Here is a 57,671-nt window from a genome sequence, read left to right on the forward strand (position 1 = left end):
AATGAAGTGATTACTTACCAAACGGTAAGGAGTAACTACTAATGGCGCGATACTCACAAGCAAAAACAGCTGGATTTACCTTAATTGAAATGGTGACTGTGATTTTGATTTTGGGCATTGTGATTGTTGGCATCAGTAGTTTTGTGATTTTTGGTACCCGTATTTTTGTTGAATCCAGTGCGGTCGATCAGGTGTTGAGTCAGAGCCGCTTTGGAATAGAGCGCATGACCAGAGACATTCGTCGTGCGGTGCCTAACAGTATCCGAGTGCTTAATGCCACAGATGGCAGTTATCAATGCATTGAATTACTGCCCATTTCAGCCAGTACCTCATACCTTGACGCGCCGTTTGTACCTGAGACTGCGCGAAATAGCCTTACCGCGATCAAAAGTATTAGGCCGATTAGTGCAGGGCAATCTACGCTGATTTATCCGTTAACCAATGCTGAGGTATATAACTCTCAAGGAACAACGGCAAAACGATTTACAGTGCAAAGTGTGGCTGAAGCGAGCGACTTATTAACCATCACCTTGACCCAATCGGTGCGATTTACTGAGGCTTCACCATTAATGCGTTTATATGTTGCCGATAGCCCGTTAAGCTATTGCTTTGTTACCTCTGCGAGTTCGGTTGAATTGCGGCTTTATCAAAACTATGGTTATCAGGCCACTCAACCCACGCCAACAACAATGGGTTCAGGGGTGTTAATGGCCCAAAATGTAGCGAATAACTTAAGTACCAATCCTGCAATTATTTTAACACCGGCAACCTTAGTGACTAACGCCATTGTGCATTTACAGCCACTGTTTGCGGTTAATGGTGAGACGTTTCAATATCAACATCAAGTGCAGGTGATGAATGTTCCCTAAGTATCAGTTCGCTCAACATTCTCAACGCGGCAGCGCATTAATCATCGGTATTTTTGTGATTACGGTGATGTTTGTTATTGCAGCCAGTTTAATCCGCATCGTTGGCGATGCTGATGAGTCGGTGAATATGGAAGTATGGGGTACTCGAGCATTGTTTAGTGCTAACAGTGGCGCTGATGCCGCTTTAGCACAGCTATTTCCGCTCGATGGCAGTGCTGCAACGTGTAGCGATGTGGCTTCAACTTGGACGCCACCGAGTAACGCGGTTGGATTTCATAGTTGTAGCGTGAGCATTAGCTGTAATACTGCCAGTGTCAGTGGCGTGACTCAATATAGAATTAATAGTTTAGCGGTATGCGAAACGGGTGATTGTGCCGGAGACTCGAGCAGTTCAACGTGTTTGCGAGTGAGTCGCCAAGTGGAGGTAGAAGCGCGTGGGAATTAAACGACTACAAAAAGCTTGGGTTGCATTGAGTGTATTGTTTTGTGCAAGCAACACTTTTGCTTTTGGTGTTATCGATGAGTCAGCCACTTGGGCTAATGTTGCACAAGGCCATCACCAATATGGCAGTCCAGATCCCTTAGCTTGTGCTGGCATTACAGATCCACAACTAACGCTTTATAACAGTGCCAAAATTAATGGTGTCGTCGGTGGTGTTTTATCCTTTTGCTCCCTTAATAGCTCTAGTATCCCAAGTGACAGCTGTAATGATTCATTAGGGGTGAATGGTACCTGTACAGTAACGGGTATTGATTTAATTGGACTCGATTTAACCGGAGACAACGCATTTAAGACAAGCTCTGGTGTTGGTGGAAGCATTGGCTACTGTAATACAAATGATAGTTTCACTTTAGGGGAAGATGGAAATAGCCAATTTAATAGTGTGAGTTTATATTCAGCTTGCACTTTAACTATGTCGACAAGCCTTTCTGAATATCGCTTTACATCGATAGCGATAGGTAGTGGTGCCACATTAGTGCTCAGTGAAGGGGATTACTTTATTGAATCCTTAACCCTTAATAGTAATTCTAATGTTGTATTAAATGGTGATGTAAGAATTTTCGTTAAGAATGATATTAATTTGAATAGCACGACCGTTAATGCAGCTGCTTTGTTCGATCTAAAAATAATTGGTTACAACAATATAAACTTGACTGGCACATCTGATGTTACTGCAAATATTTACAGTAATGAAAGGTTAAAATTAAACGGTAGCTCTGCTATTAAGGGACGAGTATCGTCACGTTACCTTGAGATGAATACGACATCCTCAGTCACTGACACCACACCAACAGAGACAGAGTTCCATATTCAATATGGTAAAGCGACGGCCACTAGCATTACGTTTGACAGTGCTTTCCCTGATGATGTCACCCCGTTAATTTTCTTAATGCCGACCATCGAAGACGATAACAGTGATGGCCCTGCATCAGTATTCCTTACGAGTGTATCGGCACAAGGTTTCACTTGGTCACAAAACGAGCCTACATCCACTAATAATCGTTATGTTGCGTCCGAGAATATGCCAGAGGTACACTGGATAGCGGTGACTGCGGGTACATATGATCTAACCGATGACATCACATTAATTGCTGGTTCGGTTGATTATGATCAAGCCATCTTTGGTAATAGTGATCCTTACACACCAGTGACTTTGCCTTCGACTCAAAATGTGGTGCTAAACCAAATACAAACTCAAAATAATGATTGTTGGTTTACCAGTACATCAGAGACTACGAGTACCGGGATTCAACTCGGGTTAGATACGTCTGAAGTTTACAATCGAAGTAATAATCAATGTCTGCCAGGAGATTTAAACAATAATCAAATTGTAAATGAAACCATTGGTTATTTATCGTTAACCGCGGCTAGCGGCACCATGATATTGAATGGTGTTGATACAAATTATCATTTTGGCCAAGCGCAAACGTTTACTGCTAGTGGCACCAAAGATATTGAATATCAATGTGGAATCACCACAACGTTAGAAGGCTTTACTGACACTCCTACATTGGTCGCAGGTAAGAATAGTCGCTTAGGGGGCGATGGTGGCTGGCTCCGCCGTTGTAAGCTAACTAACGACACGGTAAGTATGGTCGTTGATGAAGATACTTATAAAGATAATGACCGTAATCATCGTTGGGAGAATTACAGTTTCGTTGCTTTTGAAAGCATTGAGTCTCCTGTATTCCAATGTTTTACGGATAATTTTGACCGCACAGATCTTGGGGATGATTGGATTGTTTCGAATAGTCGAGGTGGTTTTACTCCATCTATTGTGAGTAATCGTTTACAAGTGACTCAAGCGGCGACAAGTCAAGCTACTTCATCAACTTACCAACGATTATTCCCTGCAGCAGACAATTTCGTCACCATCGAATTCGATCATTATGCTTATGGGGGAAGTGGAGCAGATGGTATTGCTTTTGTGTTATCAGATAGCACTATTACACCTCAAGCGGGGGCTTATGGCGGGCCATTAGGATATGGTGCTCGCTCAAATCAAGATGGTTTTGCTGGTGGCTGGTTAGGTTTTGGTATAGACGAATTCGGTAACTTTTCTAGAGAAGGTGGCTCTGGTGGCCCTGGGCGTCGTCAACAGTCAGTTGCTATTCGGGGGTCTGGTTCTGGTACAACAGGATATCCTTATTTACATGGTTCGTGTAATGACGGTACAACCAATACTGGTAGTTGCTTATCGCCAACCGTTGATGACAATAATACCTCACCTGCCCACCGTTATCGTATTACTGTTGACTCACAAGTTGCCAGTCAATCGTTAGTGAAAGTTGAGCGTGATACTGGTGATGGCTTTGTGGAAATTATTTCTGAATTTGACGCCGCTTCTTTCGATAGTCAAGCCGCTTTACCTGAGAATTTTTTATTGTCATTAACAGGTTCTACTGGTGGCTCAACGAATATTCATGAAATTGATAATGTTGAAATATGTGCATTAAATTCAAGTCCCATCGGTGTGCAAATTGATCATTTTGAGTATTCGTATTCAGGTGGCGGATTGACATGTACCCCCAAAACACTATCCATTAAAGCTTGTGCTAATGCAGAGTGTACTGAGACGGTTGATGACTATGTTACCGCAACGCTAACACCTGCAAGCGTGACTAATGGTGGATGGGTTGGTGGTAATGTGGTGAAATTCTCTGGTGGGGAAAAAGCAGATTTACAATTAAGACATAACACCGTTGGCACGGTTACTTTGGGGGTTTCTGGTTCAACGCCGAGTACTAAAGCGTTTAGTGAGACGCTTTGCCGAATTAATGGTAGCTCTGCAACGGCTGCAAACTGTGATTTAGCCTTTGCCGACAGTGGTTTTATTTTTGATGTGCCAGACAAGCTAGCAAACAAAACCACGGGCAATATTTCAATCAGTGCCGTTAAAACCTCAGATGAAACCTTACAATGCGTGCCTACATTTGCTGACACGAGCAAAGATGTCAGTTTTTGGAGTACTTATCTGGAGCCTACAACGCCAATCAATGGCCAATCCGTTACCGTGAATGACACGACTGTGGGCAAACAAAGCTCAACTGGCACCACCATAGCGTTAGATTTTGACTCAACAGGTACGGCGAATATTGATGTTAACTATCCTGATGCAGGCAATATGCAACTCGATGTTCAATACACAGGTACTGACGATGAAGCCGGATTGGTGATGTTAGGTTCTGACTCATTTGTGAGCTTTCCCGTGGGGTTATGCATCACACCTAAAGACAGCGTCGCTGAGTGCTCTGCGGGTAACAGCGATTGTGATGTATACAAAAAAGCGGGCGAGACGTTTGATTTAATCATTCAAGGTAAAGCCTGGCAGTCTGACGCGGATACTGACTATTGCGATAACATCAATACCCCCAATTATGCCCATGATGACATTGTTTTAGGGCATCAATTGGTTGCGCCATCGGGCGGTGTGTTAGGTGAGGTTGGCAATACTGAATATGACCATGTTGCACAAACCACTAACAGTAATACGGTGACTCAATCGGTAACCGAGGTCGGCGTATTTAAGTTTACGGCTAACCCAGTAAGCACGTATTTGGGTTCGAGCTTTTACGATATTCCGCTTGCTGAATCAGTCAATATCGGCCGCTTTGTACCTGACAGCTTTGCCGTTACCAGTTCCAGCGTGTTGCCAAGTTGTGGTACTTTTACCTATATGGATCAACCTTTTGATTTAATATTAACCTTAACGGCTTACAATATTGCGGCAAATATTACCCAAAACTATCAGGGCGCTTTTGCTAAAGCCACAGCCAGTTTAGTGGGAGAGAATCTTAATGATGGCGTTGATTTAAGCAGCCGCTTAAGCACTTTACCTATTGATGCGAGTTCATGGAGTTTAGGTGAGGCGAGTGTGGGTCTCACGTATCAAGCGAATCTGAGCCGCACCCTTGCACCAGGTGTTGATGGGCCTTTTGGTCAATTAGATATTGGTGTGCAGGTTGCTGATAACGACACAGACATTTCATTTGTTAACGCGCCGGATATGCGTGCAGATAGCAGTGCTATTTGTGCCGACAACGGTACTTGCAATGCAAAACAGATATCGACACAAGATTTTCGTCACGGCCGAATCGTTATGGACAATACCTTTGGCCCAGAAACTGAAATATTACGCATGCCAACCTATGCCCAATATTGGAATGGTACAGGCTGGATAATCAATACCAGCGACAGTTGTAGCCAAGTCATCGATCCTCTTGATGGCACAGAAGTTTACGATCCAGTATTGGCGTCAAATCAAACGGTCATACGCAGTGATGGCGGCAGTACGGTGAGTGCTGGTCAACTCACTTTATTATGGCAAAACACAGGCTCTGATGCATATCGTGGTCAAGTGACAGCGCCATTACAAGTTGATGATTGGCTCAAGTGGTATTGGAATTGGGACGACACAAGCCCAAGCGTATTATATGACCCAAGAGCGAGTGCTTTTTTTGGGCGCTATCGAGGCCATGATCGGATCATTTATTGGCGTGAGGTCGGGCAATAAACCGCATAATAAAGCGTCAGTTTTGCGCTTTTTAGGATTAAATTTGCTCGTTTAGCGTTTTTTTACAGGCTTTTATAAAAAAAAACGCCAGATTAGCAATTGTTAACCTGTTCGGTCTTGTAGAATAGGGGTGTCATTGATAAAGTTAGCTGATTTTTCTTTCTTCTGACTCCACAGAATACAGGCCTGATACATGTTCAAAAAGCTGCGCGGCATTTTTTCTAACGACCTATCGATCGATTTAGGTACGGCAAACACACTTATTTATGTTCGCGATGAAGGCATCGTGTTGAACGAACCCTCAGTGGTTGCCATTCGCGGCGAACGCAATAGCAATGGGCCAAAGTCAGTTGCTGCAGTCGGTACAGATGCAAAACAAATGCTGGGCCGAACGCCTGGTAATATTCAAGCTATTCGTCCAATGAAAGACGGTGTTATCGCCGATTTTTATGTGACAGAAAAAATGCTTCAGCACTTCATTAAACAGGTGCACAACAACAGTTTTTTCCGCCCAAGTCCTCGTGTGCTTGTGTGTGTGCCAGTGGGTGCAACACAAGTTGAACGTCGTGCTATTCGCGAATCAGCCATGGGTGCTGGTGCGCGTGAAGTTTACCTTATTGAAGAGCCAATGGCGGCGGCAATTGGTGCGGGTTTGCCAGTGTCAGAAGCGACAGGTTCTATGGTTGTTGATATTGGTGGTGGTACTACCGAAGTGGCAATCATTTCATTAAATGGCGTCGTTTACTCATCTTCAGTGCGTATTGGTGGCGACAAGTTTGACGATGCCATTATCAACTATGTTCGTCGTAATTACGGCAGCTTAATTGGTGAAGCAACAGCAGAGCGCATTAAACACACTATCGGTACCGCTTATCCAGGTGAAGAAGTACTCGAAATTGAAGTCCGTGGTCGTAACCTTGCAGAAGGTGTACCAAGAAGCTTCACGCTAAACAGCAACGAAATTTTAGAAGCACTGCAAGAGCCTTTATCAGGTATTGTTAGCGCTGTGATGGTGGCATTAGAGCAATCTCCACCAGAATTAGCATCAGATATTTCTGAGCGTGGCATGGTATTAACGGGCGGTGGTGCATTATTGCGCGACTTAGACCGTTTACTAATGCAAGAAACTGGCATTCCGGTAATGGTTGCAGACGACCCGCTAACTTGTGTGGCGCGTGGTGGTGGCAAGGCGCTTGAAATGATTGACATGCACGGTGGTGATTTGTTCTCTGAAGAGAATTAATGATTAACTGCAATGCGGCTTTATTACCCAGCCAATGCGCCAATAAAGCCGCGCACAATTTATGAAACCAATTTTCGTTCGTGGCGTTTCTAATCAATTTAGACTAACACTGGCAATTTTATTGTCGGTGGCTTTGCTTGTCGCCAACGATCGGCTTGAGCCTATTCGCCAATCACTCTCTTCAGTATTAAGTCCGCTACAATATTTAGCCAATGTCCCCGGTGTGATATTAGACTGGTCAGCCGAAGCTTTTGCCACACGCAATATGCTTGAAGTGCAAAACAAAGAGCTATTACGCCAACAATTGGTAATGTCAGAACGTTTACAGCGCTTTGAACATGTCCGCCAAGAAAATGAACGCCTGCGCGCCTTACTCGGCTCCCCTGTGCATATGGACTCACGTAAAGTGGTGGCAGAAGTCATGGAAGTTGCTAGCGATCCATTTCGTCAATTTGTGGTGTTAAACCATGGCTCGCAAACCGGTGTTTATGTTGGTCAACCGGTGGTTGATGCTCAAGGCGTTGTCGGCCAGGTGATTGAGGTGAGCGAGTTTACCAGCCGTGTGTTGATGGTGTCAGACAGTACCCATGGTATTCCGGTGCGTGTGACCCGTAACGATGTTCGAGCCATTGCTAATGGCACGGGTGATATTGATCAAATAGAACTTCGCCACGTGGCAAAAAGTACAGATATTATTGCCGGCGATTTATTAGTGACCTCAGGCCTGGGGAATCGCTTTCCTGAAGGCTACCCAGTGGCCCGTGTAATAAGCGTATCTCGCGACGACGGTCAAAGCTATGCGGTGATTAACGCTCAGCCATTAGCCGCGTTGGATCGTATTCGTTATGTGTTATTGATTTGGCCTGATGAAACCAAACCCTTCACGTTACCTGCAGATTTAATCGGTGTGTCGGCCGAGGCTTCTGTTAATGGTGTGCCACAAGCTCAAGCGGAGCAGTCGCAAGCGACACAAGGTAATAACGCTCCAGCGACTCAGTCAAATAGCAATGAGGTGAACCGATGAGTGCCCACATCGCCAATGGCCGCTTAGTGGTATGGCTGACGCTTTTTATCGGAATGATGTTTCAAATCATGCCATTACCGACTATGGTCGAGGCATGGCGCCCTGATTGGTTATTAATGGTTTTGGTGTATTGGGCTATGGCATTACCCCATCGATACAGCATTTTAACTGCGTGGATATTGGGTGTACTGCTTGACGTGTTACTGGGTGCGACCCTCGGTATTCGCTCATTGGCATTGTCGCTGGTGATTTATATTGTCGTATTATTATGTCAACGCTTACGCAACTATCCGCGCTGGCAACAGTCATTAGTTATAGCGGGATTAATTTGTATCTACCATGCATTGATATTTTGGGTTCAATTTGTGGTGGTTGGGGCAACCCCGTTTGATTTCTCCATGTTTTTACCTGCTATTTCGAGCTTATTTATTTGGTGGTGGGTATTTTGGATCTTACGTAATATGCGTCGTCGATATAAAGTACGTTAAGTAGAATGACCTTAAATTAGAGTGAATAAAAATGACTTGGGTACTGGCTTCAACCTCACCAAGAAGAAAAGAATTACTGGCGCAAGCTGGCTTTAGTTACACAGGGTTTAACTTTGAACTTGTCGCACCTGACATCGATGAAACCCCACAACCAGGCGAGCAAGCAGCAGATTATGTGCGTCGTTTGGCCGCCGAAAAAGCCCAAGCGGGTTTACTGTTAAGTCAACATTTTAGCCAAGCTAAAGTGCTAGGTTCAGATACCATAGTTGTGCTCAATGGGGTGATATTGGGAAAACCCGTTGATAGCGAGGATGCCAAACGCATGTTGTCATTATTATCTGGGCAAACCCATGAAGTGATGACCGCTGTTGCGCTCACAGATGGTCAGCAAACATTGACCCGTCTTTGCAGTACGCAAGTCAGTTTTTGTGCGTTATCTGCCGCCGACATTGATGCTTATATAGCTTCAGGTGAACCCATGGACAAAGCTGGTGCTTATGGTATTCAAGCATTGGGCGGCTGTTTTGTTAAGTCGATTAGCGGCAGTTATTCTGCCGTAGTGGGCTTACCGTTAGTTGAAACACGAGAATTATTAGCCTGCATGATGCAGCAAAATTAACCTTTTGCTTTAATCGGTTTTCATACGGTGGCACAAGTGCTGTCAACATTACGATTGGAGCATGACCTGAATACAGGCGGCCTAGAACGGTATGAATATAAAAGCACAGCGTAAAAAAGGCACCGAGCTGCTTATTAATGTCACGCCAACCGAAGCGCGAGTCGCATTGGTTGAGCATGGTGTATTGCAAGAAGTTCACATTGAACGCCGCATGAAGCGTGGTTTAGTGGGTAATATTTATAAAGGTAAAATTAGCCGCGTACTGCCTGGTATGCAAGCCGCCTTTGTGGATATTGGTTTAGACAAAGCCGCATTTTTACATGCCTCCGATATTGTTCCCCATACCGAGTGTGTTGCCGATGTCGAAAAGGGCAATTTCGTGGTGCGCGATATTGCTGAATTGGTGCGCCAAGGGCAGGATATTATGGTGCAAGTGGTAAAAGACCCACTCGGTACCAAGGGGGCGCGTCTTACCACCGACATTACCTTACCATCACGTTATTTAGTGTTTATGCCTGGTTCGAGCCATGTGGGTGTGTCGCAGCGTATTGAGCTTGAAGAAGAGCGCCAACGCCTTAAAAACATCACTTTGCCGTATGTCGATGATGACGGTGGCTTTATTATCCGTACCGCCGCAGAAAATATTGGTGAAGACGAACTGGCACAAGATGCAGCATTTTTACGCCGAGTGTGGGCCAAAGTCAGCGAGCGTCGTAAACGTAAAGGTGCCACGTTACTGTATCAAGACCTTGCCTTACCAGTGCGGATTATTCGTGACTTTGTGGGTACTGAACTTGACCATATTCAAGTGGATTCTCGTCGCACTTATGCTGAGTTACAACAGTTTGCTCAAGAGTTTATGCCTGAAATCGCAGATAAAATTGAGCATTATGCAGGCCCTTCGCCCATTTTTGAGTTGTACGATGTCGAAAACGAAGTGCAGCGCGCGCTAGGGCGTAAAGTAGAGCTTAAATCGGGTGGTTATTTAATCATTGATCAAACTGAAGCAATGACTACCGTTGATATCAATACGGGGGCATTTGTCGGTCATCGCAATTTAGAAGAAACCATTTTTAATACCAACCTCGAAGCAACCCAAGCCATTGCCCGACAGCTGCGTTTACGTAACCTCGGCGGCATTATCATTATCGACTTTATCGATATGACTAACAATGAACATAAAACCCGGGTGCTTGAAAGCCTCAATGCTGCGCTGGCACTTGATCGAGTAAAAACTAGCGTGAGTGGTTTTTCGGGTTTAGGCTTAGTTGAGATGACCCGCAAACGCACTCGCGAAAGTCTTGAACACGTAGTGTGTGGCGAGTGTCCATCATGCCAAGGCACTGGCACTATGAAAACCATAGAAACCGTGTCTTATGAAATCTTCCGCGAGCTTATTCGCTTAAACCGAGCCTATAAAGCTGATGAGTTTTTACTGTATTGCTCGCCAGCGGTATACATGAGTTTAAGCGGTGAAGAGTCGCATTTATTGGCCGAGCTCGAAGTGTACATCGGTAAGCGTATCCGCTTGCAGAATGAACCCTTATACATTCAAAGTAAATATGATGTGGTGATGATGTAGTGTCAACAACCAAGGCAACAACTATCAACAGGATCTGTTGGCAAATATTGGCGATTACGCTGGTGCTTTTTGCACTAGTTGTAAGCCTTATTCGCGGGTTATTGCCTCATGTGCCTGAAGTGCGTACCGAGCTGGTTAATTACCTTTATAGTGAGTACCAACTGCAAGTCTCAGTTGAAGCTTTAAGTGCTGAATGGCAGGCTTTTGGTCCTGCCTTGAGCATTAAAAATTTAACTTTGCCACCACAAGATGCATTACCCATAACGGTTATCAGCAAAAATGTTCACGTCAAGCTCGACTTTTGGCAATCGCTATTTACCCTCAGTCCACAAGTGGAAACAGTGGCATTTGACGGGCTCAGAGTTGCATTAAATCTCGACCAAGTTGCCGACAATAACAACAGTGACAATAGCCAAGCTAAAACCAATTTAGACTGGCTTTATGGCTTATTACTAGAGCAATTAGAACACTTCTCGATTACTGACGCTTCACTGCAACTTATTAGTCGCCAACATGACTATCGGCCTATTTTTGTTGATACGCTTGAGTGGCAAAATACCCAAAACCGTCACCAAGCACAAGGCATGATCCACGTTGATCAACTTGAGTCCCAAAATGAGCAGTTAACATTACAGATTGATCTCAGTGGTGATGGATATCGCCCCGACACTGTTACCGGGCAACTGTATGTGTCGGCTGAATCATTAGATCTCGGTGAATGGGCGTCGCGGCAACATATTACCCCAGAAAACACCAACAATATTGAGCTACAAGGCGTGATAAATCTTGATGCTTGGATGACCTTTGCCAACCGTAAAATACAAGACGGCTTATTAGTATTTAAACCGAGTTGGTTAGAGTGGCGCGATACGGTCAATCAGCAAAAAATAGCGATTGATTCAGGGGTGTTGCAATGGACGCCTGAACAAGGTGGCTGGAAAATAGAGAGCCATGATTTAAACATATCAACAAACCAACAAGCCTGGCCGAAATTAAAGCTGGCCTTTGGTGCTCGTCATGGTGATTTGTTTGGATATATCAATCAAATCACTCCGGCATTATTAAAACCATTGTTACCGCTTGTTCCTGATTTGGGTGTGGCGCAAGTCGACACTTGGCAACAACTTAATCCTCAAGGCACTATAGGCCCTGTTAGGTTATACAAACAAGCGCAGCAACCGTTAATTGCCACCGCTGATATTCAGCAGCTGCAATGGCAACCCTATGCGGCCATTCCAGGGTTAAACCCCATTGATTTGCAATTAACTTGGGCCAATAATCAACTTGATTTTAGCTTGCCACAACAAGCTTATCAGTTTGATTTTAGCGATAGTGCCAATCAGCCGTTAGCTTTACAAGGCGAAGCTATTCAAGGGCGTTTAGATGTTGAACACAAGCGACTCACCATTGCTAATATCAATCTAACTAATGCTGATATTGCGATACAGGCTGGGGTAAACCTAGACTTTAGTTCTTCAAAACACCTTGCGTTAGCGGCAGATGTGAGCGTGCATGATGTCTCGCGGGTTGAACGTTATTTGTCCTTAATTGCCATGAGCCCTAAGTTAGTGGCATACCTCGACAGTGGTTTACAGGCGGGTAAAATTGATCAAGCCCAGGTTATTTGGCACGGCGCGCTAAGTGATTTTCCATATCATGACAGCAGCGGGGTATTTCAAGCACAATTTGCTCTGCAACAAGGTAATTTTAAGTTTCAACCTAATTGGCCAGCGGTGAGTGAGTTAACTTTATCTGCACTGTTTGAAAATGCCTTAATGGATCTGCATATTGACCACGGCATGCTAGGTGATGTTGTGGTTGATGGTGCCCGAGTTTCTATCCCTCAGTTGGGTAAAGAATCATTATTAAAAGTTGAAGCCGAAATAACGGCAGATGCCCAAGCTGCCAGCAAAGTGATTCATAACTCGCCTTTAAAGCGCACTGTGGGGGCAACCCTAGATGTTGTGCAAATAAACCAACCCATAGGAGTTAATTTAGACTTGGCTATCCCGCTTTATAAAGGGGGCAAACAGCTTATCAAGGGCCAGGTAAATTTAAACAATAACCCTATTTATATTGCAACGCCAGGCATACAGCTAAGTAAGGTTAGCGGACAAGTCAGCTTTGTTAATCAGCTAATTGAAGCCAAAGATATTAGCGCGAAGCTGTTTGAGCAACCGTTAACGTTTAATGTTAAAACAGGTAAGCAAAACCAAAACTTTGCCTTAAATATTGATATGGGCGGGCGCTGGGATCTCGACACCTTGCCTAGTAAACTCAATAATCCGCTGAGTGACACATACACTGGTAAGCTCGACTGGAATGGGGCATTGACGATGATTTTTGACCCCAGTGGCTACAGTTTACAAATGTCGGCCTCTTCAGATTTACTCGGCGTAGCACTTGATTTACCCAGCCCTTACAAAAAATCAGCCGTTGAACCTAAAAAACTCCGTGCTGACTTAATTGGCGACAATAAGCAATCATCGTTAAGCATCAAGTTAGGCCAAGATGTTGAGTTTTGGGGGGGCTTTAATCCTGAAAATGGTGGCGACCTGGCATTTTACGATGTGATGGTTGGGCGTCATTTTAAATTAGGCGATAAACTCAAAAAACAAAACGGCCACTTACATTTAGATCTCCCTAAAGTCGAGCTTGAGCAATGGTTGCCCATCATTAAACGTTTTAGTTCAGCTGCAGCCCCTAAAATGGCTGCCTCATCGGTTCGAGACCGCATATTAACCGACAATGAAGTGCCAACGATGGCCAATCAACAGGGCGCCGCAGTTAACCCGACATCATCACCATCTTCATTTCCACGACTGGTAGGTATTCATGCCAATATTGCCAAATTAACCGCATTGGGGCAGTCGTTTGATCAGTTACAGTTTGATGCCGAACCGACTGAATATGTATGGCGCTTTAATGCGCGGTCGGATCAATTTGATGGCCGAATTGATTTTTACTCAAATTGGCGAGACCAAGGGATTAAAGTGGTGGCCAAAAAACTGCGTATTTCTCCGCCGCCACAAACCGTATTACACGGTGAACCGTCATCGACGCCAACTCATACAAGCTTAATCTCGCAATTGCCAACATTGGCCATTGATGTCGATGAATTTAGTCTTTACGACTTGTCGCTAGGGCACCTTGTTTTACAAGGCGTTCCCTCTGAGCAAGGGTATCAATTTCAAACCTTATCACTAACCAAGCCAACCTTGTCTATGCAGGCAAATGGATTGTGGTCAGTAAAAAATGGTGTCGATAATACCGAGTTTGATGTGACCGTTCAGGCCGATAATTTTGAAGACCTATCGGCCACATTAGGAATTAACCCAGGCATAAAAAATGCGCCATTAGATCTTAGTGGTCAATTATCATGGCATGCCGCACCCTACTTATTTTCGCTCGATACCTTAAATGGCCAAATTAAGTTTGCTTTGGGTAAAGGCCATTTGTCGGAGATTAGCGATAAAGGTGCCAGGGTATTTTCGTTATTTAGTTTAGATTCGTTACTACGTAAATTGTCATTGGATTTCTCAGATGTATTTGGCCAAGGGCTGTATTTCAACACCTTTACAGGTAACTTAAACATAGATAATGGCGTGGTAAAAACCACCGACACTGAAATGGATGCCATTGCCGGTAATATGAAGGTAAGAGGCTACACCGACTTAACCACTCAAAGCCTTAATTACGATATTCGTTTTGTGCCGCAGTTGGCTTCAAGTGTGCCTACTGTGGTATTACTGAGCACCAGTGCCTGGACTTTAGGTATAGGTGCATTTGCGCTGACCAAAGTATTGGAGCCCGTTATTGAAGTGATTTCAGAAATTCGTTTTCGAGTGACGGGTACCATGGATAATCCGCAACTTGAAGAGTTAGAGCGTAAGAGTAAAGAAATCGAAATACCCAAAGCGATTTTACCGCAGCCTGATGAAAGCGGTATCGATGGGGCTGAAGATATACCAACTAAAATGAAGGATGCGGAACAACAAAGTCCAGCACCTGAAGCACAACCAACAGCCGAAGCGTCAATTGTTGACGCACCTAAACCAATCACCAATGTCGTGACGCTACAAGGAGCACAATATGCAAATCAGCTTATTACAATGCCAGAGCAGCCGCGACGTTCAAGCCAATCTAGCGTTTATCGACTCGCAGCTTAAACAATTACCACGCGACATTGATGAGCCACAACTTGTGGTACTGCCTGAATGTTGCTTACTGTTTGGCGGCCATGAGAGTCAGCAATTGCAATATGCTGGCAGCGAACATCAAAGCGACCTTAAAACCGCGTTAGCCAATTTAGCTAAACAATATCATGTGTACTTAATCGCAGGCACCATACCGATGCGCGCCGATGACAGTAGAGTATTCAGTCGCTGTTATTTTTTTGATGATCATGGCGTCACCCTAGGTCATTACGATAAACTGCATTTATTCGATGTCGATGTTGCCGATGGCACCAAAACCTACCGTGAAAGTGATACCTTTCACCCTGGCGATCACTTATGTGTGGTTGATACCCCATTTGGTAAAGTGGGGCTTGCCATTTGTTACGATATTCGCTTTGGTGATTTATTTCGGGCATTGCGCTTAGCGGGAGCAGATTACATCGCACTGCCGTCGGCTTTTACCAAAGTGACTGGAGAGGCGCATTGGCAAGTGTTATTACAGGCCAGAGCCATTGAAACTCAATGTTATTTATTGGGTGCTGGTCAATGGGGTCAACATAATCAAGGCAGCCGAGAAACCTGGGGCCATAGTATGATTGTCGACCCATGGGGCAGAGTCATTGCTGAGCGTGCTACCGAGTGCGGTTGGGCACAAGCCAAGGTTGAGCTTAGTGAGTTACAACGTATACGCCAGCAAATGCCGATAATCGGCCATAACCGTTTCATTGCGCCGCAATTAACCCCTGTTTAGGTGGGCGCTTAAGACCTTATTCGCACTATGCGTTAGCTATTAATAAAAGAGAATTTGAATGCCATTTTTAACCCAAGTAGAGCAAAGCTTATTACAAGATGGATTAACCTTAGACGGGCTACAAGGTTACTTAACGACCATTCATCAGCACAATATTGATTTTTCAGACCTGTACTTTCAAGGTTGCCGCCATGAGTCGTGGGTATTAGAAGATGGCATTGTAAAAGAAGGCAGTTTTCATATTGAACGTGGTGTCGGTGTGCGTGCCATTACCGGCGAAAAAACCGGTTTTGCTTATGCAGATGAAATTACCCCAGCAGCATTAGATGCAGCAGCTAAAGCGGCGCGTGGCATTGCCAGTGCGGGCGAGCAACACAAAGTCCAGGCGTTTAAGCGTCAAGCTGCGCATAAACTGTATGACAGCGCCGACCCAATAGCGGCAATGGACGAAGTCAAAAAAATCGACTTACTTAAGCAGGCTGATGCTTATATTCGCAGCCTCGACAGCCGTATTATTCAAGTTGTGGTCAGTTTATCAGGGGTGCACGAAGAGGTATTAATTGCCGCCAGTGACGGAACATTAGCCGCCGACATTCGTCCATTAGTGCGTTTTAATTGCAGCGTTATTTTAGAAGACAACGGCAAGCGTGAACGCGGCAGTGCCGGTGGCGGTGGCCGTCATGACTACAGTGTATTTTTAGCCACTGATGATGCCGGTTTACCGCTAAGTTTTGAATTTGCCCGTGAAGCTGTGCGCCAGGCTCAAGTTAATGTTCATGCTATTGATGCACCGGCTGGCGAAATGCCTGTAGTGTTGGGTCGTGGTTGGCCTGGGGTGTTATTGCATGAAGCCGTAGGTCATGGTTTAGAAGGTGACTTTAACCGTAAAGGCAGTAGTGCATTTAGCGGCAAAATTGGTCAACAAGTGGCATCAACCTTAGTGACCGTGGTAGACGACGGCACTATGGAGAATCGTCGTGGCTCGTTAAGTATTGATGATGAAGGGGTTGTGAGCCAAAAGACCACCCTAATTGAAGACGGTATTTTAAAAGGCTACATGCAAGACAAGCTCAATGCGCGTCTTATGGGCCAAGCCCCTACCGGTAATGGTCGTCGCGAATCATACGCTCATCTACCTATGCCGCGTATGACCAACACCTATATGAATGCAGGCGAGTCTAATCCAGCCGACATTATTAAGTCAGTTAAAAAAGGCATTTACGCGCCTAACTTTGGTGGCGGTCAAGTCGATATCACTTCAGGTAAGTTTGTGTTCTCAGCTTCTGAAGCATATTTAATTGAAGATGGCGAAGTGACTCAAGCCATTAAAGGCGCCACCTTAATTGGTAACGGCCCAGAAGCCATGGGATTAATCTCAATGGTGGGTAATGATTTAGCACTAGATAAAGGTGTTGGTGTGTGTGGTAAAGACGGCCAAAGTGTGCCGGTTGGCGTGGGCCAACCCACATTAAAAATTGACCGTTTAACCGTAGGCGGCACAGCCTAATTAGTCGTTATGATGGGTTTAATGTGAAACATAATCGCACATTAAACTCATCGCACAGTTTCACTTAGCATTAACGATCTTAAAAGTGTGTGCAGCGGATCTCAGTGATACGCTGAGAAAAAAATGGATACAGGGTATAATTCATTAAGAAATAGAGCAAAAACTCTAGGGATGATTATGATTTTAATGAATGTGATTAGACAATGCTTACTGCGCCCTGCACGTATGGCTGGTTGTATTACGCTATGTTTTAGTGCGTTAGCCTTTACCGGTTTAGCTTATGCAGAACCTTTTTCGTTTCCACAGGCGTGGCAACAATTACAGCAAGTGAGTGATCATCTGCAGGCAAAAAACCAACACGTTAACCGTGCTAAAGCTGAAGAGCACGCTGGCGATGCATTAAACTATCCCTCGATTAATATTGCGGGCAGCTATACCCGACTAGAAAAACCGATTGAATTAGACTTACAAGATTTAAACCCACTGGCCTCGCTTGATGCCAGTTCATTACCCAGTACGATAACAGAAGTGTTAGCCACCATCCCCAGTTCAATGTATGTCACACCGTTTACTGAACAAGATGTGTTCCGGGCCAGCTTACAAGCCATGTGGCCAATATACACTGGAGGGCGGATCACGGCTGCACAAGGGATTCATGCCGCACAAGTGTCAGAGTCAGAACAAGAGTTTGAATTAGCTAGCCGTGAGCTATTTTTACAATTAGTTGACCGTTATTATGCGGTGTCGGTAACGCACACCTTGGCTGATACCCAGCAGCAGTTGGTGAACTCGTTAAGCCTACATGTGTCGCATGCTGAAAAGCTCGAGCAACAAGGGCAAATTGCCAAAGTTGAACGCTTAAATGCGCAGGTGGCTCTTGAAAATGCCAAAGTCGATTTCGGTAAGGCTAAGCGCCAATATGAAATGGCTGAAATCGCCCTTGCGCGGATGCTGCATGTGCCAACAGTCAGCCCAGACACCCCATTATTTGTACTCAAGCAACAACCTTCCTTGTCGCGTTTGAGTCAGCTCACCTTAACCCAACACCCCGCACTAAAACTGCTTGAGGCAAAAGAAACCCAAGCCAATGGCTTAGTTGATTTAGAAAAAGGCGGCTATTTTCCAACAGTGTATTTATACGGTAATTACACCCTGTATGAAGACGACAGTTTATTTGCACAAATGGAACCCGACTGGATGGTGGGCGTAGGCGTGAGCATTCCGCTAATAAGCCGTGACGGTCGCAGTGGTAAAGTGTTAGCGGCCAAAAGTGCCTTATTACAAGCGCGATATACCAAGGCGCAAACGAAACAAGATTTAAGCTTATTGATTGATCAAAGTTATCGGCAAATGCTGCAAGCTCAAGAAGAAGTTGAAGCACTGAACGCTTCACTGGCGCTTGCCTCTGAAAACCTGCGCTTACGCGAATTAGCCTTTAACCAAGGCTTATCGACCTCCATTGAGCGCGTCGATGCTGAATTGAATTTAACCGCCGTTAAAACCAAACAATTAGGGGCTAAATATCGTTATATGCAAGCGTATGCCAAAGTGATGGCGGTGAGTGGTCAGGTCGACGAATATATTAATAGAATTGAAATTCAGGGAGCTTCACATGCGAACTAACAGAGTTATCGCAGTATTCGCATTGCTGCTGTTATTGTTATTACTGGGCTATGGCGTCATGTTGGCGTTTACGCCTAAGCCAACTGTGTTACAGGGGCAAATTGAAGCGCGAGAATATAATATCTCCTCTAAAGTACCTGGTCGAGTAGAGCAAGTGTTAGTGCGTAAAGGTGATAAGGTCGCTCAAGGCGATATTTTATTTTCCATTAGTAGCCCAGAGTTAGATGCCAAATTAATGCAAGCCCAGGGTGGGTTAGATGCCGCCACCGCTCAACAACAGCAAGCCAATAATGGCGCAAGACAACAAGAAGTGACCGCAGCACAAGAGCAATGGCGCAAAGCAAAAGCGGCCACTGAGTTACGGATTAAAACTTATCAGCGAGTTGAAAACTTGTTCGAAGAAGGTGTTGTCGCACGGCAACAGCGTGATGAAGCCTACACCCAATGGCAAGCTGCTAAATATACCGAACAAGCCGCTTATGCCATGTACCAAATGGCACAAGAAGGCGCTCGTAGTGAAACCAAAGCTGCAGCAGCAGGGCAAACTCGCATGGCCGAAGGGGCAGTAAAAGAAGTCAATGCCATTTTAGCCGACAGCCAAATGCGCTCACCTAAACAAGCTGAAGTCAGTGACGTATTACTGCAAGCGGGTGAGCTCGCACCCAGCGGTTTTCCTGTGGTGAGTATTATCGATATGAATGATGTGTGGGCGGTCATGCAGGTGCGCGAAGATCAATTGAGCCAATTTAAACAAGGGCAAACTTTAGCTTTAGAGATCCCGGCATTACAACAACAGGTAGAGTTTGAAGTGTCGCACATCAGTGTGATGGGTAACTTTGCCACTTGGCGCTCCACCGAAAGCGGTCACGATTTTGACATGCGCACCTTCGAAGTCGAGTTAACGCCAAAGCAGCCCATTGCTGACTTACGCGTGGGGATGTCGGTATTGTTTCGTGTCGACACGCTTACACAATAAGCTAGGGTAAAAAGCTTAATGATGACAGAATTATTTAAGCGAGAATTCAATGCTCTGTGGCACTCGCCATGGCAGTTGGCCCTGATAAGCTATATTCCACTCATTGGTGTACTGGCATTATGGTGGTTGTTCAGCGCAGGTTTACCACGGCAACTCCCTGTTGCGGTTGTTGATGTCGACAACAGTCAAATTAGCCGTATGTTAACTCGCCAGCTGGCTGCTAACGCTGTGATTGCGCCACAATCCTATGCCAATGAAGCTCAAGCCATAGAGGCAATGCGCCAAACTCAAGTTTATGCCATGGTGGTGTTACCTTATCAGCTAAAAAAAGATCTGCTGACGGGTCAACAGCCCACTATTGATATTCGCTATAACAGTCAGTTTTTGCTGGTGGGTAAATTGCTGTCGAGCCAGTTACAGTTGAGCCTGGCAGAAGGACTGACCCAAGTAGGCCAGCAGCGCTTGTTACTTAATGGCGCTAACAAAGCCACCGTCGATGTTAGTTTGAGCCCCATAACCAATCAAACCACGGCATTATTTAATCGTAATAACAATTATGTCGGCTTTTTAGTGCCGCCCATTTTGATTGCATTGTGGCAATTATTATCGATGTTGGTGTTTATTAATAGCCTCAATCAAGAGTTGGTCCTATACCAAAATCGCTATTATTTTCCTAAACAAATCTGGGCATTAATCGCTACTAAGATTCTGTTTTATAGCCCTATTATGTTACTGCATGGCGGGTTCATCTTATTGTGGTTATATCATTACTTAGGGTTACCTGCCGCAGGCGCATTGGTTGACTTAATGTTAGCGCAGTTAGCAATGTTAATGGCGCTGTGGTTAATGGTATTGGTGATATTTACAGGAATGCGTGACAGTGCTCGTAGCGTGAGCTTTTGCACCGCATTATTTGCCCCAGCGTTTGCATTTATGGGCATTACTTTCCCGGTGAATGATATGCCTTTACTCGCCCAATGGTGGCGCTTAATCATGCCGTCGAGTCATTATATAGATTCTCACGTGAGCGTGATTAGTTATGGGGTCGAATTACCTCATGTATTGGGGCAAATCAGTGGTTATTGGGGCTTTTTATTGTTGTTGCCTTTCATTGTGTTTTTCGCCAATAAAGCCAAAGATGTCCCAAAGATTGATTTAACCTCAAATGATGTTAATCAGGAGCTCAGTTAATGAACCTCTGGCAGTTAATGCTTGCTGAGTTTAAGGCTATTTTTGCCGACAAGGCGATTATGGTGACCCTATTTGGCGGCGTGTTGTTTTATTCGGTATTGTATCCATTGCCGTATTTAAACCAGGTGCCTACCGAGCAACAAGTGGTTGTGGTTGATCATGACAACTCATCGCTGAGCCGTTTAGTGACTCGCCATGCCGATGCCAGTGCCAAAGTTCATATTTTAGCCAACCTTGCCAGCATTGATGAAGCTGAAACCTGGATAAGCGAGGGTAAGGCTCATGGTTTATTGGTGATCCCAGCCAATTTTAGACGTGATTTATTGCTAGGTAAGGGCGCAACGTTAAGCTATGGCGGCGATGCCAGTTACTTTTTAATTTATTCAGCAGTAGCAGAAGGGCTAGTGGCTGCGGGTTTAGATGCCAGTAAACAAGTGCAACTTATCGGTTTACTGGCCCGTGGGCAAAACCCGCAATTGGCTCAGCAAAGTGTTAACTCAATTAATATCAACTCAGTACCTGCATTTAACCCGAGCTTGGGTTACACACCCTATGTGATCCCCGGTCTATTTTTACTGATATTGCATCAAACGTTATTAATTGGCACTGGGATTTTAGGCGCAGGCCAATGGCGAAGACCAGGATATTGGCAGCATGTGAGCCCCGGCGTATTGGTGTTTGCCCGTTTAAGTGTATTTTTACTGATTTATAGTGTGTTCAGTAGTTTTTATTTGGGGTACTGCTTTTATTGGTATCAGGTCAGTGTTGCAGCAACCATTATTGAAGTGGGCTTATTTATGCTGCCATTTTTATTAGCCACATGTGCGTTGGGGATTGTGTTTAGTAGTTTATTTGCTCGGCGCGACTTATCAACTCAGGTGTACTTATTAATGTCGATGCCGGTGTTATTTGTGTCGGGATTTGTATGGCCCATTGCCTTAATCCCTGAACCTTTAGTGATGATATCGCAGATCATTCCTGCTGTACCCGCCATTATGGGAATGCTAGAACTCAATCAACTTGGTGCGGGTTGGTTAGCGGTTATGCCTAAATGGCTGCAGCTTTGGGGATTATTTGCGGTGTTTGCGTGTATTGCCATCATGAGGGTCGCCGCGAGACAAAAACAGGCTAAAGCGATGTTAAGTTAAACGCCGATCACATTCAACATAGCTAAGTGTTGCCGAAGTAAAAAGACAGGCATCGCAATGATTGGCCTGTCTATCGCATCACACTCACTTAGATGTGACTATTTATCACTAACTGAACGAAGCAAACCTTTACGGTTCCTAGGTCTCGCTAATTATAAGGTGCCAGTTTGTGCAGTGTTTAATGCGGCTTCTAAACGTTCTAGGTTATGCTTGTAGATACTGCTGTTATCTACTTTAGCTGCGCGTTTAAAGTCAGCGAGGGCACCCAAGTTATCGTGGTTCATTAATTTCATTACGCCACGGTTGTTGTAAGCGTAAGCACGAACAGACATAGATGGAACAGCCACTAAAGAACGTGCGCTTTTTACTGCGGCACTGCATGCTTTTTGTGCTTTTTCCATGTCAGACATTTGTACGTAACCGGCGCATAAATTCACATTGCGTGAGTAGTCATCCACGGTGTATTTACTTGCTGCTAAAGTTGCGTTTAAGCCTTCTTCTACATGGCCGGTTTGCAATGCATCTACGCCTGGCACATCTTCAACAAGTACCATTTTGTATGCATTGCTACTGATTTGTTGACCTTGGTTGTCGGCCATAACGCTTGCTGATGCGGTCAGTAATAATGTGGCACTGATTAGGCCTGTAATGATGTTCTTGTTCATGATGTTGCTCCTCTAAAATGTCGTAGCGCCGCGCTACAGTTGAACTTTAGTGAAAAGGCATACAGGCGACAAACGATAAAAAACGCATTAATAGATTAAAATTATTCATCTATACATAAAGAGGTACTGGGCGAAGGGTTACCGATGTGAGCGTGCACTGTGTAAAGTGCGATTCCTAGATAATAGTCAAAAAACGTTGAAAAGATGACAGGTCATTGCTTTTAAAAAGTAATTTATAACAATTTCTTAGGTGATTTTTTCCAAAAACTACCCTGTAAAAGCAAAGTGAGATAGCATAAAAAAAGACGCAAAGTGGAGATGACATAAGCTCACTAAGCGCAGATTGATTAAGGATAACAATGAATACACTTCAACACGGTAAATTGCTTGGCTATAGTTTTGTGACTTGGCTGAGTTTTTAGTTGATTGGGTATACAAAGACTTAGGCATCAATTTTGTTTTTTCATACAGGTATTTAAGCTTTTTTTACTTCTCATTTTGGCTTCAATTCCCGTATATAGCCTGGCGAATGGAAAAGGCAGAAGGCCGTCGCTAACATCTCAAGTGTGGCGCAAAAAGTCTGTTAGCATTACCGGTTAGTTCGGTATCTACGTGAGTTAATGGCTTTCATCGTGAAAGCTTTTAAGGATCCAATCGATAAGCAGTTGTACTTCTGGGCGCTGCTGTTCGTTGGTGTGACGCACAAGGTAATAACGGTCGTGGCTGAACAGAGGGTGGCTAAATAGCGGAATAAGGGTTTTATTGTCAAACCATGCTTGGCTGATGGGCAAGGGGATTAATGCTACGCCCAGGCCTTGTTCTGCCGCGCGGGCAACGCTAAACATGCTGTCTAATTGGATGATTTGCTTAGGTTGAAAACCATCAAACCCGACGCTTTCTGCCCATTGATGCCAAGCGTATGGTCTGGCTTTATGCAGTATTAACGGTACTTTAGTTAACGCGTTAAACCCCTGTGACGCTAACTCGCTATGAATTTGTGGGTTACATGCGGGTATATAGGTGATGGGGAATAAATCATAAATATCGTCAGTAGTTTGTTGTTTACCTGACAACATAATAGAGACGTCGGTGTGCTTAATGGCATCGGTGCGCGACTTTATGGTTTCAAGCTTGAGGTTGATATTAGGGTATTTAGATGACCAGCCAATCAGTTTAGGCATAAACAGTTCGCTGGCAAAAAATTCTGGCATCGAAATACTGACCTCGAGCATCCGGTCTGATTGGTTGAATTCGCTGACGGTATTGACCAATTGTTGCATTACCGGCTCAATGGCCTGGTAAAAACGCGATCCCACTTCTGTTAGGGCTATTGAACGAGTTTGACGAATAAACAATTGCTGATTGAGAGTTTCTTCTAGCTGCTTAATTTGGTGGCTAACCGCAGACGGCGTAAGGTACAGCTTTTTAGCTGTTTCTTTAAAGCTTAAGCATTCAGCAGCAACGCAAAAACAACGTAGGCCGCGCATAGAGGTATGTAAAGGGATCATTTAATTCTCAACAACAAAGCTATTTGTATCATTCTTACGAGTAACATGGCTGCATAATTAATATTGCAGCACAATTCACATCATTACATCAGTATTACGGATTATATACGAATAACAATCATGCATGAGTGGTTATCTATAGTGCAGGTTACTCGGTTACTTGTAACAAGGGTTCTATTAATTAATGACACTAAGATGACTTCACTCAAGTTACTTTGTATACAAAGGTAGCTTATAAAAATATAACAGCAGCAAAGATTAGACCACACTATAAAATCATATAAAAACATAATCTTGCAATGTAAGTTATGAGCGAGGTGAATCGTATTAGTGCTTTATTGAAAACCATGCGCACCATAGGTGTGCAATTGTCCAAAGCAAAGTAAGCAGGGCTAGCGCTTAATGGGTTTATCAATTAGAAATAAAGTGTTTCTTTCTGCTCGCCATCAATAAAGATGTCACACTTGTCAGCAGTGCTGTTTTTTGTTGATTGAACAATACTGGCCACAACACCAAAAGCACCGCCTTGATCACCTAAAACAGAACCAAAATAGCAATCGCCTTTAACAGCCATACCATTTAACTTAGCGTTAAGGTGTTGGGTTGGGGTCATTGGCGGGAATCGACCTTGCATGATTGCGTCGCCATTGGCGATTAGTTGCAGTTTGTTTTTTTCTTTGTCGTATATGCCACCAAATACAATCGTTTGGTCATTGACTACCACAGTCTTATTTTGTGCCACGATAGGTGGCTTTGCAGCACAAGCGCTTAGTAGCACGCCTGCGGTTAAAGTAGAAAGTACATAAAGTTTGCGCATTATTGTTCCTTAGTATGCGTCGAGAAACGTTTACCTGTTTCTCGGATAAATAAACTAGCCCTGTTTATCATTGGGTTACGCAGATGATAGATTGAAATACTCAGCAAAAGGTTTACGGTATTCTCGTTGCCATTGTAACAACTTATCAACAAATTCCAATCACAAAAAAGCCTGCGTATTCAGCAGGCTTTTATTTATGGTAATGATGATGAGTTACAGCAAGGTGACAAAGAAGCTCAGTTCAGTCACTACGCCTTTTGGTGTGGTGGCGGTTAAGGTCACGAAGCTAGTGCCCGTGTTGTCATCATTGGTTATCGTAAATGAAGTGGAGGTGCCGCCTGCTGAGTTACGGTCGGGTACCGTGTATCCAGAGAATGTTAACTCCCCCTCACTGCTGCTCACAGATAAGGTTGTGCCAGACGGTAATATTTGGTCAGCACTGTCGCTGAGTACCACAGTAAATGTCGCTGAGTCGCCATTGGCGATATCCTGAATGTCAGTATCAAAATCATTAATCACTGAACCATTTTGGCTTACTGTAAAGTTGGCCGTTGACCCAGACATGGTTAATACTAATGCTTTACGGATGTACGTTGTCATAGCCGAGCTATCACATAAACTGCCCTGGCATTGAGGGCCGTTAAATACACCGTCGGCTGCTTGATAGGTGCTACTTGATTGCGTATTGAAATACACCTCTGCAGACTGGCGATCGCCCGACTCATCGTCATCTCTAAAGGCGTCAGGTAAATCAACAAAGCCACTGTCTTGATAGGTTTCAACATCCATGCCGTTACCGCTACAGGCAACAGACGTTGTACCACTTAAACAGCCGTTAACGGCGCTGCCATCGTCATCATCAAACACGTTATTGCCATTGGTATCGAAAAAGGTTTCGTGACCTAGTGCGTAAGCTAAAATGGTGATGCGATGATCGGTTACCCGTGGTGATGTTGATGTCCAGGTGACGGCGCAGGTACCGCTTACGATGCTACATGATGGTTCAATTTGACCACCTTCCGTTGTAAAGTTAACTGTGGTGTCGTCTGGTGCTGGGTTACCAAAGCTGTCTGATGCATAAACTGTAATCGTGACATCTTCGCCATTGTAGTCGCCCGCTTCAGGATTTGAGCTTGACGCCGAGATACTAAAGCCTAATTGCTGCGGCAGTCCGGTATTGACTGTGAGTTGTTCTGATTGGCTAGTAATGGTGTCACCTGTGTCGGCATCGGTTGTTGATGCCATCACGCGCACAGGGGTCGGAATAGTACCAGCTTGAACTCTCACACTTACAACACCTTCAGAGTTACTGATGCTGCTGTCTGTTGTTTCGCCATTAGAAAATTGTAAGCCACCAACCGTGGTGTCGAGGCTAAATTCAACCTCTTGTTGAGCTGCTGGTTGGCCATTAGCGCTGCTTACCAAGAAGGTCACCAAAGAAGACTCTGTGGTATCTGTACCCCCCGAACCTTTGATGCGGATTTGAGTTGGGTCTGCCGACACAAAGCTAATATTGGATAATGTTTGGCGCGCCAATGTAAAAGGTAAGCTCGCGCTTAAGCTTGTGTCATTAACGGTTGCACTGGCTACAATGGTGTCAGTGCTTTCACTATTGCCACTACAACTGGTGTCTGAAAACGTCGAGCTGGCTGAGCCTGACACTGTGGTGACCGGTGAGTCTAAGGTTGCATTGTCGTTGGTTGTACAGTCTGAACTAAAGCTAATACTGATAGGGCTTTGTAAGCGGGTAATCGTGCCATCGTCTGCTTCTGTCACTAGGGTGGCGGTTACGCCAAATGAGCCGCCCGCGCTAATGGTGTAATTACCCTCAGTATCGGCTGTTAAGGTTGTCGCTAATAGGTTTTCAACAAATTCGTCGCTGTCATTGTAAGAGCCCATCATTACCGTGCCGTCAGTCGTAACATCGGTCGATGCAAGCACTTCATAGGCGCTGGTCGCGGTTAATGTGGTGTCTTCATATTCTGCGGTGGCGGTAAGAAGGCTAGCCCCTAATTCTGAATCAGTAGGCGTAAAGCTTAACGTTGCAACGCCAGAGTCTGTAGTGAGCGCGGTAGTGGGAGATAACGTGGCGCTGCCAGCGTTAAAGGTCACAATTTGGTTAGCTATGCCCTGGTTTTCGCTGTCGGTTAGCGTTGCATTAAGTTGTACTGTGTCATCCACATTAAAACGGGTAATCACTCCGCTACTGTCACTGATTGACACGGTAAAGTTTAGCGCTTCTACAGGGGCTGTGGTGTTGTACTCTTTAAATTGGTAGTTACGACTGTCGCTAACACTGTCATCGTCATCAGAGGTGTAGGTTGCCGTTAACGTGCCAGCTTCTGTGCTGGTAGAGGTAATAAAAGTCGTTGCGATGCCGCTTGTATCGGTTAATACAGATGCATTGCTTAAGGTGGCATTGCTGGTACTAAACTCGATAAGTGCACCACTGACATTGGCACTGCCTAATGTCAGTGTGGCTACGGCGCAAATGCTGTCATTGAGATCAAAGACTAAACTGTCGGTACTGGCATCACATTGGCCATTTACTACATCCTGGTAGCTAACCGACAGGCTATAACTGTCATCTGATGTATCTGAGTCAGTGCCATCTGCAGCACCGTTACAACCTGTAAATAACAATATTGAAGCAAAAGATAAAAAAAGTGCACGTATCGTTGTTTCAAGCTGCATTAGCCACATCCTTATTTCGATTAATCAGACTATTTTGAGTATAGAGTTTATTCTTTTATCTCAGCACGTAAGTATTTAAACAATTCTTTAGACGACTTTGATTCTGGGCCTTTGGCTAATTCTTTATTAGCTTGGCGGATCAATTGACGCAATTTTTGACGCTCTAGCTGTGGGTGTTGATCCAATAAACTTTGGACTTCATCGTCACCGTTAGCCAGCAAGCGCTCGCGCATCTTTTCAAAGATTTGTAACTGAGCGGCTTCATTATTGTTCTTATTCAAGACTTTATCTAGTGCTGCTTGAATAGGTTCGTGATCAAAGCCACGCATTAGCTTACCGATGTATTGCAAATGGCGGCGATACGCTTCGGTTTTTTGCTTAATGAGTTTTGATTTTAAGACAGCGTCGTAAAGAAACTCATCTAAATCCATTTTATCTAGTTGAGTTTTACTTAGCGCAACTAAGCGCATGCCAAGTGCTTGAGCATCTTCGCTTTCTTTTTTAAATTCTGTTCTGCTGACGTAATCGTCATCGTTATCATAGGGCTGCTGAAAGTGTTCAGAATCGCCAACAATCTTCATAGTCTTAAACCTCGAGTCAATATGGGCTAATGATAGCATTTATTTGGCATTGAATATGCAGATTTTATTCAACATGATCGCTTGGTTATCAATCGGCTTTTTTATTTGATATGCTAGCGACAATTAGACTAATTAAAGAGTAAATTTGTGGCTTCTCATCCTTCTTCAGCGCCTAGCGCCAGTGACACAACACCAAGAATTGATTCTGAATTATCAGCACTAAAAGATGCCGTCGCCGTAGCATTAGAGTACGCTAAACAACTAGGTACCACTGCCGCCGAAGTGGCCATTAGTAAGCAGCAAGGTTTATCGGTGTCGACACGTGAAAAAGAAGTCGAAACTGTCGAGTTTAATAAAGACGGTGCATTAGGTATTACCATTTACCGTGACGGTCGCAAAGGTAACTCTTCTACTTCAGATCTGAGCCCTGAGGCAATTCGTGAAGCGGTAAGAGCGGCAGATGGTATTGCTAAATACACCTCAGAAGATCCCTTTAGTGGCTTAGCTGATGCTGAGTTAATGGCGCAAGATATTCGTGATTTACAGCTATATCATCCACAAGATATTGATGCTGAAGAGTTAGCGCAATTGGCCATTCGTGCAGAAGCGGCCAGTTTGTCAGTTGATAGCCGTATTCGTAATTCAGATGGTGCTTCAGCCAATGCGCACACTGCTGCTAAAGTTTATGGTAATAGCCATGGTTTTTTAAACGGTTACTGCAGCTCGCGCTACAGCTTAAGTTGTGTGGTGATTGGCGAAGAGTCAGACGGCAATATGCAGCGTGATTACGATTATACCGTCGCCCGCAAATATCAAAATTTGTTGTCGCCAGAGTCTGTTGGTCAACAGGCTGCCAATAAAACCTTAAGTCGTTTAGATGCGCGTAAAATTGCCACGGCTAAAATGCCTGTCTTGTTTGCACCAGAAATTGCCACAGGGCTTATGGGCCATTTAATTGGTGCTATTAGCGGCAGCAGTATTTATCGCAAGTCGAGTTTTTTACTAGATGCGATAGGTACCCAGGTGTTTCCTGAGTGGTTTAATATTGAAGAACAGCCACATTTAGTCGGGGCCTTAGCCAGCGCAAATTACGACAGCGAAGGTGTTGCAACGCAGTCGCGCCGCATTATCGACAACGGTCAACTTGCGACTTACCTTCTAACCAGTTACTCAGCTCGTAAACTCAGCATGACTAATACTGGTCATGCTGGTGGTATTTACAACTGGACCTTAAGTCATACAAATCAAACCTTTGACGACTTAGTTAAAGCAATGAACACAGGTTTGATTGTGACCGAAGTAATGGGCCAAGGAGTGAATGGTGTTACTGGCGATTACTCACGCGGTGCAGCTGGTTTTTATGTTGAAAACGGTGAAGTACTTTACCCCGTTGAAGAAATTACCATAGCAGGTAACTTAAAAGATATGTTCAAAGGGATTCAAGGCATAGGTAAAGATCGTGACTTACGTTCATCGGTTCGTACCGGTGGTATTTTACTGAGCGAAATGAAGATCGCCGGCAACTAGTTTATTACAAATTAGCAGGGCGAATGTGGAGTCAGCTTAACGCGCTTAGTCTATTTTTTGCTCGATTGTACGATTTAAAATCTCTTACCGGTCGATAATCGTTTTTTTTATAACCAATTTGGATTAGATTGACGTTTTATATACCAACTTTACACTTCTTTACGGTCGTTTACGCATACAAAGAGTCATAATACTGCGAATGTAGCTAAGTGGTTAATGGAGCAATTATGTTTAACAAGAAATTAGGCCAGTTGATATTAATATCAGCGGTTGGAACTGTGATGTTCGGTTGTGGTTCTGACAGTTCAGATAGTAGTAGCAGCGATGTTGCTTATGTACAGTATTACAATGCCTCACCAAACAGTACCTCAACGTCGTTAGTGCTTGATGACTATTCGTACACAGCAATTGACTTTGCTGATGCTATGCCGCGTTATGGCTACAGTACTGGCAGCGTAGATTTAGAGATTGAAGGCCAGGATGAAGATGGCGAAACCGTTACCATATACACTGACACAGTGGACATGGATGACGATGATAACCACTTATTTGTGCTCCATGGTGATTATACCGATCCACAATTACTAGACATTAATTACAACCGTGAAGATATGGACGATCTTAACGCGGATGATGATTATGAATACAGTAAAATGCAGGTGCTTATTGCCAACGTAGCTACTGATGAAGGCACATTTGATGCGTATATCTCTCTTGATACTCAAGACTTTGATGAAGCGGTAATGTTAGGCTCTGTGGGTTATGGTACTTACAGTGACTCAATGATCCTCGACACTGAAGATTACATTGTTTATTTGACCGAAGCTGGCTCTACAGATGTAGTTTACACTACAGGTAGCATGGATTTTACCACTGAAACTGTTTACAAATTGGTTATCCGCAATAGCTTTGGAGCTGGTGATCTTAAAATCAATATCGACAGTGTTGATTCAACAACAACAGTCGATAATTATGCAGCGTTAGAATCAACAGCAGACTATCGAATATTCAATGGCCTTGAAACTCAAAACATTGATGTGACGGTATCGAGCCAACAAGAAACTCAATACCTGTATGATGTTGCTGCATTTTCAGTATCTGACTATCAATCAACGTCATTTAATGATTATGGTATTACTGTAAAAGATGCGACAACCAAAACACAGCTATTTAATAACTTGCTTGTGACGTTTGAACAAGATGATGTGAAATCAGTGCTTGTATATCAAAACGAAGACGGTTCAGTGGAAGGGATGGAAATTACTCAAGACCTTCGTCCACGTGCATATGAATATAAAGTCGATGTCGTTAACTTGTCTTATGACTACGATGATCTGAGCGTGTATTTTGTCCGTGATTCAGAAACCATTGAAACGGCTGAATATACGTTAACCGATTTAGACTTCGTTGAAGAGCAAAGCACAACATTACCAGAAGACTTTTACGAAATTAATATCGTCTATGAAGCTGACAACGGCACTCAAACTCTGATTTATCAGTCTGAGACTTTAGATATTAGTGGCGACAGCAACTTTACTTTTGTACTGACACCAGACAGTACAAGTACACTAGGTCATAGATTGACCATGCTAGAATAATTCATTGAAATAATGATTTAGCAAAACAAAAAGCCGATATCACAGATATCGGCTTTTTAATTTATTGCGTTTCTGACTCATCCGCTAAGCAAACAGGTTAATCTTCTACTTTAACGCCCCACACATCGTGCTCGTCGGCATGAATAATTTGTACCCAAACTTGGTCGCCTGGTTGCACGTCAAACTCGTCGGTTAAATACACTTTACCGTCAATTTCTGGCGCGTCCATGTAGGAGCGACCTACAGCACCTTCGGTGTTCACTTCATCAATTAAGATTAAATACTCTTGACCAATACGGGCTTGCAGTTTGTCGGCACTGATCTGTGCCTGAACCGCCATAAAGCGTTGTAAACGGTCTTCCATAACATCTTCTGGCACATGGTCTGGTAAATCGTTAGCTTTAGCGCCTTCTACTGGCGAGTATTTAAAACAGCCTACGCGATCAAGCTGTGCTTCTTCTAAAAAGTCTAATAGCTCTTCAAACTCTTCTTCGGTTTCACCCGGGAAACCAACAATAAAGGTTGAGCGAATCACTAATTCAGGACAAATCTCGCGCCATTTTGCGATGCGCTCTAACACTTTGTCTGAGCTGCCTGGGCGTTTCATTAATTTAAGGATACGCTTATTGGCATGCTGAAACGGAATATCTAAATATGGCAGAATTTTACCTTCGGCCATTAATGGAATAATGTCGTCCACATGCGGGTAAGGGTAAACATAGTGCAAACGTACCCACACACCTTGCTTAGCGAGCTCTTCACACAGCTGCTGCATGTGAGTTTTCACTGGCATGCCATCCCAAAATGCGGTTTTATGTTTTACATCAACGCCGTAAGCAGAGGTGTCTTGCGAAATGACTAATAGCTCTTTTACGCCTGCGTTCACTAAACGCTGGGCTTCATCGAGTACATCACCAATCGGGCGAGAGTCTAAATCGCCGCGCATTGATGGAATAATGCAGAAGGTACAACGGTGATTACAGCCTTCTGATATTTTCAAATAGGCGTAATGCTTCGGCGTGAGTTTGACGCCGTGATCAGGCACCAGGTCCATCAGTGGATTGTGTTTAGGTTTTTCAACATGCAGGTGTACTTGTTTAAGCACTTCATCATAGGCATGTGGGCCGGTAACGCCTAGCACGTTAGGGTGAAGTTCAACAATTTCATCTTTCTTAACGCCTAAACAACCTGTTACGAGCACTTTACCGTTGGCGGCTAATGCTTCGCCAATCGTTTCTAACGACTCTTGTACCGCGCTATCAATAAAGCCACAGGTGTTCACAATAACCAAATCGGCATCGTCATAGCTGTTGGTGACATCATAACCTTCGGTGCGTAATTGAGTGAGGATCCGTTCTGAATCGACTAAATTTTTTGGACAGCCCAGAGATACAAAGCCAATTCGATTACCAGTGTTAGGGGCACTTGTGCTGTTAGCAGCAAGGGTTTTTACTGGAATATCGAGCGTAGTTGTTTGCTTGGGTGTAAAGGTTTCAACTGTCATAAAATCTCACACATAGAGGTTGCGATTAATGTTAATAAAAAAGTGCGCGGATTATACCTGAAAGCGTTAAAAGGTATAGATCCAATGTGGTTGAAAAGTATACTGTAAAAATTTGGCATTAGGCTAATAAAAAACGACGTGATATCGGTTGATATCACGTCGTTTTATTTTGAGTTAGCCGGGTTAATTAACCCGGCAACCTGTTGATCAACCGCTCACTTTAGTTAGTGCGGTAACGGCTTAAAATCTTACCTAAGTTAGCAGAAGCTTCGGTTAGGTCTTTCACGCCATGTGATGATTGCTGCGACAACCCGCGGATGACGTTCGATTTTTGGCGAATGTCGGTGAGTTCTTTAGCAATATCATTAGCAACAGCACTTTGCTCTTCAGATGATGTCGAAATCTGGAAGCTCATGTCCATAATTGAACGAGATGACTCTGCAATCGCATCAATGTCAGTACCAATGTTACTGATTAAGTCGCTACTGGTTTGCGCTTGTTTAACGGTGTCTTGAGTAATGCTGTCGATGTTAAGCGTTTCGCTTTGCAGTAACTCAATCATGTTATGAATTTCAACCGTTGCAGCTTGAGTTCGGCCCGCTAGGGTTCTTACTTCGTCGGCAACCACGGCAAATCCACGACCCATTTCACCGGCACGTGCTGCTTCAATGGCCGCATTAAGCGCCAGTAAGTTAGTTTGGTCTGAAATCGCATTAATGGTGGTAATCACATCATTAATGTTGGTGGCGTTAACCTTTAGGGTGTTCACCGAGTTTGACGTTTGCTCAATGTACTTAGACAGTTGCTCAATTTCGTTAATGGCACGTTTTGCTCTGTCGTAGCTTTGGCGAGTGTATTCTGAGTCTTGCTCAACACGCTCAGTAGAGTTACGCGCAATATTAGATACTTCAGCAGCAGAGGCGGTCATTTCTTCCATAGCGGTGGCGACAGAGTCGAGTGATGCATACTGTAGGTCGATTTGTTCTGCACTTTGTTCTGCATCGCGAGCAAAAGAGTCTGAGGTTGCATGTAAGGTATCGGTATTGGTTTTAACGGCAATAACCAGCTCACTTAAGGTGTCCATGGCTTTGTCTAATGCACAACCAATGGTGCCAAACTCGTCGCGGCCAGGGTGGAACCCTAAGCGTGAGGTTAAGTCGCCTTTAGCAATTTTTTCTGTGGTATCCCATAACACCCATAATGCTCCACCAATAAATGTGGCGTTCCAATAAATAACCAAAGCAAAAGGTATTATCCATAAAAACGACAGTAACATTGAGTTCATAGCCGCTTGTTTAGCATCTGACTCTTGGTTATACACTGATTCGCTAAGCATGTAATATTGGCCTGCTGAGGCGTATACCGCGGTGACGGTGTCTTGTGAGCGACTACTGGTTTGAGCGCGATTAGACACTTGCAACCCAAGACTTGCAGCCTGTTCAAGTTGGCCGGTTGAATCAAGTGCTTGCACCATAGCAGCGGCTTTTTGCTCTAGCATCTGTACCGATTGCTGTTCAATTTGATCCATTTTGCTGAAATAGCTGCTGATGGATACGCTGGATAACACGATTAGGAATAGCGCAAAGATGGTCCAAAATTTGTCGTTAATCGACATCTTTATGAAGAGTTTATCAATACTTCTGAAATCAACTTGTTTCATAGCGAGGGTACCTAAACCGGTAAATACAATAGATGCAAATAGTAGATTAGCTGGCAGTATTTTGATACTAAAATACCGTGCAAACTACAATTCTTATGACAAAAACAACTAAGTGACTATATTTATATCGACAATAAATCTTATAGCTTAAGAGATTTATTGTTTTTTATCGGCGTAATTCGAACATGGCTTTAATGGTTTGTACTGCATGAGCCTTCTATTTTTCTGCATTTTATAACATTTTTATCACAACTAACGGTTACTAATGGGGTAAACCATAGCTTGGCCTGTTTAATTATCTACATATTCATTTATCGTTTCAAGGTAAGCGATAGTATTAATTACATTACAAAACAGCATGTTGTAATACTCTTGTTGTATTTTTAATAAAAGTGTTACAAAAATTATCATACTGTTTTGAAATAACCCTAAGTGTTGTTTTGTGCTTAGTTTATGTTTTTAAATGAGAATTTGATCACACTTTATTTCTTATCCTACCAAGAGAACTATTTTGTTTTGTTAATCAAATAGATAGTGATTTTTTCTGCTCATTATTTGTGATCAATGTTCTTTTTAATGTCACAAAACTTTGGGACAATCGCGCCGCATATTACAAAAAAATAGCATTTCTATTACAAAATATGGGGTTAAAAATGAAAGGACTGACTAAACTAACGGCGGTTTCACTCGCAGTGGCCGCAGCATTGCCAATGATGGCAAATGCAGATGTGTTAATTAGTGAATATGTTGAAGGGAGTTCCAACAACAAAGCGATTGAACTGTATAACAGCGGTGATACCGCCGTTGATTTAACAGGCTACAAATTAGTACGTTATAAAGACGGCGACACAGCGGCTGTAGACATGGTTGATTTGACGGATTCAATTGCGGCTAAAAGTGTCAAAGTGATTTTGCACCCAAGCGCAGCAATCACCTTACCAGCGGGTACCGACTTAATGACCGGTAACTTGTACTTTAATGGTGGCGATGCTGTTGGGCTATTAAAAGACGATGTGTTGGTTGATGTTATTGGCGAAATCCCAACGCCAAGTGGCTGGGGAGCCGACACCACTTTTCAGCGAAATCTAGAAGATTTAATGGCAAGCACAACCTATGATGCTGCCCAATGGGTTGAACTCGAAAAAGATACTTTTAGTGGTTTAGGTACGCTCGAAGCCGCTGAGGCTCCAGAACCAAGCACCTTTACCTGTGACGGTGCCACGCTGACTAACATTTATGACATTCAAGGTGCCGGTGATTCAAGCCCATTGATTGCTGATGGTAGCTTTGAGTCGGCTAACGAAGTCACCGTAAAAGGCATTGTGAGCGCTAGAAGCGACAGTTTATATAAAGGTTTCTTTATTCAAGATGCCCAAGGTGATGGCTCACCTTATACCTCAGACGGTATTTTTGTTTACCTAAACGAAGCCGCGCCAGACACCATTCAGCCAGGTACTGAAGTGTGTGTTCAAGGTAAAGTAAAAGAGTATTACGGCTCGACTCAAATAGACATTAAAGACGACCAAAAATTTGAATTAGGTGTTGTCGGTGATGTGCCTGCCGCGGTTGAATTCTATGTTGCAGATGGCGAAACGCTTAACGAAGCATTAGAGCGTGTTGAAGGCATGAAAGTGAAGCTAGATGCCGGCAGTGACATGAAAGTGACGCGTACCTTTAGCTTTGATTACTCAAGTTACCGCAACAATATGGTGTTGTCGCATAAAGCGCCATTAATGAAACCCACGCAAGTATTTGAGCCAAACTCGGCAGACGCTGTAGCATTAAGTGACGCCAATATTGCCAATCAGCTTTTTGTTGAGTCTGATTACAAGGCGAACGATGGCGAAGTGCCTTACTTCCCTGACTTTAATGCTGAAACCGGTTATATCCGTGTGGGTGATCAGCTCACTAATCTTGAAGGTGTAATTGGTTACAGCTACAGCTCGTACCGTATTTTAGCCACCAATACGATTACCGCCGGTGACTTTATTCGTGGAGATGATCGTACCGATGCGCCAACCGTGGCAGACATGGGCGACATACGTGTAGCAAGCTTTAACGTATTGAACTTCTTTAATGACGCAGTGGGTGGCGATGCTAACCCATCAAACAGCAACCGCGGCGCGTTAACCGAAGACGAAATGGTATTGCAGCGCACCAAAATTGTGAATGCACTTGTGGCCATGAATGCCGATGTTGTTGGCTTAATGGAAATTGCTAACAATGGCTTTGGTGAACTAAGTGCGATTCAAAACCTATTGGATGCCTTAAATGCAGAGCTGACAGATGAGCAAGCATACCGCTTTGTAGAAATTGAAGATGCTGATAAATATGACGGTAAGTATATTGGTAGCGACGCGATTACAGTGGGCATGTTATATCGTCCTGCACGCATTAGCTTAGATGGTGCAGCGCAAGTGATTGCCACACCAGAGCAACATGCTGCTGAAGGCGCACAAACTCGTGAACAAGATGACGTGGTTGAATCAAGCCCTGGCTATGACAAATACCAACGTCACAGCCTAGTGCAAAGCTTTAGCATTAATGATGAAAAACTGACGATTGTGGTTAATCATCTTAAGTCTAAAGGATCTGGTTGTATTGAAGATTGGGCAGAGTTTAACGAAAATTCTGAACCCGCTGATTTACAAGGTAAGTGTAATGCCTTCCGGGTATCGGCAGCTAAAGTATTAGGTGAATCACTTAAAGATGTCGACGGTGATGTGTTGGTGATTGGTGATTTAAATGCCTACGGTAAAGAAGATCCCGTTGCTGTATTAACTGACTATGATGCCTCAACAACAGACCATGTTATTCGTACTGCATCTTGGACAACCCTTGACGGCAAAGTATATGAGCGTGAGGGCAGCGTGATTGATAAGGGCTACGGCTTAATTAACTTAAACACGCAAGTGCACGGTGCTGATACTTACTCGTACAGCTACAACGGCGAGTTAGGTAACTTAGACCATGCATTAGGCAATGCGAGTTTAGCGGCTAAAGTTGTGGGTATTGATGACTGGCACATTAACTCGGTTGAATCTAACCTGTTTGAATATGGCAGCAAGTACACTGGCGACTTAGTGAAGTCTGAAAATGCATTTTCTGCATCAGACCATGACCCAGTGATTATTGCACTAAGTTACCCAGAACCTGAACCAGTAGAGCCTGTTGACCCAGTTGAACCAGAGAAAAACAGTGACGGTGGTAGCTTAGGCTACTTAGCATTAATGTTATTAGGTGCACTAGGCTTACGTCGTCGCAGCTAATGTTTGTTAATTGTTTTAGTGCTTAAGCAAAAAGGATGACAATATCGTCATCCTTTTTTATTAGCTGTTTTATGCGCTGACTACTTGCTGGCGACGATTGTGTGCTGATTTAACCCGTTGTTTCCGGCGGTGCCAATACAAATACAGCCCAGTAAACCCAAGGATTAACGGCATTAAACCGATAATGCACCAAATTATCCGTGACAATAACCCGCCAAAATAGCCAAAGTGTAATTTACGAAAACTGTCTAAAAACACGGTTAATGTGCTTGCTTGACGAATGTCTTGTTTGGCGAGTAATTTGCCTGTGGTTCGGTCAAAGCTAACAAAGCTGGCGTATTCGCTATTAAATGGGTTGCTGCTGTCGACCTCGCCGTAAAAAGTGATATCACGGCCGGGTTCAAAGGGCATAGTCAGGTAGCCTGCTTTATAGCTGGTAATCTCGGCTTCGGTTTGTTGCATCAATGCTTCAAATGAAATGCTGGGGCTATGGCGTGGCGCACTCACAAGATAATGCTCGCCATCGGCATGCTCGCTTAGTTCATGCTGTATGCCAATAAAGTTCCAATACACCCCAGTTAAAGCCACAATAATGAGCACTGGCGAGCTCAAAATACCAATAAATTTATGAATATCGCTAAACAATATCCGCCTCACCGCGTTAAAGCGTAAGGTAAACAGCTTAACCCAAAAACGGCGATATAATATGATGCCGCTAATCCCTAAAAACAGCATGATACAACCGACAATTAACGCAACGCTTGCCCCAGCGACATGGAACAAAAAGCTATAGTGTAGCTCTAGTAGCCAGTCGGTTAGATAATGTGTCAAGGTTTGTGGTTCAGATAATAGCTGGCCATTATATTGATTTACATACACTTTAAACCAATTTTCTGTGCCGCGTTCAATTAAATAGCCAGCGTCAGAACGTGATTTATCATCAAAGATCTCCCAGCCACCTAACTCATAATCGCTATTGGCGCTTAGCATGGTATCCATTAGCGTGTCTAAACTGATTCTTGGCGTTGTGGCTGAGGCGTCGACTAACATATGCGCTGGGCGTAGTAAGCTGTCTATTTCGACTTTAAACACTAAAATGCTACCGGTTATTGAAATGATCAATAACGGTAGCATGGCGATAAGGGCACCATAAGAGTGCCATTTAAAAAGGGTTTTTCTCATAAGAATGTCATTTCATTGTTGGATGAATTCAGTGAGATAACCTGGCATTGATACCACTGAGCAAAGGTTATCTCACTGACGCGGATTGCGCGACTAATTACATTTTCCAGCTTAACGTGGCACTGTAGTTTGCAGGTGCACCGTAGTAACCTTGGGCCCAGTACAAGCTATTGATGTACTTTTCATCACCAACATTATTGGCATTAACTGCTAATCCTAGATTCTCGGTAATTTGATATTTAGCCATTAAATCAATCACCGCATAGGCGTCTTGCTTGGTAATAATCTCAGCGCCTGCGTTGTCAAAACCTTCCGCTACGACTCCTTGATTGCGCGAGATATCATCTTGCCAGCGCATGTTCATCCCGATAGATAACCCTTCTATGGTTTCAAAGTCATAGGTAGCGGCAAATTTTAATAGTTTGCTAGGGGTGTAAGCAGCAACGGTATCGTCACCTTCAATGTCAAAGTCGGTATAACCTATGCTGGCATTCAAACCTGGGTAAATTTCACCGGCCACTTCAAACTCAAAACCTGTGCTACTAATCCCGTCAGCACCATAGTAAGTTTGCATGTCGATGGGTAACCCTGCTGTTTCAGGATCAAGTACTGCAATATTGGTTTGCTCTACGTCAAAGTAGGCTAAGCTGGCAATTAAACGACCGTTAAACAGTTCGCTTTTTACGCCCACTTCGCGGCTTTCTCCGGTGATAGGGTCAAGAAACACCCCCACACTGTCGGCTTCAGTTTGTGCAACAAAATTTTCGGTGTAACTGGCGTAAGCTACTAGTTCAGGCGTAAAGCTATAAACGGCACCTAAGTATGGGATAAATTTGTCATAATCGGCATCTTGGTTAACTTCGTATGACTCGCCTTCTGCTTGCCAATCGTTGTAACGGCCACCGACAATCACGTGTAAATCATCCACAACACTAAAGCGACCGGTAAAGTAAGCAGCTTGTTGTTTACGGGTCACATCACTGCCGCGTAAGCCATCAGTAAAGGTCGGTTTTGGGGTGTTGCCGTCCCAAGTGTTGAGATCTGGCATTTCGGGGAAGCCATAGTCAGTGGTGTAATCATAAAGTGAACTGTCGGTGTAGCTCATTTTAGAATAGTTAACCCCAGCAACAAGTTGATGCTCGCGGCCAAACAGGTTGAAGTTACCATCAACATAAATATCCACTAAATCACTTTGGTCATCTAAATCATACTCACTGCCATAACCGGTTAAACCAAGCTCGGTATCCTTATCTGGTGTGCCAAACACATAAAATAACTCCGTGTCTTCGTCGGTTGTTTTATGTGAATAAGTCGCCCGTAAACGCCAGTCAGAATTAAAGTGGTGGCTTAGCTCAAACACGGTATTGTTTTTAATGACCTGCCAGTTAGACCAGTCTGCTGAGGTATTGGTTGAGCTGTCGTAATTGGTGGCGCTGCCGTCAGTGTAAAACAACGGCAGGGCGCCCCAGTTATTGCCTGTGGCGTCATTATTAATGTAGCTGTGGCTCAGCGACAAGCTGGTGTCGTCAGTTAAGTTGGCTTCTAAAAATACATAAAAGACATTTTTATCGGTTTCGTAGCGGTCTAAATACGAATCTTTACTTTGAGTTACCGCCACGGCTCTGGCTGCAAAAGTGTCATTGAGTCTGACAGAACCATCAGCTTCGATACGGGTGTTATTAAAGCTGCCGTAAGTACCGCTAACGGTTAGTTGATTGTCTGCGGTAGGGCGTTTACGAATAAAGTTGATGGTGGCAGATGGATTACCCACACCTGTCATTAAGCCGTTAGCACCGCGGATAACCTCGATGCGATCGTAAATCGCGGTGTCTTCATCGGCATGGTTATTACCTGAGGTAAGTGGCAAACCAATACCGTCAATTTGGAAGTTAGTAATATCAAAACCACGGGCGGTATAGTAAGTGCGGTCGGTTTCAATTCGCTCAACGTTAACCCCGGTGGCAGAGTCTAGCGCGGCATTGATGTCGTGTAATTGAAAGTCTTGCATTTGCGCTTCGGTGATAACCGAAACAGACTGAGGGATATCAATAATGGCGAGGTCTAAACGTGAGGCGCCACTCACTGAGTGGGCGTTGTAACCAGCAATATAACTGCCAGTCACTTCAATTTTTTCAATGTTATCGGTGTTTACCGTGTCATTGTTGGCGTCGATAGGTTCGTCGGCAGCAAAGGCGTGTTGCGATAAGCTAATAGCGCATAGAACAGCTAGGCTAATTTTATTTAATTTCATGGTGTTATCATCTTCAGCGGCTATGAACGAGTCCCTGTTCTGTTATGAGTAATTATGTTTTAGCCGAGATAATACACTCGATATTAATGAAAATCATTATCATTTACATTTTGTGAGTTTTGTAAATTTAATCTTTGAGGAGGGAGATTTGCTAGGGATTGAGCATCATGATAACGAATAGAATTAAGGCGCCAGAAGGCGCCTTAATGCATGTCGCGAGAGCATGATTAGTCAATTAAATCGTATTGCTCGCGTAGCACTTTGATGATGTCGGCTTTTGGATTAGCCGGCAGTGCAATGCTGTTACCGGTGACTTTTTCTGCCACGCCAGTGTAAGTACGCGACACGTTCATCATGGCTTCAAGTGGTAAGTCATTGTCACGGGCAAGGGCTTCACGCTCTGGCATTCTGTCTTTGTTTAATAGAATGTCGGCATCGTCAAAATGATTTAATAAGAACTGACGGAAGCCTTCTTTTGAGTTTTCAACAATCTTACCGTCGCGGTAAGCTGGGCCATCCCAAATGCGTGATGAGTCAGGGGTGCCGACTTCATCCATATAAATCAGTTTTGACTGACCGTTTTTGTCATTCACATAACCAAACTCAAATTTGGTATCGACAAACACCTGGTCAAGTTTCGCTAGCGCGTCTGAAATCACTTTGAATCCTTGCTTTAGCAGGGTTTCATATAAGTCGATATCTTGTGGCTTTTCAAAGCCAAATGCCTGGTAGTTGGCTTCAATGTCGCTGCGACTGATATTCACGTCATCTTGCGCAGGCACGCCTGGTATACCGGTTAAAATACCTTTGGTTGATGGGGTGATCAGTAATTCAGGTAATTTTTGATCTTTACTTAACCCTTCTGGCAAGGTGATGCCACAAAAAACACGTTCGCCTTTTGAGTAGGCACGCCACATTGAGCCGGTAATGTATTGACGGCAAATGGCTTCAACTTTAATGGGACGGGCTTTTTGTACTATCCACACAAATGGGTGCGGAATATCTAAAATGTGGCTATCAGCTAAACCGTTTTCAGCAAATAAACCAAACCAGTGATTTGAAATCGCATTTAATGCCGCACCTTTGCCTGGAATGCCTTGCAAGTTACCTTCGCCATGGAAGATACAGTCAAATGCTGAAATGCGGTCGCTGATCACCATAATGGCAAGTGGAGTATCTTCAGGGACATCGTAACCTTTGTCCTGAATAAGACGACGGCTATCGGTATCAGTTAACCAGTAAACGCTGCGAACTTTGCCACTATGGACAGGCTTGTCGGTACGGATCGGTAAATCATTGTTCACGGCAAGAACGGAATCAGCAAGACTCATGCGAGTGTTCCTTAGGTAGTAGGGCACATAGGTTTTTTATGGCGGCTATTTTACCTGTATTAGCTGGATTTGCCACGCGAAAAGGGCGTGTTGAAATAGGCTTTTTTATTATGCGAACAATCAACGACAGATGTGGAAGACTTTAGTCCTTCATTCAGGCAATATTCACCGCCTAAATAATGTAATGAGTGAGCCAACGTGAGTACTGAACAACAAAACGCCAATAATCGCTTAGGGCTGATATTTGTTTCTATTGCGATACTTTTCTGGGGGATATTGCCCATAGCGCTCAAACTCTCTGGTGGTTTTATTACTCCGGTCACCTTGACCTGGTTTCGGTTTTTAATGGCGTTGGTGGTGACATTATTCATTCAATGGAAAACCGGTGCGTTGCGTCAATTTGTGGGTTTACCACGGGCAGTATGGCTAAAACTCACCTTGGCTGGTGTATTGCTGATGTGTAATTACGTGTCGTTTGTGTACTCATTGGGTTACTTAGCCCCGGGCACAGCACAACTTAATTTTCAAACAGCGCCATTCTTTTTAGCATTTGGTGGGGTGTTGTTTTTTAAAGAACGTTTTACCGCATTCCAACTGAGTTGTTTTGCCACGCTTGCATTGGGTATGTTGATGTTTTTTCATCTGCAGCTCGATATGGACCAAGCTCGTGATGAGCAAGTGCTTATCGGCATTATGATTGTGCAGTTTTCGGTGATGTCGTGGACCAGTTACGCGCTATTACAAAAGTCGGTGAGTCAGCGATTATCGCCCAGTAATGTGCTGTTATTTATCTATGCATTAGGCATTGTTGCCATGGCACCGTTTAGCGATTTTAGTCAGTTTAACACTATGACATTAAACCAATGGTGGATTGTATTATTTTGCGGCGCCAATACTTTGATAGCGTATGGTTGTTTTGGTCAGGCTTTACATTATTGGCCAACCGCACAAGTCAGTGCAATGTTGTCGTTAACGCCGGTGTTGAGTTTTACCGCGACAGAAATTGTCGTCAGTTTAGGCTGGTGGAGCGGGGTATTTAGCAGCGCCAATATCGATGGCTTGTCATTTATGGGAATAGTGCTGATTGTGTGTGCAGTCTTTGCCGTGCAAATTGTGCCTATGTATCAAAAGCGCAAGCAGTCTAAAGCATTCAGGACTGTATTGTAACACTTGGTGCAAAAGGATTATCACTAGGGGCGCTTTGCTGCTAGGGCGGACTTCGTCCTGCTAGGGTCGCTTTGCTGCTAGGGCGGACTACGTCCTGCTAGGGTCGCTTTGCTGCTAGGGCGGACTTCGTCCTGCTAGGGTCGCTTTGCTGCTAGGGCGGACTGCGTCCTGCTAGGGTCGCTTTGCTGCTAGGGCGGACTTCGTCCTGCTAGGGTCGCTTCGCTACTAGGACGGACTGCGTCCTGCTAGAAATGATAACAAGCGCTTTAGTATTCTAGAATCTAGCAGCGTAGCGCTCTAGAGTCTTCACTATTAAAAACTGAAAACAAAAATGGAGCCCTGAGGCTCCATTTTTTGTGTCATTCAAATGAATGATTAGCCATTGTCACGTGGCTTACGTGGACGACGTTCTGCACCTGCAGGACGGTCACCGCGAGGACGATCACCACGAGGGCGGTCACCGCGAGGCTTGCGTGGCGCACCACGACCAGAGTCTGCAAACACTTCATCACCGGCTTCACGGATGTTAAGTGGACGACCACATACGCGTACCTTTTTAAGGTGAGATAGAATGTCTTTTGGCATGCCATCTGGTAAGTCAACGGTAGTCACTTGGTCGAATAATTGAATTTGACCAATGAAACGGCTGTCGATGTTAGCTTCGTTAGCGATAGCACCAACAATGTTACCTACACCAACACCATTTTCACGACCCACATCGATAACATAACGGTTCATCTTCACGTCTGGGTTATCTTTTAGGGTGTCTGCACTACCAAAGCTAGTTGGCGCCGGACGGTTACTGCGCTCACGACGTGGACGGTCGCTGTTGCGATCACCACGGTCATCACGTGAATCACGTTGACGCTCAGTAATCGTTGGTAACTGTAACGGACGCTCTTGCTGTACTTGCTGTAATAATGCAGCGGCTAATAAGTCGGTATCAACTTCAAGCTGTTGGCATAATTCAGCAACGGCGTTTTTCATGAAATCTAAGTCGCCGTTTAAGGTTTCTTGGATTTGCTCGCCTAAACGAGATAAACGACGCTCTGCAACAGTCTCTGGGCTAGGCACTTTCATTGGCGAAATACGGCTGTTTGTTGCACGTTCGATAGTGCGTAACATACGCATTTCACGGTTGGTCACAAACAAAATGGCCATACCTTTACGGCCAGCACGACCAGTACGACCGATGCGGTGTACATAAGCTTCTGAATCGTAAGGAATATCGTAGTTTACAACGTGACCAATACGCTCAACATCTAAACCACGTGCTGCTACGTCAGTTGCAATCAAAATGTCTAACTTGCCGCGTTTTAACTGCTCAACAGCGCGCTCACGTGCTTGTTGGTTCATGTCACCGTGTAGTGGTGATGATGCGTAACCGCGAGCTTCTAATTTTTCTGCTAATTCAACACAGCTGTTACGTGTACGTACGAAAATGATAATACCTTCAGTATTTTCAACTTCTAATACGCGTACTAACGCTTCAAGTTTGTTGTGTTGTGAAACTTGCACAAAACGTTGGTCAATTGAATCAACCGTAGTGTGGCTAGCAGCAATGCTGATGTTAACTGGGCTGTTCAAATGCTTGTTAGCTACGCGCTTGATTTGCTCAGGCATAGTGGCAGAGAACAACGCAAGTTGGCTGTTAGCTGGTTTATGTTCTAGAACCCATTCGATATCATCGATGAAGCCCATTTTTAACATTTCATCAGCTTCATCAAGCACTAATGCTTTTAATGTGTCTAATTTTAGTGTGCCACGACGCATGTGATCCATTACACGACCAGGTGTACCAACAATCACTTGTGGGCCACGCTTAAGGGCGTTTAACTGTTGTTGCATGCTTTGACCGCCGTAAATAGGCAGTACGTGGAAACCTTTCATGTGTTTTGCATAGCTACCAAAAGCTTCTGCAACCTGAACGGCTAGTTCACGAGTTGGAGCCAACACTAAAATCTGTGGAGCATTGATTTTCATGTCGATTTTGTTTAGTAAAGGCAGGGCGAATGCACCTGTTTTACCAGTACCGGTTTGCGCTTGACCGATAATATCTTTACCAGCCATAAGCGGGTCGATACTAGCAGACTGAATTGGCGTTGGTTTTTCATAACCAAGCTCGTCAAGTGAACGCAACAAATACTCAGACAGGCCGAGTTCGCGGAAAGTTCTTTCATTGGATGACATTGAGTTGTAGCCTTGTGGATGCGCACGAAGTTCGGAAGCTCGTGCTAAAGTTTCACAGACAGAAAATCAACCCCGTGTCGATTTCCCGCGCCGATAAGGGGGCGTATTATAGCAGCAAGTATGCGATTTGACCACGTAAAAACTGAAAATAAACATCAATTTGGCCAATAATCGTTAAGATTGGCCTGATTCTTGATTTATAGAATTCACTAATTGGTTGAAAAGTGAACGTTTGTTGTCATCTAACCGCACTTTTATGGTGACTCGGTCAGTTTATCTACCTGCAGCAGTTGGTACACGGTTTCGGCCACTGCCACAATAAAGTCAATATCGAGGGTGTCTGTAGTGTCATATTCAGTGTGGTATTGCGGATGTGGCGGTACGCCAAAATACACCCATTTATACCCTGCCTTATGAAACGGGTAATGATCCGATGCCCTTAACCAATCGGCTTTTTGTAAGCGCCCGCTGAGTAAGCTGCTGCGATGAGTGCGAATGCATAATTGCGTTTTTTGCATCAGTTGTGCCCGAATGGCTTCAAACTGTGCAAGATTCTTTTCACCTTCCATATAAATTGCTCGGCGGCGATTGGGGTGGCCAATCATGTCAAGATTAACACTTAATTCCACGTCAATGGTTGGGTCTTGCTGCAACAACTTCACCAGGGCGTAACTGCCAAACAATCCCGGCTCTTCGGCATCGGTTGCCACTAACATCAAATTAACGTCATCTATTTCAGACTGCTGTTGCCAACGTTGAGCAATCGCCAGCATACCGGCAACGCCAGAGGCATTGTCGTCGGCGCCAGGAAACACCGTACTCCCTTTTTGACCTAAATGATCGTAATGGGCAGTAATGATCCGCCAGCGATTCGACGGGACTTTTGCCGGAATGGTCGCGACTAAATTAACCCCAGTTATCGTTGAGAATTGATAGTCGAAGGTAAAGGGGATGGCAAAATCTGCTTGCCAAGGTTTAAGCCCAAGCTGATGAAAGCGCGCAATAATATAATCTTGCGCGGCTTGAGAACCAAGCGTTGCGGTTTTGCGCCCTTGAAACTCAGCAGAAGCCAGTTGGCTGATATCGTGATGTATTTGCTCTGTTGCGTCAGGCCAAGTGGTGGTAAATGCGGAGGAGCATTCGGGTAAGTTGGAGCTGCAGCCGCTGGTTAGACTAAGTAATAAAAGCAACCCAACCACCCGATAACGAGTAAGAGGTATGAACATATTGGCACTCCTCTTTGTTATGGGTGGATGGGAAACATTAAGGCTACTTTTTCGCTTTCGCTTTGGTTGTAGCGCGTTGCTTATGAATCTCCAGCATTGGCTTTAAAAAACGCGCGGTATGCGACTCAGGGTGCTCGGCGACATCTTCAGGGCTACCAGTGGCTAAAATCATGCCGCCGCCAGCGCCGCCTTCTGGGCCTAAGTCTACAATCCAGTCTGCGGTTTTAATCACATCTAAATTGTGCTCAATCACCACAACAGTATTGCCATGCGACTTTAAGCGATGCAATACATCTAACAATAGTTGAATGTCAGCAAAGTGTAGACCTGTAGTTGGCTCATCTAAAATGTACAAGGTTTTACCTGTGTCGCGTTTAGATAACTCTTTTGCCAGCTTAACCCGCTGCGCCTCACCACCAGACAACGTAGTCGCACTTTGACCTAAGCGGATATACGACAAACCTACATCCATTAACGTTTGCAGTTTGCGCGCAATCGATGGAATCGCATCAAAATAACTGCGCGCATCTTCAACGGTCATTTGCAGCACTTCGTGAATGTTTTTACCTTTGTATTTCACTTCTAAGGTTTCGCGGTTATAGCGCTTACCTTTGCATGAGTCACAAGGCACATACACGTCTGGTAAAAAGTGCATCTCCACTTTAATTAAGCCATCACCCTGGCAAGCTTCGCAGCGTCCGCCTTTGACGTTAAATGAGAAGCGGCCGACTAGATAACCACGGGTGCGCGACTCTTGCGTGCCGGCAAACAACTCACGTATTGGGGTAAAAATACCCGTGTAAGTGGCTGGGTTTGAACGCGGCGTGCGGCCAATAGGGCTTTGGTCGATATCGACAACTTTGTCGCATTGCTCCATGCCTTTAATGCTTTTATAAGGTGCAGGTTCGTCGACCGTAGCGCCATTAAGCATGCGATGGGCAATTTTAAAAAAGGTGTCGTTAATCAGAGTTGATTTGCCAGAGCCAGATACCCCCGTAATACAGGTGAATAGCCCAATCGGAATGGTTAAATCGACATCTTGCAAGTTGTTACCTGATGCGCCAAATAGCTCAATAACTTTTTTAGGGTCAATGGGCGTGCGCTCATCACTGATGTGAATTTGCTTCTTGCCAGAAATATACTGGCCAGTGACCGACTCTTCGCAGTTAAGGATGTCATCTAATGTGCCGTCGCAAATCACTTCGCCGCCGTGTACACCTGCTCCTGGGCCAATGTCGATAACATGATCGGCTAAACGAATGGCATCCTCGTCGTGCTCTACCACAATAACGGTGTTGCCTAGGTCACGTAGGTGAATAAGGGTTTGTAATAAACGTTCATTGTCGCGTTGATGCAAACCAATGGAAGGTTCATCCAATACGTACATAACGCCCACAAGCCCAGCACCAATTTGGCTGGCTAAACGGATACGCTGTGCTTCGCCGCCCGATAAGGTTTCGGCTGAGCGCGATAAGCTTAAATAATTCAAACCAACATTAACCAAAAAGCCTAAACGTTCGCCGATTTCTTTTAAGATTTTTTCAGCAATTTGCGCCCGTTGGCCTTCAAAGGTGACGGTATCAAAGTACGCTTTGGCTTCGCCAATGGACCAGGTGGTTAATTGCGGCAAGTTAAGCTCGCCAATAAACACGTTGCGGGCTTCTTCACGCAGGCGTGAACCGCCACAGCTATTACATGGCTGCATATTAATAAACTTAGACAGCTCATCGCGCACCGAATTACTTTCGGTTTCGCGGTAGCGGCGGTCCATGTTATTTAAAATACCTTCAAACGGATGGTTACGTACCACCACGTCACCACGGTCGTTAATGTACTTAAAGGCAATGTTTTGTTTGCCTGAACCATAGAGGACAATCTTTTTTACTTTGTCGCTCAGTTCAGCAAAGGGCTTTTCAACGTCAAATTTGTAATGTTCTGCCAATGAGCTGAGCATTTGGAAATAGTAAAAATTGCGTCTGTCCCAGCCTCTTACAGCGCCACCGGCTAATGATAATTCGTCGTTGGTGATCACGCGGTCTGGGTCAAAAAACTGTTGTACGCCTAAACCATCACAGGTTTGGCAAGCCCCCGCCGGATTATTAAACGAGAAAATGCGCGGTTCAAGCTCGGCCATTGAATAACCACAATGCGGACAAGCAAAGTTAGCCGAAAACACTAATTCTTCGGTTGTCGAATCGTCCATGCTGGCAATTTTTGCGATACCGCCTGACAACTCTAATGCCGTTTCAAATGATTCAGCTAAACGTTGTTTTATGTCTTCACGCACTTTAAAGCGGTCAACCACCACTTCAATAGTATGTTTTATATGTAAATCTAACGTCGGTGGGTCGGTTAAATCGCACACTTCGCCGTCAATACGGGCGCGGATGTAACCCTGAGCCGATAAACTTTCAAGCAGTTTAACGTGCTCACCTTTACGATCGTTTACCACTGGCGCGAGTAGCATTTGGCGGCTGTCTTGTGGCATCGCCAGCACTTTATCGACCATCTGGCTGACCGTTTGTGCCGACAAGGGTAAGTTATGGGTTGGGCAACGTGGCTCGCCTACACGGGCAAATAACAGACGTAAATAATCGTAGATTTCGGTAATGGTACCCACGGTTGAACGTGGATTATGCGAAGTCGATTTTTGCTCAATTGAAATGGCTGGGCTTAAGCCTTCGATATGATCGACATCGGGTTTTTCCATTAAACTTAAAAATTGGCGCGCATAAGCCGACAGCGATTCGACGTAACGACGCTGACCTTCTGCATACAGAGTATCGAAGGCTAAAGATGATTTTCCGGAACCAGATAATCCTGTAATAACAATAAGTTTGTCACGTGGAATTGTTAGATTGATGTTTTTCAGATTGTGGGTGCGGGCACCGCGTATTTCAATTTTATCCATCTATCTCGCTCTATGACTTAGGTAAACAAAACGATGATCAGTATCGCATAGATATTAATGTACTTCAGATCAATTTTGTTATGGATGATGTTTTGTGAATGTATACGCCTGTAACAACCAATAAGTTTAGTAAAAGGTAATTTAAATGAAGCATAGGTCGCAAACTACGATTTCCTTTTGAGCTAATTTATTACGCTGTGATAATATGCGCAGCTAATCGTTTTACGAATCATTTTCAAAGGGCAATTGCATGGCCGGTAATGGACTGTCAGGTATAGAAAAAAAAGTCGCTTTTTCGTTAGCCAGTGTATTTGGTTTACGAATGATGGGGCTGTTTATGATCATGCCTGTCTTCGCGTTGTATGGTCAGCACCTTGAAGGCTTTTCACCGTTATGGGTGGGTATTGCCATTGGTGCTTACGGACTGACTCAAGCAGTATTGCAAATTCCAATGGGGATTTTGTCAGACAAGTATGGCCGTAAACCAATTATATTGGCGGGCTTAGTATTATTTGCCATTGGCAGCTTAATTGCTGCTTCATCTGATCATATTTATGGCGTGGTATTTGGCCGTGCGGTACAAGGTATGGGCGCTATTGCCGCTGCCGTATTAGCATTAGCTGCCGACTTAACCCGCGATGAGCAACGCACTAAGGTCATGGCCGTCATTGGCATGTGTATTGGCTTTTCGTTTGCGCTGTCGCTATTGGTTGGGCCGGTTGTGGCGCAATACCTGGGGTTAACGGGGCTATTTTTATTGACGGCTGTGCTGGCGGTATTGGGCATGTTAATTGTGCAGTTTTTTGTACCGAACCCAATTAGCCAGGCGCCCAAAGGTGACACCGTTGCCACCCCGACTAAATTAAAACGCATGTTGTTAGACCCGCAGCTATTTCGTTTAGATGCTGGTATTTTCATTCTGCATTTAGTGTTAACAGCAGTGTTTGTTGCGTTACCGCTAGATTTGGTAGATGCCGGTTTAGTCAAAGAAAAGCACTGGATGCTGTACTTCCCTGCGTTTGTAGGCGCATTCTTTTTAATGGTGCCACTCATCATTATTGGGGTTAAGCGTAATAACACCAAAACCATGTTCCAATTGTCGCTGGTGATTATGATGTTGTCATTAGCAACCATGGGCATTTTTGCTGACAATATTTGGATGTTAAGTGCTGCAGTTGTGTTGTTCTTTACCGGCTTTAATTACCTCGAAGCATCGCTACCAAGCTTAATTGCTAAATTTTGCCCAGTGGGCGACAAAGGCTCAGCGATGGGGGTGTATTCAACCAGCCAATTTTTAGGCGCATTTTGTGGCGGTATGCTCGGCGGTGGCGCTTATCAATTAGTGGGCGCCTCAGGAGTATTTTTTGTCGCACTTGCACTGATGTTTGTGTGGTTACTGCTCACCTTTGGCATGCAAAAACCTGTGCTGTTAAAAAGCTATACCCTTGAAGCCAATATAAAAGATAAAAATGATGCCCAGGTGATGGCTACCGAGCTATCGCAATTGGCCGGAGTGGTTGAAGCCATTGTGGTGCTTGAAGAGAAGGCCGCTTATTTAAAGGCCGATGATAAATTCAATTTAAGCGAAGCCCGAGCTGTGTTAGGCTCTGTACAATAGATCGTGTAGATCATTTCGTTTAGAATTCAGATAAAGTAAACAGATAAAAATCTCAGGAGATTTCGATGGCTAGTCGTGGTGTAAATAAAGTGATTTTGGTCGGTAACTTAGGTAAAGACCCTGAGGTTCGTTACATGCCAAACGGCAACGCCGTAGCCAACTTTACAATAGCGACAAGTGAGTCGTGGAAAGACCAACAAGGTCAAGTGCAAGAGCGCACAGAATGGCACAACATTGTAATGTACCGTCGTCTTGCTGAAATTGCGGGTGAGTACTTAAAGAAAGGCTCTAAAGTTTATCTTGAAGGTAAATTGCAAACCAGTAAGTGGCAGGATCAAACTACTGGTCAAGACCGTTATAAAACCGAAATTAATGCGATGGAAATGCAAATGCTAGACAGTCGCAACTCGGGTGATAACGCAGGTGGCCAATATAACCAAAACGCCAACCAAAACGCTTATAACTCAAACCAAGGTCAGCCAGCTCGTCAAGCGCCAGCTGCAGCGCCTCAGCAACGTGCGCCTCAGTACAACAACCAAGCTGCACCTGCTGGCAATAGCAATACTTACCAGGGCCAGCCTAATGCGGGTCAACAAGGTGGTTATCAACAACCTGCACCAGCCCCAGCACAGCAAGCTCCTGCTTATGCGCCTAAGCCTGCCGCGGCTCCACAAGGTAACTTCCAACCGCAAAATTCACCGGCTCAACGCCCAGCGCCACAGCCTGCACAAAACTTCACTCCAGATTTGGATGAAGGTTGGGATGACGATATTCCGTTTTGAGGAATACATAAATAAAAATTGTAGATTAAAATTGTCAAGGGCTTGTTTTTACAAGCCCTTTTTTATTTTTATGAATCTTTCTGTTGACAATGAACTTTCTAGGGACTATACATAAATAAAGCGTTGATAAAGAGGTGTTCAATGTCACAAATTAGAGATCTGATTTTTAGTAACGGTGAGCGATATCCAATCTTGATGGAAGAAAATGGATTACCTAATTATTGGGTGACGTTGTACGTTACTGAAAAATTGAGAACATCCCACACACAGTCAGCAATATCTAATTCACTTGGTCATCTAATCCATCTAAAGCTTTGGGAAAATATTAATGATAGAAATCTTGTCTCTGAGTTTGAGCAAGGCCGCTTATTAAATGACGAGGATGTTTATTCCATACGAGATCACTGCACATTAGATACAAGGAGTTTAAAAAAGTGGCTAAAGACATCCGAGAAGACTGTCGTTAAGTTCGCAGCGGCATCAACAGCTAGCGTAACACCAATACAAAAAGTATCTAACGATCATGCTTCAAACCGAATGAGTCAGATAGCTTCTTATCTTGAGTTTTTAGCTAGAACAATTCTCAAAACGAAATTAATTGAAGAAGAGGTTTCAAATAATATTGAAGCCATGAAAAGCCTACTTTTGGCAAATAAGCCTAAAGGCAGCAGTGGTAAAGGACTTACTGCTGATCCAAATACTAAAGCTCCGCCTCCTAAAGCGTTTGAACGAATTTTAAGTATCGTCAAGGAGACTTCACCTGATAATCCATTTAAGGGCGAAGAAGTTAAATTTCGAAACGCATTGATATTTGAGGTTATGGAAGCAACAGGGATGCGTGCGGGGGAAATATTGGCCTTGCAGGTTGGCGATATTGATTTTCAAAGGGCTACAGTATCAGTTATTCGTAGACATGATGCGATTGAAGACCCTCGCAAAAAGCAACCAGTGGCCAAGACTAATGAGCGTGTAATTCCAGTTACAAAAGCTCTCACGGATAGAGTACGCAAATACATCATGGAAATGAGAGCTGAAATTCCAACGGCAACAAAGCACCCTTATATTTTCGTTACGCATAAACATGGTAAATATCACGGTAGCCCAATCTCCAATAGCACCTTTGTAAATAGAGTTCTAAAGCCTGCTGTTGCTATCCATCCTGAATTACTTGAAGAAATTACTCGTCATGGTTTCCGCCACAATTTTAACTATAAGCTTTCAAAGAAAATTGATGAGGTCAATCAAGCGGCCAAAGAAGACTCTAAAGCTAACCCAATTAATGAAAAGAAAGAAATTCAGATCCGAAAGGAACTGAATGGATGGAGTTCAGATAAAACGGCTGAAACTTATAACCTTAGACACATTCGAGAAGAGGCTGAACGAGTGATGCGAGAGGACATGGATCACTGGACTAACCGAGCTAAGAAGGACAAGTAGTATGCAATTAAAGAAGAATAAGGCTCTAGTCAGCCAGCACACAACGAAAAGCGGTTATCCGTTTTATTTTTCGGATATTGAGTGGAGGCTAGATGGTTCAACAGTAATTAATTTCCAGCGTTTAACTGCTCTTGAACCAGAAACGGAAGATGGTTTTAGAAAAGCTTTGTGCCGCTACGCTGAAGAACTCTCGGCTATGCATACTTTCAATATGTTTAATCGCTTCAATGCTTACATGAAGGCTACAAAAGAAGGCAAGCTAACATTACAAGGGTTAACAAATTATCGAGCGTCATTTGATTCAGATAGCGAGTATAGGTTAGGAGCACTCAAGGGATTCTTGTTAGCTTGGCATGAGTGGGGATTCAATGGGATCAGTAAGGAAATTGCAGATTATTTAGAAGAGTTAACTTTAAAAGGAAACCCAAAAGGTAATGCCGTAAAAGGTGCTTGCCCATATTCTGGCCCACTAACGCATAATGAGCTTGGAGCGTTAATCGACTGGGCATCAAATGCCTTTACTCAGGGAACTCTTAATTTAAAAGAATATAGCTGTTTTATGGCGTTGGTTTTAACTGGCCGTAGATATGTTCAGGTTCGCTCATTACGTTCAGTTGATTTAATTGTTAGGGAGGATTCAAGCGGTAACGACTATGTTATCAATTGTCCTAGAGCTAAACAGCGTGGTGTAGGCTTTAGGGAGCAATTTACACCGCTGCCAATTAATGAAGACTTGTATCTTCTACTTCACAATCAACGCAACCAGTCAATTCAGTATGTTGAATCTAGCTTAGGAGAAAAGCTTCCTGATTCTATGCGTGAGCAGATCCCAATTTTTGTTGAGGAAACAAGAGTTAATCGGTTATCAAGTATAGAGGAGTTAGAAACAAGACTTTCACAAACGCCAGACTACTTACATATGGCTGCTGATTCAGCATATGAGTTATTGCGAGGAGTAGCGATTAAAAACACAGCCTGCTCTGAAAGAACAGGTGATTACATTAACTTCACTGCTTCACGTTTTAGATATACCAAAGGAACAAATCTAGCTCGAAGAGGGATTAGTGGTGTTGCATTAGCTGCTGCACTGGATCATACCGATACGCAAAATATTGGTGTGTACACAGAAAATACTGAAGAAACAGCAAAGCAAATTGATGAAGTAATGGCTCCTATGCTTGCGCCATTAGCTCAAGCTTTTTCAGGGAAATTAATAGCATCAGAACGTGATGCTGTTAGAGCAAATGACCCGAACAGTCGAGTGAAAAATGGCAAGTCTGAAAATGTTGGTAGCTGCGGAACTTATGCTTTTTGTGCTTCTGGATATAGGGCTTGTTATACATGTTCAAGTTTTGAGCCTTGGATTGAAGCACCTCACGAAGAAGTTCTCAATGAGATCTTAGCTGAAAGAGAGAAGCAAAAAGAGTTAGGCATATCCAACAATGTTATTCAGTCTACAGATCGGCTTTTACTTGCAGTTCAACAAGTTATTGTAATGTGTAAGCAAGAGCTGTCAAAAGAGGAGTGTGTAAATGGCTGATATTATTCACTTTCAACCTAAGCATGAGATAAGCGCTAAGCAAAATCTAGACAGTTTTATTGAGCACTGTAAGAACACATTAACACTCTATGATGATCAAGGCGGTTGGCAAAGCAACAACTGGCAACACAAGCAAAAAAATCGGTCAATAGCGATGACTTTTTCCAAGTACAGAGCAAAGTCAAACCCAGCGAATTTTGACCCTTTGGATGAACCTTTCTTGTCTTTTGCAAAAGCTTATATCCGCTATAACCAGAGTATCAAAGCGGTATCCAGTGTAACAAATAAAATGGTTGCATTGCGTATGTTACATGATGCTCTAGTAGCCGTGCATGGTATTGCAAATGTACTGAAAACTGATGGACTGGTAATTGGTGAATTAGAGACTATCACTAAACAAAGAGTTGCCAATAAAGATCGAAGAAATAAGATTGGCTATCAGATTGAGATCTTATTGGAGTTCATTCGAAGCAAGCGAATTGTGCCTGCACTTCAATCGTGGGAGAACCCTTGGCCTAAGGTGGGGGCAAAAGCCGAAAGAACAGATGAAGACTCTCGTAAATGGCAAGATACTCGTTGCCCAAGTATGCACCAGATGCTTGCTTTGGCTGACTGTTTTGCTAATGCAGAAACTTTAGAAGATAAATACTGGTCAAGCGTTATTACTTTATTGATGTTTGCACCTGGAAGAGCTGGGGAACTATCAGAGCTAACCGTTGACTGCTTGCACCGAGGTGAAAATGGGGCGCTTGGTGTGAGGTGGTATGCTGAAAAAGGTTTTGGACATACGATCAAATGGGTTCCAGAAGCTTTAGAGCAAACGGTCATTGAAGCACATAGCAGACTTATGGAAATTGGTAAGCCTGCAAGGGAGGCTGCTAAGTACGCTTATGAGCACCCTAATGTGTTTATGCGCCATGCAGGTTGCTGCACGCCAGACGACTTTGCAGAAAACAAACCGCTAAATGCCTATCAATTTGCACATGCGATGAGCTTTACAGACCAGTCTATAACAAGCATGAAAGCTAAAACGAGTCAGTTTAGCAGCGTAACAGCATGGAATATGATTGGTGGTAAAAATACAAAGTGGGTTCAAAAATTAATTGCCTCAGGTGAGCCTACTTATGAAGATTTAGCAAGCTTTGTTGCTTCAGAATATCAAACTCACGACTGGCCTAATCTACCTTCTATTCAACGCCCAGTATGGGAGTCTTTAGTATTAATAAGAGATCGTGAGTTCCACAATGACTTTGACGTTAGAGAATTCTCATGGCGCTTACCAAGCGTTAATGAACTTAATGCTCAATTAGCAATTCGAGACAAGTTAAAAAATCCACCTAAAACATTATTCCAACGTATGGGCTATAAAGATGAAGACGGCTCTGATATTCGCTTAACTTCACATCAGATCAGAGTTTGGTTATCAACAAATGCTGAGCGTGGTGGTATGGATGCATGGCAGCTTGCTAGGTGGGCTGGACGTGCTCGAATTAATGATAACAGACACTATGATCTGCGCACACAGGACGAACGTGAGCAGCAAGCTAGAAGCATTATTGAGTTTAATGAAAGACCGACCGCCTTAGAAGCGATTAAGCTGAACTTGCCTGTTAGCTACAAAGATTTAGGGGTTAACCGAATTGGCATTGCTGATGTAACCGAGTACGGCATGTGTGTTCATGATTACGCAATGTCTCCTTGTACTAAAGGTGGAGAGTGTATGACATGTAAAGAGCATGTCTGCATAAAAGGTATGCCTGATACTCTTGAGCGTATTATTCGGCTAGAAAAGCAGGTTGAGTCCCAATTTGATAAAGCCAATGAAGATAACGCCGATGGTGTCTTTGGTGCGGATAGATGGGTGTCACACTTGGGATGGAAACTGGCTCATATTCGCACACAACGTCAGCGGCTCGAATCAGAAGATACGCCAGAAGGTGCCATATTGTGGATTCCACCAGAACATGACCCAAGCCCTGTAAAAAGAGCACTTGAACAA

38 protein-coding genes (2 of these 38 cut by a window edge) are annotated in these 57,671 nt (G+C 44.0%); 25 read left to right on the plus strand and 13 right to left on the minus strand.

The window, feature by feature from the left end; translation table 11 throughout:
* The 16 genes from IEY48_RS02830 to IEY48_RS02905 form a co-directional block, all read left to right on the plus strand.
* Positions 1-42: the 3' end of a type IV pilus modification PilV family protein gene (locus tag IEY48_RS02830; RefSeq protein ID WP_188917042.1), read on the plus strand. Its footprint begins 483 nt before the window's first position; the window shows 42 of its 525 coding nt (coding positions 484-525); its start codon lies beyond the left edge, outside the window; its stop codon occupies positions 40-42.
* A complete protein-coding gene (locus tag IEY48_RS02835; RefSeq protein ID WP_188917044.1) occupies positions 42-869 on the plus strand; it encodes a PilW family protein in 828 nt (275 codons plus the stop codon). Before IEY48_RS02830 ends, IEY48_RS02835 begins: the two co-directional genes overlap by 1 nt.
* Positions 859-1,314: an MSHA biogenesis protein MshP gene (locus tag IEY48_RS02840; protein ID WP_188917045.1), complete on the plus strand. Its 456-nt coding sequence runs from the start codon at positions 859-861 to the stop codon at positions 1,312-1,314. Before IEY48_RS02835 ends, IEY48_RS02840 begins: the two co-directional genes overlap by 11 nt.
* Positions 1,304-5,884 (plus strand): DUF6701 domain-containing protein, encoded by a 4,581-nt coding sequence (locus IEY48_RS02845; protein ID WP_188917047.1) that lies wholly within the window; start codon positions 1,304-1,306, stop codon positions 5,882-5,884. The genes IEY48_RS02840 and IEY48_RS02845 overlap by 11 nt, the downstream gene beginning before the upstream one ends.
* Before the next feature lie 193 nt (positions 5,885-6,077).
* The gene (locus tag IEY48_RS02850; RefSeq protein ID WP_188917049.1) at positions 6,078-7,127 is read left to right on the plus strand and encodes a rod shape-determining protein; all 1,050 of its coding nucleotides are present in this window, start codon (positions 6,078-6,080) and stop codon (positions 7,125-7,127) included.
* 61 nt (positions 7,128-7,188) lie between these two features.
* A complete protein-coding gene (gene mreC, locus IEY48_RS02855; protein WP_188917051.1) occupies positions 7,189-8,151 on the plus strand; it encodes a rod shape-determining protein MreC in 963 nt (320 codons plus the stop codon).
* On the plus strand, positions 8,148-8,639 hold the full coding sequence (gene mreD, locus IEY48_RS02860; protein ID WP_188917053.1) for a rod shape-determining protein MreD: 492 nt from the start codon (positions 8,148-8,150) through the stop codon (positions 8,637-8,639). The genes mreC and mreD overlap by 4 nt, the downstream gene beginning before the upstream one ends.
* 31 nt (positions 8,640-8,670) lie before the next feature.
* Positions 8,671-9,258 (plus strand): Maf family protein, encoded by a 588-nt coding sequence (locus IEY48_RS02865; RefSeq protein ID WP_188917054.1) that lies wholly within the window; start codon positions 8,671-8,673, stop codon positions 9,256-9,258.
* Between the two features lie 91 nt (positions 9,259-9,349).
* Positions 9,350-10,840, plus strand: coding sequence for a ribonuclease G (gene rng / locus IEY48_RS02870; protein WP_188917056.1), 1,491 nt, complete (start codon positions 9,350-9,352; stop codon positions 10,838-10,840).
* Positions 10,840-15,009 (plus strand): YhdP family protein, encoded by a 4,170-nt coding sequence (locus tag IEY48_RS02875; RefSeq protein WP_188917058.1) that lies wholly within the window; start codon positions 10,840-10,842, stop codon positions 15,007-15,009. The genes rng and IEY48_RS02875 overlap by 1 nt, the downstream gene beginning before the upstream one ends.
* Positions 14,933-15,769 (plus strand): carbon-nitrogen hydrolase family protein, encoded by an 837-nt coding sequence (locus IEY48_RS02880; RefSeq protein ID WP_188917060.1) that lies wholly within the window; start codon positions 14,933-14,935, stop codon positions 15,767-15,769. Before IEY48_RS02875 ends, IEY48_RS02880 begins: the two co-directional genes overlap by 77 nt.
* Positions 15,770-15,827: 58 nt before the next feature.
* Positions 15,828-17,276 carry a metalloprotease TldD gene (tldD, locus tag IEY48_RS02885; protein WP_188917062.1) on the plus strand — a complete coding sequence of 483 codons (1,449 nt, stop codon included), beginning with the start codon at positions 15,828-15,830 and terminating at the stop codon, positions 17,274-17,276.
* 225 nt (positions 17,277-17,501) lie between these two features.
* Entirely contained in the window at positions 17,502-18,899 is a 1,398-nt protein-coding gene (locus IEY48_RS02890) for a TolC family protein (protein ID WP_188917189.1), read from the plus strand.
* Positions 18,889-19,875 (plus strand): HlyD family secretion protein, encoded by a 987-nt coding sequence (locus tag IEY48_RS02895; RefSeq protein WP_160053603.1) that lies wholly within the window; start codon positions 18,889-18,891, stop codon positions 19,873-19,875. The genes IEY48_RS02890 and IEY48_RS02895 overlap by 11 nt, the downstream gene beginning before the upstream one ends.
* Before the next feature lie 21 nt (positions 19,876-19,896).
* Positions 19,897-21,066: an ABC transporter permease gene (locus IEY48_RS02900; RefSeq protein WP_188917191.1), complete on the plus strand. Its 1,170-nt coding sequence runs from the start codon at positions 19,897-19,899 to the stop codon at positions 21,064-21,066.
* On the plus strand, positions 21,066-22,214 hold the full coding sequence (locus IEY48_RS02905) for an ABC transporter permease (RefSeq protein ID WP_188917064.1): 1,149 nt from the start codon (positions 21,066-21,068) through the stop codon (positions 22,212-22,214). Before IEY48_RS02900 ends, IEY48_RS02905 begins: the two co-directional genes overlap by 1 nt.
* Before the next feature lie 152 nt (positions 22,215-22,366).
* On the opposite strand, the gene IEY48_RS02910 is transcribed toward IEY48_RS02905, so the two are convergent.
* The 5 genes from IEY48_RS02910 to yjgA all read right to left on the minus strand — a co-directional run bounded on the left by IEY48_RS02910 (position 22,367) and on the right by yjgA (position 28,479).
* Positions 22,367-22,879, minus strand: coding sequence for a hypothetical protein (locus IEY48_RS02910; RefSeq protein WP_188917066.1), 513 nt, complete (start codon positions 22,877-22,879; stop codon positions 22,367-22,369).
* Between the two features lie 617 nt (positions 22,880-23,496).
* Positions 23,497-24,387 carry a LysR family transcriptional regulator gene (locus tag IEY48_RS02915; protein WP_229786298.1) on the minus strand — a complete coding sequence of 297 codons (891 nt, stop codon included), beginning with the start codon at positions 24,385-24,387 and terminating at the stop codon, positions 23,497-23,499.
* Between the two features lie 415 nt (positions 24,388-24,802).
* Positions 24,803-25,204, minus strand: a complete 402-nt coding sequence (locus tag IEY48_RS02920) for a hypothetical protein (protein ID WP_188917068.1) — start codon at positions 25,202-25,204, stop codon at positions 24,803-24,805.
* Between the two features lie 213 nt (positions 25,205-25,417).
* On the minus strand, positions 25,418-27,898 hold the full coding sequence (locus IEY48_RS02925) for an Ig-like domain-containing protein (protein ID WP_188917070.1): 2,481 nt from the start codon (positions 27,896-27,898) through the stop codon (positions 25,418-25,420).
* 47 nt (positions 27,899-27,945) lie between these two features.
* Positions 27,946-28,479, minus strand: coding sequence for a ribosome biogenesis factor YjgA (gene yjgA / locus IEY48_RS02930; RefSeq protein ID WP_188917073.1), 534 nt, complete (start codon positions 28,477-28,479; stop codon positions 27,946-27,948).
* 147 nt (positions 28,480-28,626) lie between these two features.
* On the opposite strand from yjgA, the gene pmbA reads away from it, so the two are divergent.
* Both pmbA and IEY48_RS02940 read left to right on the plus strand, forming a co-directional pair.
* Complete coding sequence (pmbA, locus tag IEY48_RS02935; protein WP_188917074.1) at positions 28,627-30,006, plus strand: metalloprotease PmbA; 1,380 nt, start codon at positions 28,627-28,629, stop codon at positions 30,004-30,006.
* Positions 30,007-30,233: 227 nt separating this feature from the next.
* Positions 30,234-31,604 carry a DUF4397 domain-containing protein gene (locus IEY48_RS02940; RefSeq protein ID WP_188917077.1) on the plus strand — a complete coding sequence of 457 codons (1,371 nt, stop codon included), beginning with the start codon at positions 30,234-30,236 and terminating at the stop codon, positions 31,602-31,604.
* Between the two features lie 97 nt (positions 31,605-31,701).
* Here the strand turns inward: IEY48_RS02940 and rimO are convergent, their stop codons facing one another.
* Both rimO and IEY48_RS02950 read right to left on the minus strand, forming a co-directional pair.
* A complete protein-coding gene (gene rimO / locus IEY48_RS02945) occupies positions 31,702-33,108 on the minus strand; it encodes a 30S ribosomal protein S12 methylthiotransferase RimO (protein WP_188917079.1) in 1,407 nt (468 codons plus the stop codon).
* Between the two features lie 220 nt (positions 33,109-33,328).
* Positions 33,329-34,768 (minus strand): methyl-accepting chemotaxis protein, encoded by a 1,440-nt coding sequence (locus tag IEY48_RS02950; RefSeq protein ID WP_188917081.1) that lies wholly within the window; start codon positions 34,766-34,768, stop codon positions 33,329-33,331.
* Positions 34,769-35,421: 653 nt separating this feature from the next.
* Between IEY48_RS02950 and exeM the strand changes: the two genes are divergently transcribed.
* Complete coding sequence (gene exeM / locus IEY48_RS02955; RefSeq protein WP_188917083.1) at positions 35,422-38,037, plus strand: extracellular exonuclease ExeM; 2,616 nt, start codon at positions 35,422-35,424, stop codon at positions 38,035-38,037.
* Positions 38,038-38,106: 69 nt separating this feature from the next.
* Here the strand turns inward: exeM and IEY48_RS02960 are convergent, their stop codons facing one another.
* From IEY48_RS02960 to IEY48_RS02970, 3 genes are all read right to left on the minus strand, one after another.
* Positions 38,107-39,219 (minus strand): PepSY-associated TM helix domain-containing protein, encoded by a 1,113-nt coding sequence (locus IEY48_RS02960; protein ID WP_188917085.1) that lies wholly within the window; start codon positions 39,217-39,219, stop codon positions 38,107-38,109.
* A 97-nt stretch (positions 39,220-39,316) separates the two neighbouring features.
* Positions 39,317-41,470 carry a TonB-dependent siderophore receptor gene (locus tag IEY48_RS02965; protein WP_188917087.1) on the minus strand — a complete coding sequence of 718 codons (2,154 nt, stop codon included), beginning with the start codon at positions 41,468-41,470 and terminating at the stop codon, positions 39,317-39,319.
* A gap of 227 nt (positions 41,471-41,697) precedes the next feature.
* A complete protein-coding gene (locus tag IEY48_RS02970; RefSeq protein ID WP_188917088.1) occupies positions 41,698-42,801 on the minus strand; it encodes a phosphoribosylaminoimidazolesuccinocarboxamide synthase in 1,104 nt (367 codons plus the stop codon).
* A gap of 198 nt (positions 42,802-42,999) precedes the next feature.
* Here IEY48_RS02970 and IEY48_RS02975 point away from each other — a divergent pair, with 198 nt between their 5' ends.
* Positions 43,000-43,968: a DMT family transporter gene (locus IEY48_RS02975; RefSeq protein ID WP_188917090.1), complete on the plus strand. Its 969-nt coding sequence runs from the start codon at positions 43,000-43,002 to the stop codon at positions 43,966-43,968.
* Between the two features lie 375 nt (positions 43,969-44,343).
* On the opposite strand, the gene IEY48_RS02980 is transcribed toward IEY48_RS02975, so the two are convergent.
* From IEY48_RS02980 to uvrA, 3 genes are all read right to left on the minus strand, one after another.
* The gene (locus IEY48_RS02980) at positions 44,344-46,158 is read right to left on the minus strand and encodes a DEAD/DEAH box helicase (protein WP_188917092.1); all 1,815 of its coding nucleotides are present in this window, start codon (positions 46,156-46,158) and stop codon (positions 44,344-44,346) included.
* Positions 46,159-46,412: 254 nt separating this feature from the next.
* Positions 46,413-47,384, minus strand: a complete 972-nt coding sequence (locus tag IEY48_RS02985; RefSeq protein ID WP_188917094.1) for a M20/M25/M40 family metallo-hydrolase — start codon at positions 47,382-47,384, stop codon at positions 46,413-46,415.
* 43 nt (positions 47,385-47,427) lie between these two features.
* Positions 47,428-50,295: an excinuclease ABC subunit UvrA gene (uvrA, locus tag IEY48_RS02990; protein ID WP_188917096.1), complete on the minus strand. Its 2,868-nt coding sequence runs from the start codon at positions 50,293-50,295 to the stop codon at positions 47,428-47,430.
* 250 nt (positions 50,296-50,545) lie between these two features.
* Between uvrA and IEY48_RS02995 the strand changes: the two genes are divergently transcribed.
* The 5 genes from IEY48_RS02995 to IEY48_RS03015 form a co-directional block, all read left to right on the plus strand.
* Positions 50,546-51,913, plus strand: coding sequence for an MFS transporter (locus IEY48_RS02995; RefSeq protein ID WP_188917098.1), 1,368 nt, complete (start codon positions 50,546-50,548; stop codon positions 51,911-51,913).
* Between the two features lie 65 nt (positions 51,914-51,978).
* On the plus strand, positions 51,979-52,695 hold the full coding sequence (gene ssb / locus IEY48_RS03000; RefSeq protein ID WP_188917100.1) for a single-stranded DNA-binding protein: 717 nt from the start codon (positions 51,979-51,981) through the stop codon (positions 52,693-52,695).
* 141 nt (positions 52,696-52,836) lie between these two features.
* Positions 52,837-54,132 carry a tyrosine-type recombinase/integrase gene (locus IEY48_RS03005; RefSeq protein WP_188917102.1) on the plus strand — a complete coding sequence of 432 codons (1,296 nt, stop codon included), beginning with the start codon at positions 52,837-52,839 and terminating at the stop codon, positions 54,130-54,132.
* A gap of 1 nt (position 54,133) precedes the next feature.
* Positions 54,134-55,672 carry a site-specific integrase gene (locus tag IEY48_RS03010; RefSeq protein WP_188917104.1) on the plus strand — a complete coding sequence of 513 codons (1,539 nt, stop codon included), beginning with the start codon at positions 54,134-54,136 and terminating at the stop codon, positions 55,670-55,672.
* Positions 55,665-57,671, plus strand: the 5' portion of a protein-coding gene (locus tag IEY48_RS03015) for a hypothetical protein (protein WP_188917106.1). 84 nt of this gene lie beyond the right edge of the window; only the first 2,007 of its 2,091 coding nucleotides appear in the window; it begins with the start codon at positions 55,665-55,667; the stop codon falls past the right edge of the window. Before IEY48_RS03010 ends, IEY48_RS03015 begins: the two co-directional genes overlap by 8 nt.

The organism is Shewanella saliphila (assembly GCF_014648295.1).
In the GTDB taxonomy this organism is placed as follows: domain Bacteria; phylum Pseudomonadota; class Gammaproteobacteria; order Enterobacterales; family Shewanellaceae; genus Shewanella; species Shewanella saliphila.

Excerpts from the sequence above, each read along its gene's own strand:
- IEY48_RS02835 (WP_188917044.1), top strand. The coding sequence starts at position 42 with ATGGCGCGATACTCACAAGCAAAAACAGCTGGATTTACCTTAATTGAA.
- IEY48_RS02840 (WP_188917045.1), top strand. The coding sequence starts at position 859 with ATGTTCCCTAAGTATCAGTTCGCTCAACATTCTCAACGCGGCAGCGCA.
- IEY48_RS02850 (WP_188917049.1), top strand. The coding sequence starts at position 6,078 with ATGTTCAAAAAGCTGCGCGGCATTTTTTCTAACGACCTATCGATCGAT.
- mreC (WP_188917051.1), top strand. The coding sequence starts at position 7,189 with ATGAAACCAATTTTCGTTCGTGGCGTTTCTAATCAATTTAGACTAACA.
- mreD (WP_188917053.1), top strand. The coding sequence starts at position 8,148 with ATGAGTGCCCACATCGCCAATGGCCGCTTAGTGGTATGGCTGACGCTT.
- IEY48_RS02865 (WP_188917054.1), top strand. The coding sequence starts at position 8,671 with ATGACTTGGGTACTGGCTTCAACCTCACCAAGAAGAAAAGAATTACTG.
- rng (WP_188917056.1), top strand. The coding sequence starts at position 9,350 with ATGAATATAAAAGCACAGCGTAAAAAAGGCACCGAGCTGCTTATTAAT.
- IEY48_RS02880 (WP_188917060.1), top strand. The coding sequence starts at position 14,933 with ATGCAAATCAGCTTATTACAATGCCAGAGCAGCCGCGACGTTCAAGCC.
- tldD (WP_188917062.1), top strand. The coding sequence starts at position 15,828 with ATGCCATTTTTAACCCAAGTAGAGCAAAGCTTATTACAAGATGGATTA.
- IEY48_RS02890 (WP_188917189.1), top strand. The coding sequence starts at position 17,502 with ATGGCTGGTTGTATTACGCTATGTTTTAGTGCGTTAGCCTTTACCGGT.
- IEY48_RS02895 (WP_160053603.1), top strand. The coding sequence starts at position 18,889 with ATGCGAACTAACAGAGTTATCGCAGTATTCGCATTGCTGCTGTTATTG.
- IEY48_RS02900 (WP_188917191.1), top strand. The coding sequence starts at position 19,897 with ATGACAGAATTATTTAAGCGAGAATTCAATGCTCTGTGGCACTCGCCA.
- IEY48_RS02905 (WP_188917064.1), top strand. The coding sequence starts at position 21,066 with ATGAACCTCTGGCAGTTAATGCTTGCTGAGTTTAAGGCTATTTTTGCC.
- IEY48_RS02910 (WP_188917066.1), bottom strand. The coding sequence starts at position 22,879 with ATGAACAAGAACATCATTACAGGCCTAATCAGTGCCACATTATTACTG.
- IEY48_RS02915 (WP_229786298.1), bottom strand. The coding sequence starts at position 24,387 with ATGATCCCTTTACATACCTCTATGCGCGGCCTACGTTGTTTTTGCGTT.
- IEY48_RS02920 (WP_188917068.1), bottom strand. The coding sequence starts at position 25,204 with ATGCGCAAACTTTATGTACTTTCTACTTTAACCGCAGGCGTGCTACTA.
- IEY48_RS02925 (WP_188917070.1), bottom strand. The coding sequence starts at position 27,898 with ATGCAGCTTGAAACAACGATACGTGCACTTTTTTTATCTTTTGCTTCA.
- yjgA (WP_188917073.1), bottom strand. The coding sequence starts at position 28,479 with ATGAAGATTGTTGGCGATTCTGAACACTTTCAGCAGCCCTATGATAAC.
- IEY48_RS02940 (WP_188917077.1), top strand. The coding sequence starts at position 30,234 with ATGTTTAACAAGAAATTAGGCCAGTTGATATTAATATCAGCGGTTGGA.
- rimO (WP_188917079.1), bottom strand. The coding sequence starts at position 33,108 with ATGACAGTTGAAACCTTTACACCCAAGCAAACAACTACGCTCGATATT.
- IEY48_RS02950 (WP_188917081.1), bottom strand. The coding sequence starts at position 34,768 with ATGAAACAAGTTGATTTCAGAAGTATTGATAAACTCTTCATAAAGATG.
- exeM (WP_188917083.1), top strand. The coding sequence starts at position 35,422 with ATGAAAGGACTGACTAAACTAACGGCGGTTTCACTCGCAGTGGCCGCA.
- IEY48_RS02960 (WP_188917085.1), bottom strand. The coding sequence starts at position 39,219 with ATGAGAAAAACCCTTTTTAAATGGCACTCTTATGGTGCCCTTATCGCC.
- IEY48_RS02965 (WP_188917087.1), bottom strand. The coding sequence starts at position 41,470 with ATGAAATTAAATAAAATTAGCCTAGCTGTTCTATGCGCTATTAGCTTA.
- IEY48_RS02970 (WP_188917088.1), bottom strand. The coding sequence starts at position 42,801 with ATGAGTCTTGCTGATTCCGTTCTTGCCGTGAACAATGATTTACCGATC.
- IEY48_RS02980 (WP_188917092.1), bottom strand. The coding sequence starts at position 46,158 with ATGTCATCCAATGAAAGAACTTTCCGCGAACTCGGCCTGTCTGAGTAT.
- IEY48_RS02985 (WP_188917094.1), bottom strand. The coding sequence starts at position 47,384 with ATGTTCATACCTCTTACTCGTTATCGGGTGGTTGGGTTGCTTTTATTA.
- uvrA (WP_188917096.1), bottom strand. The coding sequence starts at position 50,295 with ATGGATAAAATTGAAATACGCGGTGCCCGCACCCACAATCTGAAAAAC.
- IEY48_RS02995 (WP_188917098.1), top strand. The coding sequence starts at position 50,546 with ATGGCCGGTAATGGACTGTCAGGTATAGAAAAAAAAGTCGCTTTTTCG.
- ssb (WP_188917100.1), top strand. The coding sequence starts at position 51,979 with ATGGCTAGTCGTGGTGTAAATAAAGTGATTTTGGTCGGTAACTTAGGT.
- IEY48_RS03005 (WP_188917102.1), top strand. The coding sequence starts at position 52,837 with ATGTCACAAATTAGAGATCTGATTTTTAGTAACGGTGAGCGATATCCA.
- IEY48_RS03010 (WP_188917104.1), top strand. The coding sequence starts at position 54,134 with ATGCAATTAAAGAAGAATAAGGCTCTAGTCAGCCAGCACACAACGAAA.